At 52.2% G+C, this 50899-nt stretch carries 53 protein-coding genes, 1 tRNA gene, 1 rRNA gene, 1 pseudogene and 1 riboswitch (1 of these 57 running past the window's edge); of the genes and pseudogenes, 8 read left to right on the top strand and 48 right to left on the bottom strand.

What is annotated here, in order from left to right:
* Both T320_RS07545 and T320_RS07540 read right to left on the bottom strand, forming a co-directional pair.
* A 16S ribosomal RNA gene (locus T320_RS07545) occupies window positions 1-492 on the bottom strand; the annotation flags it as partial.
* Between the two features lie 365 nt (window positions 493-857).
* Window positions 858-1088 (bottom strand): hypothetical protein, encoded by a 231-nt coding sequence (locus T320_RS07540; RefSeq protein ID WP_026760365.1) that lies wholly within the window; start codon window positions 1086-1088, stop codon window positions 858-860.
* 166 nt (window positions 1089-1254) lie between these two features.
* Between T320_RS07540 and T320_RS07535 the strand changes: the two genes are divergently transcribed.
* From T320_RS07535 to T320_RS07515, 5 genes are all read left to right on the top strand, one after another.
* Window positions 1255-2622, top strand: coding sequence for a cytochrome ubiquinol oxidase subunit I (locus T320_RS07535; protein WP_037354483.1), 1368 nt, complete (start codon window positions 1255-1257; stop codon window positions 2620-2622).
* Window positions 2622-3632 (top strand): cytochrome d ubiquinol oxidase subunit II, encoded by a 1011-nt coding sequence (gene cydB / locus T320_RS07530; protein WP_037354481.1) that lies wholly within the window; start codon window positions 2622-2624, stop codon window positions 3630-3632. Before T320_RS07535 ends, cydB begins: the two co-directional genes overlap by 1 nt.
* 31 nt (window positions 3633-3663) lie before the next feature.
* On the top strand, window positions 3664-5313 hold the full coding sequence (gene cydD / locus T320_RS07525) for a thiol reductant ABC exporter subunit CydD (RefSeq protein ID WP_051608659.1): 1650 nt from the start codon (window positions 3664-3666) through the stop codon (window positions 5311-5313).
* A complete protein-coding gene (locus tag T320_RS07520) occupies window positions 5307-6869 on the top strand; it encodes an amino acid ABC transporter ATP-binding/permease protein (protein ID WP_037354478.1) in 1563 nt (520 codons plus the stop codon). Before cydD ends, T320_RS07520 begins: the two co-directional genes overlap by 7 nt.
* Window positions 6870-6955: 86 nt before the next feature.
* Window positions 6956-8275 carry a hemolysin family protein gene (locus tag T320_RS07515; RefSeq protein ID WP_037354476.1) on the top strand — a complete coding sequence of 440 codons (1320 nt, stop codon included), beginning with the start codon at window positions 6956-6958 and terminating at the stop codon, window positions 8273-8275.
* A gap of 191 nt (window positions 8276-8466) precedes the next feature.
* Here the strand turns inward: T320_RS07515 and T320_RS07510 are convergent, their stop codons facing one another.
* The 4 genes from T320_RS07510 to groES form a co-directional block, all read right to left on the bottom strand.
* The gene (locus T320_RS07510; protein ID WP_231465865.1) at window positions 8467-9225 is read right to left on the bottom strand and encodes a class I SAM-dependent methyltransferase; all 759 of its coding nucleotides are present in this window, start codon (window positions 9223-9225) and stop codon (window positions 8467-8469) included.
* A 116-nt stretch (window positions 9226-9341) separates the two neighbouring features.
* Window positions 9342-10496: a D-alanyl-D-alanine carboxypeptidase family protein gene (locus T320_RS07505; RefSeq protein ID WP_037354474.1), complete on the bottom strand. Its 1155-nt coding sequence runs from the start codon at window positions 10494-10496 to the stop codon at window positions 9342-9344.
* A gap of 128 nt (window positions 10497-10624) precedes the next feature.
* Entirely contained in the window at window positions 10625-12253 is a 1629-nt protein-coding gene (gene groL, locus T320_RS07500) for a chaperonin GroEL (protein ID WP_026760358.1), read from the bottom strand.
* 27 nt (window positions 12254-12280) lie between these two features.
* Window positions 12281-12562, bottom strand: a complete 282-nt coding sequence (groES, locus tag T320_RS07495; RefSeq protein WP_026760357.1) for a co-chaperone GroES — start codon at window positions 12560-12562, stop codon at window positions 12281-12283.
* Window positions 12563-12793: 231 nt separating this feature from the next.
* Here groES and T320_RS07490 point away from each other — a divergent pair, with 231 nt between their 5' ends.
* On the top strand, window positions 12794-14044 hold the full coding sequence (locus T320_RS07490) for a VanW family protein (RefSeq protein WP_051608657.1): 1251 nt from the start codon (window positions 12794-12796) through the stop codon (window positions 14042-14044).
* A 144-nt stretch (window positions 14045-14188) separates the two neighbouring features.
* Here T320_RS07490 and T320_RS07485 read toward each other — a convergent pair whose 3' ends face one another.
* The 24 genes from T320_RS07485 to T320_RS07370 form a co-directional block, all read right to left on the bottom strand.
* Complete coding sequence (locus T320_RS07485) at window positions 14189-15607, bottom strand: GntP family permease (protein WP_037354510.1); 1419 nt, start codon at window positions 15605-15607, stop codon at window positions 14189-14191.
* 330 nt (window positions 15608-15937) lie between these two features.
* Window positions 15938-16117, bottom strand: a riboswitch (cobalamin riboswitch).
* A 72-nt stretch (window positions 16118-16189) separates the two neighbouring features.
* Window positions 16190-16789: a nitroreductase gene (locus T320_RS07480; RefSeq protein ID WP_037354470.1), complete on the bottom strand. Its 600-nt coding sequence runs from the start codon at window positions 16787-16789 to the stop codon at window positions 16190-16192.
* 11 nt (window positions 16790-16800) lie between these two features.
* The gene (dhaM, locus tag T320_RS07475; RefSeq protein WP_369793435.1) at window positions 16801-17196 is read right to left on the bottom strand and encodes a dihydroxyacetone kinase phosphoryl donor subunit DhaM; all 396 of its coding nucleotides are present in this window, start codon (window positions 17194-17196) and stop codon (window positions 16801-16803) included.
* Between the two features lie 19 nt (window positions 17197-17215).
* A complete protein-coding gene (gene dhaL / locus T320_RS07470) occupies window positions 17216-17839 on the bottom strand; it encodes a dihydroxyacetone kinase subunit DhaL (protein ID WP_037354466.1) in 624 nt (207 codons plus the stop codon).
* Between the two features lie 18 nt (window positions 17840-17857).
* Window positions 17858-18847 (bottom strand): dihydroxyacetone kinase subunit DhaK, encoded by a 990-nt coding sequence (dhaK, locus tag T320_RS07465; RefSeq protein ID WP_026760351.1) that lies wholly within the window; start codon window positions 18845-18847, stop codon window positions 17858-17860.
* Window positions 18848-18935: 88 nt separating this feature from the next.
* On the bottom strand, window positions 18936-19316 hold the full coding sequence (locus tag T320_RS07460) for a universal stress protein (RefSeq protein WP_014425027.1): 381 nt from the start codon (window positions 19314-19316) through the stop codon (window positions 18936-18938).
* Window positions 19317-19451: 135 nt separating this feature from the next.
* Window positions 19452-19526 (bottom strand) — tRNA-Arg (locus T320_RS07455).
* A gap of 74 nt (window positions 19527-19600) precedes the next feature.
* The gene (rfbB, locus tag T320_RS07450) at window positions 19601-20644 is read right to left on the bottom strand and encodes a dTDP-glucose 4,6-dehydratase (RefSeq protein ID WP_026760350.1); all 1044 of its coding nucleotides are present in this window, start codon (window positions 20642-20644) and stop codon (window positions 19601-19603) included.
* Window positions 20645-21220, bottom strand: a complete 576-nt coding sequence (gene rfbC / locus T320_RS07445) for a dTDP-4-dehydrorhamnose 3,5-epimerase (RefSeq protein WP_026760349.1) — start codon at window positions 21218-21220, stop codon at window positions 20645-20647.
* Between the two features lie 16 nt (window positions 21221-21236).
* Window positions 21237-22109 carry a glucose-1-phosphate thymidylyltransferase RfbA gene (gene rfbA / locus T320_RS07440; RefSeq protein ID WP_026760348.1) on the bottom strand — a complete coding sequence of 291 codons (873 nt, stop codon included), beginning with the start codon at window positions 22107-22109 and terminating at the stop codon, window positions 21237-21239.
* Window positions 22110-22237: 128 nt separating this feature from the next.
* Window positions 22238-22630 carry a 30S ribosomal protein S9 gene (gene rpsI / locus T320_RS07435; protein ID WP_026760347.1) on the bottom strand — a complete coding sequence of 131 codons (393 nt, stop codon included), beginning with the start codon at window positions 22628-22630 and terminating at the stop codon, window positions 22238-22240.
* Window positions 22631-22650: 20 nt separating this feature from the next.
* A complete protein-coding gene (rplM, locus tag T320_RS07430; protein WP_026760346.1) occupies window positions 22651-23091 on the bottom strand; it encodes a 50S ribosomal protein L13 in 441 nt (146 codons plus the stop codon).
* 174 nt (window positions 23092-23265) lie between these two features.
* Window positions 23266-24198 (bottom strand): SDR family NAD(P)-dependent oxidoreductase, encoded by a 933-nt coding sequence (locus T320_RS07425; protein ID WP_026760345.1) that lies wholly within the window; start codon window positions 24196-24198, stop codon window positions 23266-23268.
* The gene (gene cobC / locus T320_RS07420) at window positions 24198-24830 is read right to left on the bottom strand and encodes an alpha-ribazole phosphatase (RefSeq protein ID WP_026760344.1); all 633 of its coding nucleotides are present in this window, start codon (window positions 24828-24830) and stop codon (window positions 24198-24200) included. Before cobC ends, T320_RS07425 begins: the two co-directional genes overlap by 1 nt.
* On the bottom strand, window positions 24827-25897 hold the full coding sequence (gene cobD / locus T320_RS07415) for a threonine-phosphate decarboxylase CobD (RefSeq protein ID WP_026760343.1): 1071 nt from the start codon (window positions 25895-25897) through the stop codon (window positions 24827-24829). Before cobD ends, cobC begins: the two co-directional genes overlap by 4 nt.
* Window positions 25884-27275 carry a cobyrinate a,c-diamide synthase gene (locus tag T320_RS07410; RefSeq protein ID WP_026760342.1) on the bottom strand — a complete coding sequence of 464 codons (1392 nt, stop codon included), beginning with the start codon at window positions 27273-27275 and terminating at the stop codon, window positions 25884-25886. The genes cobD and T320_RS07410 overlap by 14 nt, the downstream gene beginning before the upstream one ends.
* Window positions 27272-28120, bottom strand: coding sequence for a GHMP family kinase ATP-binding protein (locus T320_RS07405; protein WP_026760341.1), 849 nt, complete (start codon window positions 28118-28120; stop codon window positions 27272-27274). The genes T320_RS07410 and T320_RS07405 overlap by 4 nt, the downstream gene beginning before the upstream one ends.
* Window positions 28121-28252: 132 nt before the next feature.
* Window positions 28253-28900 carry a dihydroxyacetone kinase subunit DhaL gene (dhaL, locus tag T320_RS07400; RefSeq protein ID WP_037354462.1) on the bottom strand — a complete coding sequence of 216 codons (648 nt, stop codon included), beginning with the start codon at window positions 28898-28900 and terminating at the stop codon, window positions 28253-28255.
* 22 nt (window positions 28901-28922) lie between these two features.
* A complete protein-coding gene (locus T320_RS07395; protein WP_026760339.1) occupies window positions 28923-29909 on the bottom strand; it encodes a dihydroxyacetone kinase subunit DhaK in 987 nt (328 codons plus the stop codon).
* Window positions 29910-30039: 130 nt separating this feature from the next.
* Window positions 30040-30807 (bottom strand): adenosylcobinamide-GDP ribazoletransferase, encoded by a 768-nt coding sequence (gene cobS, locus T320_RS07390; RefSeq protein WP_026760338.1) that lies wholly within the window; start codon window positions 30805-30807, stop codon window positions 30040-30042.
* A gap of 37 nt (window positions 30808-30844) precedes the next feature.
* Complete coding sequence (cbiB, locus tag T320_RS07385) at window positions 30845-31786, bottom strand: adenosylcobinamide-phosphate synthase CbiB (protein ID WP_026760337.1); 942 nt, start codon at window positions 31784-31786, stop codon at window positions 30845-30847.
* On the bottom strand, window positions 31783-33324 hold the full coding sequence (locus T320_RS07380) for a cobyric acid synthase (protein WP_037354507.1): 1542 nt from the start codon (window positions 33322-33324) through the stop codon (window positions 31783-31785). The genes cbiB and T320_RS07380 overlap by 4 nt, the downstream gene beginning before the upstream one ends.
* Before the next feature lie 4 nt (window positions 33325-33328).
* The gene (gene cobU, locus T320_RS07375; protein ID WP_037354458.1) at window positions 33329-33919 is read right to left on the bottom strand and encodes a bifunctional adenosylcobinamide kinase/adenosylcobinamide-phosphate guanylyltransferase; all 591 of its coding nucleotides are present in this window, start codon (window positions 33917-33919) and stop codon (window positions 33329-33331) included.
* Window positions 33920-33921: 2 nt separating this feature from the next.
* Window positions 33922-34557, bottom strand: coding sequence for a precorrin-8X methylmutase (locus tag T320_RS07370; RefSeq protein ID WP_037354456.1), 636 nt, complete (start codon window positions 34555-34557; stop codon window positions 33922-33924).
* On the opposite strand from T320_RS07370, the pseudogene T320_RS14370 reads away from it, so the two are divergent.
* Window positions 34472-35287: pseudogene (locus T320_RS14370) on the top strand (OPT family oligopeptide transporter); the annotation flags it as partial. The gene T320_RS07370 and the pseudogene T320_RS14370 overlap by 86 nt on opposite strands.
* A gap of 355 nt (window positions 35288-35642) precedes the next feature.
* Here T320_RS14370 and T320_RS07360 read toward each other — a convergent pair.
* From T320_RS07360 to T320_RS07330, 7 genes are read right to left on the bottom strand one after another with little or no spacing between them, the layout of a single operon-like run.
* The gene (locus T320_RS07360) at window positions 35643-36404 is read right to left on the bottom strand and encodes a cobalt-precorrin-6A reductase (protein WP_037354454.1); all 762 of its coding nucleotides are present in this window, start codon (window positions 36402-36404) and stop codon (window positions 35643-35645) included.
* Complete coding sequence (gene cobJ, locus T320_RS07355; protein ID WP_037354452.1) at window positions 36401-37156, bottom strand: precorrin-3B C(17)-methyltransferase; 756 nt, start codon at window positions 37154-37156, stop codon at window positions 36401-36403. Before cobJ ends, T320_RS07360 begins: the two co-directional genes overlap by 4 nt.
* On the bottom strand, window positions 37144-38256 hold the full coding sequence (locus T320_RS07350) for a cobalt-precorrin 5A hydrolase (RefSeq protein ID WP_037354451.1): 1113 nt from the start codon (window positions 38254-38256) through the stop codon (window positions 37144-37146). The genes cobJ and T320_RS07350 overlap by 13 nt, the downstream gene beginning before the upstream one ends.
* A complete protein-coding gene (gene cobM, locus T320_RS07345; RefSeq protein ID WP_026760329.1) occupies window positions 38253-39011 on the bottom strand; it encodes a precorrin-4 C(11)-methyltransferase in 759 nt (252 codons plus the stop codon). Before cobM ends, T320_RS07350 begins: the two co-directional genes overlap by 4 nt.
* A gap of 34 nt (window positions 39012-39045) precedes the next feature.
* Window positions 39046-39624, bottom strand: a complete 579-nt coding sequence (gene cbiT / locus T320_RS07340; RefSeq protein WP_037354450.1) for a precorrin-6Y C5,15-methyltransferase (decarboxylating) subunit CbiT — start codon at window positions 39622-39624, stop codon at window positions 39046-39048.
* Window positions 39625-39636: 12 nt separating this feature from the next.
* Window positions 39637-39972: a hypothetical protein gene (locus T320_RS07335; RefSeq protein ID WP_037354449.1), complete on the bottom strand. Its 336-nt coding sequence runs from the start codon at window positions 39970-39972 to the stop codon at window positions 39637-39639.
* Between the two features lie 15 nt (window positions 39973-39987).
* The gene (locus tag T320_RS07330) at window positions 39988-41514 is read right to left on the bottom strand and encodes a hypothetical protein (RefSeq protein ID WP_037354448.1); all 1527 of its coding nucleotides are present in this window, start codon (window positions 41512-41514) and stop codon (window positions 39988-39990) included.
* A 171-nt stretch (window positions 41515-41685) separates the two neighbouring features.
* Here T320_RS07330 and T320_RS07325 point away from each other — a divergent pair, with 171 nt between their 5' ends.
* Window positions 41686-42849, top strand: a complete 1164-nt coding sequence (locus tag T320_RS07325; RefSeq protein ID WP_037354447.1) for an MFS transporter — start codon at window positions 41686-41688, stop codon at window positions 42847-42849.
* A gap of 42 nt (window positions 42850-42891) precedes the next feature.
* On the opposite strand, the gene pyrR is transcribed toward T320_RS07325, so the two are convergent.
* The 11 genes in view from pyrR to T320_RS07270 are tightly spaced (at most 43 nt apart) and all read right to left on the bottom strand, a layout consistent with a single transcriptional unit that may run on beyond the window.
* Window positions 42892-43440 carry a bifunctional pyr operon transcriptional regulator/uracil phosphoribosyltransferase PyrR gene (pyrR, locus tag T320_RS07320; protein WP_037354445.1) on the bottom strand — a complete coding sequence of 183 codons (549 nt, stop codon included), beginning with the start codon at window positions 43438-43440 and terminating at the stop codon, window positions 42892-42894.
* Window positions 43441-43455: 15 nt separating this feature from the next.
* On the bottom strand, window positions 43456-44394 hold the full coding sequence (locus tag T320_RS07315) for an RluA family pseudouridine synthase (protein ID WP_081824790.1): 939 nt from the start codon (window positions 44392-44394) through the stop codon (window positions 43456-43458).
* Window positions 44387-44830: a signal peptidase II gene (lspA, locus tag T320_RS07310; protein WP_026760322.1), complete on the bottom strand. Its 444-nt coding sequence runs from the start codon at window positions 44828-44830 to the stop codon at window positions 44387-44389. The genes T320_RS07315 and lspA overlap by 8 nt, the downstream gene beginning before the upstream one ends.
* Before the next feature lie 6 nt (window positions 44831-44836).
* On the bottom strand, window positions 44837-45454 hold the full coding sequence (locus T320_RS07305) for a DivIVA domain-containing protein (RefSeq protein WP_231465863.1): 618 nt from the start codon (window positions 45452-45454) through the stop codon (window positions 44837-44839).
* A 43-nt stretch (window positions 45455-45497) separates the two neighbouring features.
* On the bottom strand, window positions 45498-46292 hold the full coding sequence (locus T320_RS07300; RefSeq protein WP_037354440.1) for a YlmH family RNA-binding protein: 795 nt from the start codon (window positions 46290-46292) through the stop codon (window positions 45498-45500).
* Window positions 46293-46304: 12 nt separating this feature from the next.
* On the bottom strand, window positions 46305-46808 hold the full coding sequence (locus T320_RS07295; RefSeq protein ID WP_037354438.1) for a cell division protein SepF: 504 nt from the start codon (window positions 46806-46808) through the stop codon (window positions 46305-46307).
* A 22-nt stretch (window positions 46809-46830) separates the two neighbouring features.
* Window positions 46831-47532 carry a YggS family pyridoxal phosphate-dependent enzyme gene (locus T320_RS07290; protein ID WP_081824789.1) on the bottom strand — a complete coding sequence of 234 codons (702 nt, stop codon included), beginning with the start codon at window positions 47530-47532 and terminating at the stop codon, window positions 46831-46833.
* Between the two features lie 28 nt (window positions 47533-47560).
* On the bottom strand, window positions 47561-48382 hold the full coding sequence (gene pgeF, locus T320_RS07285; protein ID WP_037354437.1) for a peptidoglycan editing factor PgeF: 822 nt from the start codon (window positions 48380-48382) through the stop codon (window positions 47561-47563).
* 29 nt (window positions 48383-48411) lie between these two features.
* A complete protein-coding gene (locus tag T320_RS07280) occupies window positions 48412-50139 on the bottom strand; it encodes a TIGR03960 family B12-binding radical SAM protein (RefSeq protein WP_037354436.1) in 1728 nt (575 codons plus the stop codon).
* 36 nt (window positions 50140-50175) lie between these two features.
* Complete coding sequence (nrdR, locus tag T320_RS07275) at window positions 50176-50643, bottom strand: transcriptional regulator NrdR (RefSeq protein ID WP_037354435.1); 468 nt, start codon at window positions 50641-50643, stop codon at window positions 50176-50178.
* Window positions 50640-50899, bottom strand: partial view of a YgiQ family radical SAM protein gene (locus tag T320_RS07270; RefSeq protein WP_037354434.1) — the final stretch only. 1624 nt of this gene lie beyond the right edge of the window; the window shows 260 of its 1884 coding nt (coding positions 1625-1884); its start codon lies beyond the right edge, outside the window; its stop codon occupies window positions 50640-50642. The genes nrdR and T320_RS07270 overlap by 4 nt, the downstream gene beginning before the upstream one ends.

The raw sequence follows: 50899 nt of genomic DNA, 5'->3' as shown, positions 1-50899 counted from the left end.
AGATTCCCCACTGCTGCCTCCCGTAGGAGTCTGGACCGTGTCTCAGTTCCAATGTGGCCGTTCATCCTCTCAGACCGGCTACTGATCGTCGCCTTGGTAGGCCGTTACCCCACCAACTAGCTAATCAGACGCAGACCCATCGCAAAGCGATAGCTTACAAGTAGAGGCCATCTTTAATCAGTCTCCCATGCGGGAATCTGACAACATTCGGTATTAGCAGTCCTTTCGGACTGTTGTCCCCATCTTTGCGGCAGGTTGTCTACGCGTTACTCACCCGTTTGCCACTCGCATCTTTCCAGCACTCAATGCTCGATTTCCACTCAACTGTCCAGTTAAGTTAAGCACTAATAAAAGGTGTGGTGACGACTTCGTCGTCACGACGCTCGAAGTTAATGCCTCAAGCATTCAGTGCTGAAAATCTGCTCGTTCGACTTGCATGTGTTAAGCACGCCGCCAGCGTTCGTCCTGAGCCAGGATCAAACTCTCCATAAAATTTTATGAAAAGCCGATATGGCTCTCAATTACTTTAAGGTTCACAAATTGCTATTCGCAATTTGCGCAAGCGACTCACAAGCGACTAAAGTCGCTGTTCGCTGCTTAAAAGAAATTGCCGATTGCTATGTTGTTCATACCAATCGATGTTTTAATTAAGAAGTTTTTACTTCTCAAACATCTGGCTTTAATCATGTTGCATGATTACTTGCATTGTTTAGTTTTCAAAGAACAATCATCTTGAAGGGGCTGTGCCCTCGCGACTCGTATTATATTACACGCTTTATTATCCCCTGTCAACAGTTTTTTGCAAAAAAAATAAAAAAAGTTCCCGCAAGCTGCTTTAAGCGGCTTGCGGGAAGCAATTAATCCACACTGATACCGGCTCGTTCGTAGTATTCGGCCAGGACCTCATCCGTCTTTTTCCCGGTTCTTTCACCGATTTCGTCGGCCATGAGTTCACAGGCATAGCTGAGGTTGGCAAAGAGGTTAATAAGGCTCTGGTACTTGTTGACCTCCGCATAGCTGCTTTCCATCATTTTCATCTGCTCTAACTGCTGCAGTGCTTCCCGCACGGGACGTTTTACATCATCCATAAGTTTGTCCTCCCTATCATAATCATCCTTTTTGCTTATATTCTTGATTTCCCGCTGAATACCTGCCGCTTAGCAGAACTTTTTTCTCCATAAAAAGGGAATAGGGCCATACATAACGAATACACCCACTATATAGAAATTATCATATGAGTTAGGAGGGATTTGTATGGATGCTTTGCTGTTGTCGCGATGGCAGTTTGCCATTACGACCATCTACCACTTCCTATTTGTGCCGCTGACCTTGGGGCTCACCATCTGGGTTGCTCTATTGGAAACGTGCTACGTGCGCACCCAGCGGCCTCATTGGAAGGAGCCCTGCCGCCAGTTGGTGAAATTTTTCGGCACCCTGTTCCTGATTAATTTCAGTCTGGGCGTAGTCACCGGTATCGTGCAGGAGTTTCATTTCGGCATGAACTGGTCGGAATATTCCCGCTTTATGGGCGACATCTTTGGTGCGCCTTTGGCTTTGGAAGCACTGACGGCTTTTTTCCTGGAGTCCACCTTCCTCGGCATTTGGATGTTCGGCTGGGATAAGCTGTCACCGAAAGTTCATTGCCTCTGCGCCTGGCTGATTGCCATTGGCAGCAATTTATCTGCCTTTTGGATTCTCGTGGCCAATTCCTTTATGCAGCATCCGGTGGGCTATGTGGTACAGAACGGCCGCGCTGAGATGAACGATTTTCTCGCCCTGATTACCAATCCCTATGTGGTCGGCGAATATTCCCATGCCCTGTTCTCCGGCATTTCCACCGCAGGCTTACTGGTACTGGCCGTAGCCGCTTGGAAGTATGTCCATGACAAAGCCTCTCATGATGTCTTTCGCCATGTGCTGAAAGCCGGGGCCATCTATCTGGCTGTCGGTGTACTGGGCGTTATGGGCAGCGGTCATATGCATACGCAATATCTGGCCGAAGCCAATCCCATGAAGCTGGCCTCGATGGAAGCTCTTTGGGAAAATGAAAATCCGGCCCCCTTTGCTGTGGCAGCCGTTGTCAATCAGTACGAGAGTAAAAACGACTGTGAAATCAAGATTCCGGCGCTCTTTTCCTTCATGCTCTACAATAAACCGGAAGGCGAAGTCAAAGGCATCAACACCATCAATGCCGAAATGGCCGCCAAATACGGCAACGGTGACTATCGCCCTGATGTCTTTGGCATGTTCTGGAGCTTCCGCATCATGGTAGGCTGTGGCGGCGCTATGCTGCTGATTGCTTTTGCCGTCGGCGCGCTGACGCACCTGAACCGGCTGGAACAATATCCCTGGCTGCTAAAATATCTGCCGCTGACTCTGCCACTGCCTTTCCTGGCTAATACCGCCGGCTGGTTTGTGACCGAAGGCGGCCGTCAGCCCTGGCTCGTTGTCGGCCTGCAAAAAACTGCGGAAGGCCTTTCCCAAAACATCACTAGTCTGGAAGTCTTCCTGACCATGGCAGGCTTCACACTGCTTTATCTGGTTCTCATTGTTGCCGCACTTTACGTGGCCGTGCGTTTTATCAAGAAAACTTCCATTCCTGCTGAAGGGAGGGACGTATGATGGATTATCAGGTTATTTGGTTTATCCTAATCACCGTACTCTTTACGGGCTTCTTCTTTTTGGAAGGCTTTGACTACGGCGTAGGTATGCTGGCTCCCTTTGTGAGCAAGCGCGAGGAAGACCGCACGCTCATCCTGCGCACCATCGGCCCTGTGTGGGATGGCAATGAAGTCTGGATGATTACGGCCGGCGGCGCACTCTTTGCCGCCTTCCCGCATGTATACGCCACCATGTTCAGTACCTTTTATCTGGCGCTCTTCCTGATGCTCGTTGCCCTGATTCTCCGCGGCGTTGCCTTTGAACTGCGCACGAAGGAAAAATGCCCCTGCTGGCAAAAGACCTGGGATGCCGCCATCTTTATCGGCAGTATCGTACCGGCCTTCCTCTGGGGTGTGGCGGTAACGGATTTAGCGGCAGGCCTGCCCATTGGTTCGAATATGATTTATCAGGGCAATTTCTTTGATTTGCTAAGCCTTTACTCCATCTTAGGCGGTCTGGTCTTTGTGCTGGTCTTTGCCTATCATGGCGCCTCCTTCCTGCAGCTGCGCCTCACCGATAAGGGCCTGCTCTACAAGATTCAAGGTCTGGGTAAATGCGCCGGTGGCTCAGCCGTTATGGCCTATGTGCTCTATCTGCTGCTGACCATGGAAAACACCGACCTGTTGGCCCGCCCCTGCGCTTTGGGACTTTTCCTCGCCACGGCAGTATTCTTCCTCGCGAGCCTTTGCCGCTTTGCCAAAAAGCCGGACAAGAGCAGCTTTATCCTCGGTGCATTGGCCATTGCCAGCGTGACCGTTGGCTTCTTTACCGGAATGTTTCCCCGTCTCATGGTGTCGAGTCTCAATCCGGACTGGAGTCTCACCATCACCAACGCTTCATCCACGGAGTACACCTTATCCATCATGACCGTGGCTGCCTTCGTGCTGGTGCCCATCGTCCTCGTCTATCAGATTTGGACTTACTACATCTTCCGCAAACGGCTCTGTGCCGATGATCCTGTTCACCACTAAACAACGTGACGCATGATACAGAAAGGCAGTTATGATTCCACCACGCTTTAAGCTCTACTTCCAAACATACAAAAAGACGCTGCTGTTGCTTGTCCTGGCCCAGCTGGCCTGCGTTGGCCTTTATGCTGCCGCCATGAAAGTTCTGGCCTCTATAACCGATTCTGTCTTTCTGAAACAAAACACGTTACAGGAAGCAGCACCAGTTTTGCTGGTGCTGCTTTTGCTGTTCTTTTTACGGGAAATCATCCTGTATCTGCAAAAGGGCTGGCTGCGTAAAACCTCCCTGCACTGCCGCCAGCAGCTGCGGAAAAAACTGCACCGCCACATGCTTGCCCAGCCCCAGGCACCTGAGGACAGTCCCAAACTTCTGACTCTGGCCTGCGAAAGTATCGATACACTCGATGATGACTGGCAAATTCTTCTGCCCACGCTTATGGCGCTCGTGGTGGATGTTCCCTTCCTGCTGATGGTCTTTGCCTGCAGCGATTTTCTGACCGCTATCATCTGCCTAGTCACCCTGCCCATTGCCCCTTTCCTGCTCTATCTGCTTAGCAGCCTGACCAAAAAGCGCAGTGACGAGGCCTGGCAGAGACTTGCCGAGCTCACTTATGGCTTTCACGAACTCATCTGCACCCTGCCCCTGCTGAAAATCTTCCGCCAGGCAGACGCGCAGCGCAAAACAGCCAGCCAGCTGATTCAGGATTTTTCCACTGCGACCATGCATGTACTGGAGCTGGCCTTTCTGGCCAGTTTTGTACTGGAACTTATCACCACGCTGGCCATTGCCCTGATTGCGGTAACCATCGGTCTGCGCATGTTAAACGCTGAACTGACCTTTGCCACAGGCTTTTTCCTGCTGCTTCTGCTGCCGGAATTCTATCGTCCCCTGCGCCAAAGCGGCACCGCCTTTCACACCGCCATGAACACCAACACCGCTGCCGAAAAAATCCGGCAGGCACTGGCTGATACGGATGCCAAAAAGCTTCATGAACGCCATGCCTCACTGCCCGTCCCGCCCGCCATCACCATCCAGCAGCTCTCCTTTACCTATCCTCAGCGCCATACGCCTGTACTTGAAAATCTCAGTCTTCAAGTGCCTGCGCGACAAATTACCGTACTCACTGGCAGCAGCGGCTGCGGCAAGACCACCCTGCTCACCCTGCTGGCAGGCATATATCTCCCTTCCGCGGGACAAATCTATCTGGAAGACCAGCTTCTTCACACCATGCATCCAAGCAGCCGCGAAAAACTTATCGGCTACCTGCCGCAAGCGCCCCATCTCTATCAAGGAACGCTCAGAGAAAATCTCCTGCTCTTTCAGCAGGCTCCTGACGAGCGCTGTATTCAGGCTCTGCGTCTGGCACAGCTGGAAGATTTTTTCCATGGCCTGCCGCAAGGATTGGACACGTGTCTGGGCGATGGCGGCCAAAAACTTTCGCAGGGACAGCTAAAACGGCTGGGACTTGCCCGGCTGATTCTCCAAAACAAGCCGGTAATGCTGCTCGACGAGCCGACCTCCGGACTGGATGAAACTGCAGAGCAGGCCATCATCCACACCTTGTCTGTATTGGCAAAGGGCCGCACCATGCTCATCAGCAGCCATCATCCGGCCGTACTGGAACTAGCCGATAAAACAATCCATCTCTCCGAACATTCAGCAAAGGAGGCAGGCGCATGCTAAGGAAAATCTTTTCTCTTCTCCATCCCGTCGAAATCTGCCTGCTGCTCAGCCTGAGTCTCTTTGCCCTGCTTGCCAATCTCGGCCTCTTAGGCTCTGCCGCCTGGCTGATTAGCTCCGCCGCACTCCTGCCGCCCCTTTATGCGCTGACCTTGGGCATCACCGCTGTCCGGGCGCTGGGCATTGGCCGTGCTTTGCTCCGTTATGGCGAGCGTTACTTCACCCACAAAACAGCCTTTGCTGTTCTGGGCAGCCTGCGGCTGCGTCTCTACGATGTGATAAATGCACAGGCAAACATCCCGCAAGCAGGCCAAACGCAGGGAACCATCCTCAACGACCTGCTGACAAAAGCGGATATCCTGCGGGACTTTCTGCTGCGGGGGCTGATTTCTCCCGTGGCCATCTGTCTTGCAACATTGCTCACCACGGCGCTGCTCATGCCCCTGCTCTCCTATTATGTCCTTGTACTGCCTGTACTCTGCCTTTGCCACTGCCTTCCTCTTTGGCTGTCTCCATCAAATGCAGAACACAGCAGCCCTTACCGCAGCCAACTGCTGGATTTCGCGCAGGGCAGCCATGAAATGCAAATGGCTAGCAGTTTGGATATTGCCGCCCGCAAACTCGACCATTCCGCCGCCAACTGGCAGAAGCAGCTGCTAAGCGATAACCGCCAAAGCGACAGAATCGACCTGCTGCTCAGCCTGTTGCGCTTTATGAGCTTTGTCTTTCTCTTTGCCCTGCTGATTGGAAAGGTAAATCAAAATCTTTTAAGCGGCGTCACCATGTCACTCTGGCTGTTGGTCCTGCTGGCCCTCTTTAATGAGTTATCAGCACTTCCCTCTGCCCTGCGGCAGTTCCGTCAAGCGCAGAATGCCGCAGACTGGCTGCAGGAAAAACCTTTACCCACAGAAAAAAACGTAGCGGCAACATCAGCGGCTGCTGACCTGCTGACCGTTTCGGCGCTGACCTTTAGCTATCCGCAAAGCCTGCCAATTTTCTCCGGCCTGACTTTTTCCGTGGCCCCCGGTTGTCATACCGCCATCATCGGTGACAGCGGCAGCGGCAAGACCACCTTGGCTTATCTGCTGGCCGGACTCTGGCAGCCCACGGCGGGAACTATTTGCTATAAGGAAACTTCCCTGCCATCAGTCTGTGCCATTCCACAGGGCAGCTTTCTCTTCTCCGGCTCCATCCGGGAAAACTTCCTGCGGCTGCATCCCGGCATCCTTGAAGATGATATGCATAAGGCTTTGCAGTGTGCGCAATTGAGCTCTGTCATCAGCCAGCTTCCCCAAGGCATCGACACCCCGCTAGGGGAAAATGCCTGCTTTCTGTCCGGCGGCGAACGCAACCGCTTAGCAAGCGCCCTGATTCTAGTCAGTTCCTCCCCCATCCTGCTCTTTGACGAGCCTACCGCTGGACTTGACAAGTCAACTGCTGACCGTCTGCTAACCGCCATAATTGACAAGTCAAATTTGACAAGTCAAACCGTCCTCCTCATCACCCATGACCTGCCCCAGCTGCATCGCTTCGAGCAGGTCATCCGCCTGGGCCCATAAGCTTTGACCCAAACTAAATATTGGTTTTTCCCCTTGCCTATGGTAAAATACAACTAACTATATTATTTTAAGGATGTGACTTTTCGTTGGATAGTTCTGACACAGGTTTATTGTTGATATTGTTATGTATTCTGCTGGTGACGTTGGGCTTCTTTTCCCTGATGGAAACCGCTATTGCCGAAAGCCACCGCAGTAAATTGGAAAAAATGCAAGAAGACGGCAATCCGGATGCAGGCAAAGTGCTGGAAATGCTCGAACAGGATGACCGCATGCTTTCCCTGTCCCAGATTGGCATTACCATGAGCAGCATCTTAATCGGGGTCTGCACGGGTGTAATGCTCGCCCCCATGGCAGCAAAATTTCTGCCGGTTCCACATGCGCAAACATTGTCTTTGCTTGTCTGTGTGCTCGTCATTACCTGTCTGGCCCTGCTGCTCGGTGAATTTCTGCCCAAGAAGACCGCCATGCAAAAGCCCGAAGCTATGCTGCTGAAATATCACGGCATTATGCGGCTGCTGGCCCGAATTACCCGTCCCTTTGTATCTCTGCTCTCCGGCACAGCCAATATGATTCTCCTCATCTTTGGCATCAATCCTCATGCCGCCGATACGGTGACGGAAGATGAAGTCAAAGACCTGATTGAGCAGGGTACGGAAGATGGTACCTTTGAAAAGACCGAACAGGCCATGGTGGATAAGATTTTCCACCTCAGCGACCAGACAGCCTATGCCCTGATGACCCCGCGCACCCAGATGCTCTGGTTGGATTTATCCGATTCCCTCTGGGAAAATATGCGGCTCATTCGGGAAACCCCGCAGGATATTTTCCCGGTTGGGCGTGACAGCCTCGACGATTTCTGCGGCGTGCTCTATGCCAAGGATTTACTCAATGCTACGCTTGCCCATGAGGTGCTGGATTTATCCCAGTACATCCGCAAGCCGCTCTTTATCCCCCGTTCCATGGAAACCTTCCGCGTGCTGAAGCAGTTCCGCACTACAGGCATTCATGAAGCCATGGTGCTCGACGAATATGGCGGGGTTATCGGCTTTCTGACCATGGACGATATTTTGCAGGAAATTGCCGGGGAATCCTTTGCCGCCCACGAGGAAGAAGCTGCGCAGCTGACTGTCCGTGACGAAAACAGCTGGCTGGTGGACGGGCTCTATGACATTGATGATTTCAAGGCGAAATTTTCCATCGAGGAACTTCCCGATGAAGACCATGACCACTACCAGACCATGGGCGGATTTTTGACCTCCTACTTTGGCTATATTCCCAAGGCAGGCGAACGCATTGACTGGCAGGACTTCACCTTTGAAGTTGTGGATATGGATGGGGCACGCATTGATAAGATTATGATTACACAAAAAACCGCCGAAGAAACTGCTGCGGCGGCAAGTGAATAATTCTTTACTTACGGTTCACATCGTGGTGCTAAGACGCCTGGTGGCCGGTAATATCTTTCCTTCGCTGAGACAAGCTTGTCAAACGCTACGGAAAGGTATCACCGGCCACCGGGCTTTTTGCATACTCTTTACATATTTTTGCACACTCTTTTGTGGGCTTTATGTTCCTTTTGTTATTTGCTTATTCGCGCTTATTTGCTGGCTATAATGGCAAATAGCGGGAGGGTGTCAAACTGCATATTTTTGTCAGTGCGAACTTGGGGAGCGATTTCTTCTTCTACCGTTACCTGCATGCCCAAATCGCGCAGGAACCGGGCATCCCACTCTGGACGGCGATGGGTACTGATGCGCAGTTCATCTTTTATATCATTGCATTCCGTAACCAGCTCCTGCCGGATGTTGGCATGAACATCGGCCTGGTCTTCCTTACGAGAGAAGGTCACAAGACCATAGTCGGAATCGAAATTCAGGAGTCTGCCGCCTTTTTTCAATACCCGCTGCCACTCACGATAGGCCTGCATGACATCCGGCAGGGTCCAGGTGAGATTGCGGCTGATGACCACATCGAAGGTTTCAGCGGCAAAATCAAGTTCCTGGGCATTCATCTTGCGAAACTCTGCGGAGCAGCCGGCAGCCAAAACATTCTGCTTGGCCTGATGGAGCATATCTGCTGACATGTCAATACCAGTCACCTGATGGCCCATCCGCGAAAGGAGCACGGCAAAAAAACCCGCTCCGGTGCCGATATCCAATATCTTCAAAGGCTTATCGGCAGCCAGTTTCCCAGCCAAATATGCCTGCCAGGCAGCGGCACAGGGACCGCTTAATTCCTTCTGCCGCAGCTTGCTGAAATCCTCACTGCGTTCATCCCAATATGCTTCAATCAAACCATCTAACTGCTGCTCCCTGTCTCTGCGGGATAACTGCCTTTGTGCGTTATTCATCATCATCCATCTCCCATCCCATTTCCATTCTCTGCTTAATATTTTACCTGCTTTCTTCCAAAAAAATAAGCCCCCCAGGGGGTTATAAAATCCCTTGGGGGCTCAAAAATTTATTCACTTTATCATACCAGATTGATGGCCCAGCTAAAGGTTTGCACCAGCCAGGAACCGATGCTAAAACCGCTGTTGACCTGTTCTGACAGCATGGGTACCTGCTCTACGGCTTCGCCGTTATAGCGGACCACAATATTGCCTACCGGCGTGCCTGCCTTCAAGGGAGCAGATACCACCTTGGGCACATCATAGGCCAGGGAATACTTGCTCTTATCCTCGCCGTTAATCAGCGGGTACGCAATATCCTTGGCGGGATAAACATGCGTGGAAGCTTCCTGTCCATTGGTAACCCAAACCCGATGGCGGGTGCGTTCCTTGGATAACGCCTTGGACAGCTTCACATGGGAAAAACCATAATCCAGCAACTTTTCCGCATCCTTAAACCGGTCATCAGGAGTTGGTGTCTTCATCAGCACCACGATAAGTTCCACACCATTACGCTGTGCTCCGGTGGCTAAGCAGCCGCCCGCGGCATTGGTCCAACCGGTCTTAATCCCCGTCATGCCCTCGTATTTGCCCAGCAGCTTATTGGTATTATGCGCGCGGAAGGTCTTATTTCCCGGCGAAGTCCAGTAGATTGTCCGCTGCTCCTGCTTGACAATATCCCGAAACGCCTGATTCTGCATGGCATAGCGGGCCAGCTTAGCCATATCACGGGCCGTGGAGTAATGTCCCTCTGCCGTCAGTCCATTGGGATTAACAAAATGGCTGTCCTTCATGCCCAGTTCCTCGGCCTTGCCATTCATAATATTGGCAAAGGAGGATACACTGCCTGCCATGGATTCTGCCAAGGCCACAGCCGCACCATTATCCGATTCGAGCAACATGCCATTCAGCAGCTCATCCGTGCGGATGGTTTCTCCGGGCAGCACGCCTAAAGGTGACGATTCCGTGTAAGCTGCCGCAGGGGACATGACAATCTGGGAACGCAGATTCATCTGCTCTAGCGCCAAAATTCCCGTCAGCATCTTGGTCATGCTGGCCGGGTACATGCGCGCGTCGGCGTTTTTCTCCCAAATTACCCGGCCTGTGGAAGCCTCCACGATAATGGCCGATTGGGCAGTAATCTCCGGCTCGCCGCCTTCTCCGGCCGCTACCGGCAGCTGTACCGACAGCATGCAGGCAACCAGCAGCAAAGTTGCAATCTTATGCCAGAATTTCAAAGTACCTATCTCCCTTAATCTATAGCAAAAATAAAAAACTAATAAGGCTCTCCCAAAGGAAAGCCTTATTAGTATAGCACGTTATGGCCTTTTATGCATGAATTTTTTTCATGTTTATGATGATGTAATTACATCATGCCCGGCATGCCCATGCCCGGAGCACCGCCAGCCGGCATAGCCGGTTTTTCTTCCGGCTTGTCAGCAACCAGCGTTTCCGTGGTCAGAACCATGGAAGCGATGGAAGCAGCGTTCTGCAGAGCGGAGCGCGTAACCTTAGCCGGGTCAACGATACCAGCTTTGATCATGTCAACGTATTCATTCTTGAGGGCGTTGAAGCCGATGCCGTCGCCAGCCTTCTTCACTGCTTCAACAACTACAGAACCTTCGAGACCAGCGTTGTCCGCAATCTGACGAACCGGTTCTTCGATAGCACGGCGAACGATGTTTACGCCAACCTTTTCGTCGCCTTCCACGTTGATTTTGTCGAGTGCCGGCAGAATGTCGATGAAGGTCGTGCCGCCACCAGCTACGATACCTTCTTCAACAGCAGCGCGGGTTGCGTTGAGGGCATCTTCGATGCGGTATTTCTTGTCCTTCATTTCCACTTCGGTAGCAGCACCGATTTCGATAACAGCAACGCCGCCAGCCAGTTTAGCCAGACGTTCCTGCAGTTTTTCCTTGTCGAAGTCAGAAGTCGTTTCAGCAATCTGCTTCTTAATCTGAGCTACGCGAGCTGCGATAGCGTCCTTATCGCCTACACCATCAACAATCGTGGTTTCTTCCTTCGTGGAACGAATCTGACGAGCGCGGCCGAGGTCGTCAAGCGTTACGCTGTCGAGTTTGCGGCCCAGTTCTTCGCTGATAACCGTACCACCCGTGAGGATAGCGATATCTTCGAGCATAGCCTTGCGGCGGTCACCGAAGCCAGGAGCCTTCACAGCCAGAGCCTTGAAGGTGCCGCGGAGCTTGTTGACAACAATCGTCGTCAGAGCTTCGCCATCAACATCTTCAGCGATAACAGCCAGCTGCTTGCCCTGTTTTACAACCTGTTCCAGAATCGGCAGGATGTCAGCAATAGCGGAAATCTTGCGATCCGTAATCAGGATGTACGGATCATCGAGAACAGCTTCCATCTTGTCCGTATCCGTTACAAGGTACGGGGAGATGTAGCCGCGGTCGAACTGCATACCTTCCACAACGGAGAGGTTCGTAGCCATGGATTTGGATTCTTCAACGGTGATAACGCCGTCCTTACCAACTTTTTCCATAGCTTCAGCGATGAGTTCGCCCGTTTCTTCGTTAGCGGAAGAAATCGTAGCAACCTGAGCGATGTCAGCTTTGCTTTCAATCGTCTTAGCCTTGGACTGGATTTCGTCAACCAGAGCAGCTACAGCCTTGTCGATACCCTTTTTGATGATCATCGGGTTTGCGCCAGCAACAACGTTGCGCATACCTTCACGAATCATAGCCTGTGCGAGGAGCGTTGCCGTCGTCGTACCGTCACCAGCGATATCGTTGGTCTTGGTAGCAACTTCTTTCACGAGCTGTGCGCCCATGTTTTCGAACGGATCTTCGAGTTCGATGTCGCGGGCAATCGTTACACCATCGTTGGTGATGGTCGGAGCGCCGAATTTCTTTTCGAGCACTACGTTACGGCCTTTCGGGCCAAGGGTTACTTTTACGGCGTTAGCCAGTGCATCAACACCGCGGCCCAGAGCGCGGCGAGCTTCTTCGTCAAACAGAATCTGTTTAGCCATTTATATTACCTCCAGAAAATACGCTTATTAGAGAATTGCCAGAATATCGCTTTCGCGGACAATCAGGTATTCCTTATCGTCAACTTTAACTTCGGAACCGGAGTACTTGGAGAAAACAACCGTGTCGCCAGCTTTTACTTCCATAGCAGCGCGCTCACCGTTTTCCAGAAGTTTGCCTGTACCTACAGCTACAACCGTGCCCTTCTGGGGCTTTTCTTTAGCCGTATCCGGCAGTACAATCCCGCTGGCGGTCTTTACATCGCCTTCAGCAACTTCGATGACAACTCTTTCGCCCAATGGCTTAATCATAGGTATCTTCCTCCTATATTATGAAATACGTCGTTAGTTTGTTAGCACTCAAACATCCCGAGTGCTAAGCACAGTTCTTATAGTACCTTTTTTTAGTCAAAATGTCAAGTTGTTATGCTAAAAAAGTCAAAAAAACAAAGTTTATTTCCCACAGCTGTTCGTTGCGCTTAATGCTCAAAAAAAGTATAATGAAAGGGTGATTGAAAATCTCTTAGGGAGTGTCTTATTTTTATGAATCTTTCCAACACGGCCCTGGGCAAAATCGTCGCCCTCACTTTTTTCGGTACAATCCTGACCGTCCTGATTGCCGGCGGCATTTCTGTAACGGTCACCAATCAGAATAAAATCATCATGGGTGTACAGGCCCATGGCACCACCATTGCGGGCATGAGCAAAAGCGAAGCCCATAAATACTTCGCGAGCCTTGCCGCCAGCAAATTGCAGCGCAAAGCAGCCGTACTCACGTATAAGGAACGAAATTTCCAGATTGACCCGGCGGACATCAACCTGCATGGCAACGTGGATGAAGCCGTGGAAGCCGCCTACAGCATTGGCCGCAAGGGAACGGCTGTCGAAAATCTCATCAGCCAGATGTGGTGTGCCATCTTCGGAGCCACTGTCACCATGGATGCCAGCTTTGATGAGCAGCTGCTCCAAAACAAGCTGCTGCAGATAAAAACCGCCATTGATACCCCGCCGATAAACGGCACCGTCACCCTGCAGGCAAACGGCAGTATCCAAAAAACAGCTGCCGTCACCGGACTGACTTTGGATATCGCGCCTCTAGCCGAGGAAATGACGCCGGATTTCAAATCCCTCAATCTCACGGTGCGCAAGGAACTTGTCCCTGCCGAGCAGCCGCCCTTTGTCCAGAATAGTGATTTAGCAGCCATCGATGGTGTCTTAGGCTCCTATACCACCAGCTTTTATCCCGGTGACCGCGGCGATAACATTGGCCTGGCCGCCAGCCATCTGCAGGGCGCATTAATCCGCAGCGGCTCCACACTTTCCTTTAACTCTATTGTAGGCCCCCGCACTTATGACGCAGGTTACAAGAACGCCGGCGTTATCGTCTACGGCCAGCACGCTATCGATGTGGGTGGCGGTGTCTGTCAGGTAAGTTCCACACTTTACAACGCGATTTTGCTGGCAGGCCTTACGCCTGTGGAACGCACAGGTCACTTTGCTTCCTCTGCCTATGTTCCGGCAGGACGGGATGCCACCGTGGCAGACGGTCTCATCGACTTCGTCTTCCGCAATCCCCTGCCCCATCCCGTCTACCTCACCATCGCCAACAGCGGCAATACTCTGACCATTTACGTTCTGGGCACCAAAGCTGACTTGGGCGGCAAGAGCATTGCTCTGGTCACGGAAGGCAGCACCATGCGCCCGTCCCTCTACCGCCTTTGGATGAAAAACGGCGAAGTTGTTGACCGGGAATACCTCCACACAGATGCTTACGAACCATTAAAGCATACCTAATCCATTCAGGTTCATTTATCACAACTAACAATAAAGGCCGGTGCAACTATTTCTGTAATGTTTGACGCGAAGCGTCTCAGTGAAAGAAATAGTTGCACCGGCCTTTTACGAGCTTTGCTTAATATTTAGATGTCAACCAACAGCTTAGCAGATTCCCGTCAGCATATAGAAGATAATGCACAGGAACGGAACCAAGAACTTCATGCCCATAATCATGGCAATGTCAAAGTAAGATTCCTTATGGGACAGACCGCAGATAGCCAGCAGAGTTACCAGTGCGCCGCAATGCGGAACCGGGTCGATACCTACGGAAGCTACCGCCACGATACGATGGAGAACCTCCAAGGGAATCCCTGCGGCGATGGCCATGGATGCCCACTGGTCACCCAACGCCGACAGAGCAATGGTCAAACCACCGGAAGCAGAACCAGTAATGCCGCACATGATATTCGTGGTAATAACCGCCGACAGCAGCGGGCCAAAGGAAGCGGCAATGCCCACCAGCCATTCCGTCACAGGCGCAAAACCTGGCATAGCGGTAATAACGCAGCCGAAGGCATAGCCGGAAGCAACATTGAGCGCAGCAGAGCCAGAGGACAGTGCCGCATAGTTGACGGTTGGCAGGAAACCATCGGTGACTTTCAACCGTTTGCGGCCGATGTAGGCAGCGGCAATACTGCTAAGAATCAAAGCCACGCTGATAGACCAGATGGCCGAAACCTTACCTACATGAGAAGCCAGTAGTGTCAACTTCAAGGGCACAAAGGCAGCCAGACTTTCCTCATTCCAATGGAAGCCCCATTCCCAACCAAAGGGATTCGAGAGAATCACATTGATGACAATAACCATAAGCAGGGGAACCATTGCCCAATACCAGGGAATATTAATTTTCGGATTGCGTTTCTTACGTCCGTCACTGCCATGGTCACCATAACCTTCTCCCTGTGCCTGCAAATGTTTTGCCCTTCGGCCAATCCAGCCCCAGCCAATCAGCAAGAACAACAGGGAAGCAAACAAGCCGATGCCCGGTGCCGCCCAGGTACTTGTCTGAAAATATGAGGACGGAATAATATTCTGAATTTGCGGTGTGCCGGGCAACGATACCATGGCAAAGGAGAAGATACCAACCCAAAGCGCCGCCGGCAGCAACCGCTTGGGAATGTCCGCCTTCTTAAACACCACCGCACCAAAGGGATACATAACAAAGGCCACCACGAATACGGAGAGCCCGCCATAAGTCAAAGCCCCGCAGCCCATCAATACCGCCAGAATTGCCCGCTTTTCCCCAAGCACATCCACAATCTTGCCGGCGATGGCCGAAGCCAGTCCCCCTTTTTCCATCAGCTTAGCGAACACTGCCCCGAAAAGGAATACGGGATAATATGTCTTCACATACTCCGCTAATCTGGTCATATACAGCTCGCTGTACACCGGCAGTATATCAAACATACTGGCCAGCGCCGCCAGCCCCGCGAAAAACGGTGCAATCAGAATAATTGACCAACCGCGGTAAGCAAAATACATAAGTCCTAAAAGTGCTAATCCAATACAAAGTGCTTCCATGGTGTCCAAAGACTCCCCTCAAATTATTATCCACTATCCCCGATAGTCATGGGAACACGTCCCCTATGTAAATGGAAAAAAATAAGCTCCGATAAAGCTATCGGAGCTGCTGCAAGAACGCAGACAATCCATAGAACTGAATGAAATGTATGAGCATTTCTTCCTGTCAGATAAAACCGACAGGAAAAACCTTTCGACGAAATAGGCAAAATAATAGCTCTTCCCGCGTAGGGAAGAGCTCATTTACGCTACTCGAAAATACCCACACTAACCCAGGTTCTAAAAACTTTTCAGTACCGATAAATCTCCATCCCCATCACTCGCAGGTCAAACGGCGATTGTTAATCAGGCAGTTCTCCTGGCTCCAGATCAACATTTATCTGCGCCTTCCCAGGATGAACTCCCAGTGACATAACTATGCAGATAAACTCCCTGTTACAGTGGCGGGACCGCGCCGGCTTATACCGGCTTCCCTATTAAGTCTAAGACACCTGACCCAACCATATTCGATTGTGCTTTCGTTTACAGTATGTATATTAGCATAAATTTTCTTTATTGTCAACGCAATAAATAATTTTCATCTCAGCCAATATACGTTACTTCATTGCCCTTGATGGTGGTGATGTTCCGATTGGGCAGACCATCCGGCATATCCGGATAACCCAGACTGATGGAACCGAAAACCCATTCGTCATCCTTCATGCCGAGTTCATGGAGATAGTCCAGCAGCACCGGATTATCCTGCAGCCAGCGCAGCTGGTTTATCCAGCAGGCGCCCAAGTCCAACGCATTGGCTGCCAACAGCATATTCTCCATGGCGGCACAGCTATCCGCCATATTGTTGCCATAGTCCTTCTTATTGGCTACGACAATCAGCACCGGGGCATTGTACTTGAAGACGTAATTCCCCTTCTTGGACAGCTTGATAGCGCCGCCGATATTGGCTTCATTTTCCGGCGTAATCTCCATCTTGGCAAATTCAGACTGCACCAATTCCACCAATTTATTCAGCACCGCCGCATCGCGAATCACCAAAAAATGATTCGTATTCTTGCTCTTACCGCTGGGTGCCCGGCGGCCTGCTTCGATAACTTTCTCCAGCAGGGACGACTCCACCATCGTGGGCTTAAATTTACGGGTGCTATGCCGGGTCGCAATTACTTCTAAGATTTCTTCCTTCATGATTACCACCTTTACTCTGGGAACTTACGTACATTGTAGGATTCCTTGATTTTTACCGCCAGTTCATCCAAGGTAATGCCGCCAATGGATTCCACTGCGGCAAGCACTGCCCCTTCCACCAACGGACAGTCCAACATTCTTACCTTGCTGTCATCCTTGTCCTCGATAACGATTTCCGTGGTCATTACGGCACTGCCCATATCCATGAGCACGGCCACACCGTCATCGGAGTACACTTCATCGATAGCGTCGCTTATCTTGCTATAGCTTGTCCCCAGGCCGCCATCATCCAGTCCCCCTGCTGCCACTAACGGCGCATTGGGAGCCATCATCTTAGCGATTTCCACAACTCCTGCTGCCAATTTTTCGCTATGTGATACGATTACTATCCCGACCAAATTACTCACCCCACCGTGAAGACTTTCCTTACAAACATTTTTCGATTTCCTGCAGCATATACAGGGAAGACGTAGCTCCCGGGTCCTGATGGCCAATGCTGCGCTCACCCAGATAGCTGGCCCGCCCCTTCGTGGCGATAATGGTCTTGGTGTATTCCACACCTTTGGCAGCCGCCTCAATGGCCTTGGACAGAGCATCCTTGAGTTCGTCACCGCCATCAATTGCCTCAGACAAAGCCTTATAGGCCGGGCACAGGGCATCGAGCATGGTCTTTTCTCCCTCTTCGCTCTTGCCCCGCATCTTGATGCCGCCGATAGCGGCCTCCATGGCCACGGCAAATTCTGCGGCAGTAGCTTCCGTCTTGCCCTTCAACGCATTGCCAGCCTTCATAAAAGCTGTGCCATAGAGCGGGCCGGAAGCGCCGCCCACATTGGAAACCAGCTGCATGCCCGTTCCCTTCAGCAGGCCGCCGATATCGCCGCCTTCCAGTTCCGGCAGTTTTTCCAGCACCGACTTAAAGCCCCGTGCCAGATTGATACCGTGGTCACCATCACCGATTTCATTGTCCAGTTGTGTTAAAAAATCTTTTTCTGTTTCCATCCGTGCTGCAATAGCCCGGATGATTTCTGCTGCTTTTGCTGTGTCTAACATAATGGTCTCCCCTTTTACTTAACGTTTCAAAGCTGGCGTATCGGCCTTGGCATCATACAGAGCTTTCATTTCATCATCAAGGCGCAGGAGCGTCAAGGAGAAGCCAGCCATTTCAATGGAGGTCATATAGTTGCCCACCATGGTGTCATAAACCTTTACGCCCTGCTCCTTGAGGTAATCCTGCACAAAGTTATTGATGACATAGAGTTCCATCAGCGGCGTTGCCCCCATGCCATTGACCATGACCACAACTTCCTGTCCCTTGAAGTCAATGTCTGCCAAAATCTTGTCCAGCAGTTTCTTGGCAGTTTCATCAGCTGTGCTGAGTTTTTCCCGCGTAGTGCCCGGCTCGCCATGAATACCGATGCCGATTTCCACTTCATCCTCTGCCAGTTCAAAGCCCGGCTTGCCTGCAGCCGGCACCGTGCAGGGAGAAATAGCCATGCCCATGGTGCGGACGTTAGCGATAACCTTTTCGGCTACAGCCTTGACTTCCGGCAGACTTGCGCCCTGCTCGGCCTTGGCCCCGGCAATCTTATGCACCAGAATGGTACCAGCCACACCGCGGCGGCCCGTGGTATAAAGGCTGTCCTTTACAGCCACATCATCATTGACTACCACATAATCAGCTTCGATATCCTCATCTTTTGCCATGTCGATAGCCATTTCAAAGTTCATCACATCGCCGGTGTAGTTTTTGACAACGCAGAGCACGCCTTTGTCCGTAGCCACTGCCTGAATACCGGCAAAAATCTTGTCCGGCGTCGGTGAGGTAAATACTGCGCCAGCCACAGCCGCATCCAGCATGCCTTCCCCGACGAAACCGCCGTGAGCTGGTTCATGACCGCTGCCGCCGCCACTGACCAGAGCCACCTTGCCCTCTTTTTTCTGGGCGCGGACAACCACATTGCCCTCATCCAGCTTGCGCAACTTATCGGGAGCCGATTTTACCAGACCAAGAATCATCTGCTCCTCTACGGACTCCACACCATTGATAAGTTTCTTCATTGTCAAAATCCTCCCTTGTGGGCTGCTGCCCTGATTTTATACACAATAACAGACAGTTCCCCCTGAGGAAACTGCCTGCTAGTTATGCCTATTTAATCACCATAACCGGAATGGGCGATTCTTCAATCACCTTTTGACTGACGCTGCCAATAAGGGCTCCCTTGAAGAGACCTAACCCGCGGCTGCCCATGATGATCATGTCGCTGTGTTCCTGCGCGGCTACACGGATGATAGCTTTATGGATACTGCCCGTCTCCACATGCTTGGCTGCCCGCAAATCCTCAGGAATCTTCTCCCAGATGCGGTCAAAGACAATATGGCTGGGGATATCCTTATTGATATTACTGGAAACATAAACAAAATCCAAATCGGCCTTGCATTTTTCCGCCAGGAAAATGGCTTCGTCCACTGCTTTGCAGCCGTTCACCGAGCCATCAACAGGCACGAGGATTTTTTGAATTTTCCCCATAATAAAACCTCCTTAAGAGTTTATTCCGATATTATTACCATTTATGTCTTTATTTCGCGATATACATGCCTAAATCCTGCACGTGTACAAAAAAATCCCTGCTGAAATTTCAGCAGGGATTTACTGTATCTTTATTGGTGCGCTCGGCGGGAGTCGAACCCACGCTTTCAGCTCCGGAGGCTAACGTCCTATCCACTGGACTACGAGCGCTTAACAACAGTATTTATCTTACCATATACCGCTGATTATTGTCAACCATCCGTAAACAATTTCCCGTGCATTTATTAAGTTGTTGCATACTCCAACGCAGATTTTTTCGTATACATGCGGTCGTAATAATCCTTGTATTCGCCGCTGATGATGTTTTCCCACCACTGGCGGTTATCCAGATACCACTGCACCGTAGCCTTGATGCCATCCTCGAACTTCGTCTCCGGCAGCCAGCCCAGTTCTTCGTGAATCTTGGTGGGGTCAATCGCATAACGGCGGTCATGACCTTTGCGGTCACCAACGTATTCAATCAAATCTTCGCCTTTACCAAGCTGGTTGAGGATGGTCTTAACCACATCGATATTGGCCCGTTCGTTATGGCCGCCAATGTTATAGACTTCGCCCACCTTGCCCTTTTCCAGAATAAGATTGATAGCAGCGCAATGGTCTTCCACAAAGAGCCAGTCACGAACATTCAAGCCATCCCCATAAACCGGCAGTTTCTTGTCCGCCAAAGCGTTGATAATCATAAGCGGAATCAGCTTTTCCGGGAAATGGAAGGGGCCATAGTTATTGGAACAACGGGAAATGGTCACCGGCACTTTGTAGGTGCGATGGTAAGCCATCACCAGCAAATCCGCCGAAGCCTTGGAAGCCGAATAGGGGCTTGAAGTATGCAGATTGGTAGTTTCTGTAAAGAACAAGTCCGGACGGTCCAGCGGCAAATCACCGTAAACCTCATCCGTGGACACCTGATGATAACGGTCAATACCATATCTGCGGCAGGCATCGAGCAGGACACTGGTGCCAATCACATTGGTCTGCAAAAAGATTTCCGGATTTTCAATAGAACGGTCCACATGAGATTCCGCTGCAAAATTCACAACGATGTCAGGCTTTTCCGTTTCAAAGAGTTTGTAAACAGCCTTGCGGTCAGCGATATCCCCCCGCACAAATTTGAACTTATCGTTCTTCATGGCCTCGGCCAAAGTTTCCATATTGCCCGCATAGGTCAGCTTATCAAAGCAGATAATCTTATCCTCGGGACGTTTTTTCAGCATATAGTAAACAAAGTTGGCACCGATAAAACCAGCGCCACCGGTTACGATTATATTCATTTAGCAATTCTCCCCATATACAAACTGATTATTACTGTCGGCTAACGTCGGGCCAGTCGTATCCTTCTCGCTGAGCACCGGTTCTATGCCAGCCAGCAAAGTGCCCCAATCGACGTTTACTTCCGGCGCATCATAACGCATGCCGCCTTCCGCCGCCTTGTTGTAGACATTATCACATTTATAACGGAACTCCACATCATCGGTCAAGGTCAGGAAACCATGTGCAAAGCCGCGAGGAATATAGAACTGCCGATGGTTTTCTGCGCTGAGTTCCACGGAAACCCACTTGCCAAAAGTCGGGCTGCCCTTGCGAATATCCACAGCCACATCGATAACTTTGCCCTTGGAGCAGGAAACCAGCTTGGCCTGTGCATAGGGCGGATTCTGCCAATGCAGACCGCGTAAAGTACCCTTCTGTGCCGAAAAGCTCATATTATCCTGCACGAAATCATTTGTGATGCCCAATGCTTCATACTTTGGCTTATTATACGTTTCCGTAAAATAACCACGATGGTCGCCAAATACATCCGTCTCAACAATCAGCACACCATCGATACTCGTTTTAATAACCTTCATACCAGCAAAAAACTCCTTACTCCTCAATCATACCGATAAGATACTGACCATACTCGTTCTTCAGCAAGGGCTGTGCCAGTTTCTCCACCTGTGCCGCATCGATATACCCCATCCGGTAGGCAATTTCTTCTATACAGGCAATCTTGAGTCCCTGACGGGCCTGAATGGTGCGCACGAACGCCGCTGCATCCAGCAAGGATTCATGGGTTCCCGTATCCAGCCAAGCATAGCCGCGGCGCATCTTTTCCACCTGCAATTTGCCGCGCTCCAGATAAACCTTGTTCACGTCGGTGATTTCGAGCTCACCGCGCGCCGAAGGTTTAATGGATTTGGCCACATCGACAATATCCTTATCATAGAAGTACAAGCCCGTCACTGCATAGTTGGATTTAGGCTGAGCCGGTTTTTCCTCCAGACTCAGGGCATGGCCGTGTTCGTCAAACTCCACCACACCGTAGCGTTCCGGGTCGGACACATAATAGGCAAATACCGTTGCGCCTTCCTCCGTTGAAGCCGCCCGCTGCACCGATTGCGCTAAATCCGAACCATAGTAGATGTTATCGCCTAACACCAGAGCGCAGCCTTCGCCGCCGATAAACTGCTCACCAATAATAAACGCCTGCGCCAAACCATCCGGACTGGGCTGCACTGCATAGCTGATGTTTATGCCCAATTTGCTGCCATCCCCGAGCAAACTTTGGAACAATGCGCTGTCCTGCGGCGTGTTGATAATCAGTATATCCTTAATCCCTGCCAGCATCAGCGTACTCAGCGGATAGTAAATCATGGGCTTGTCATAGACCGGCATCAGCTGTTTCGATACCACCTGCGTGAGCGGATACAGCCTTGTTCCCGAACCGCCGGCCAGAATAATTCCCTTCCTAATCAAAATAAGCACCTCCCAATTCACTTTATGTTCTATTATACTATATTTATAGCATTTGCACCACCAACACCGCATGCAAAAAAGCCCGCCAGCAAATTGCTGACGGACTTGTATATCCAACGATAATGAAATTAACGCTTGGAGAACTGGGAAGCCTTGCGGGCTTTCTTGAGACCGTATTTACGGCGTTCTTTTTCACGCGGGTCACGCGTAACGAAACCAGCTTTTTTCAGAGCCGGACGGAGTTCAGCGTCCATTTCCATGAGTGCACGGGTGATACCGTGACGGATTGCGCCTGCCTGACCAGATACGCCGCCACCTGCAACATTTGCGATAACGTCATACTTGTCAACAGTTTCCGTAAGGTTCAGAGGCTGACGAACGATGAGTTCGAGAGTCTTCAGACCAAAATATTCTTCCATGGTACGACCGTTGATCGTAACCTTGCCTTCGCCTGGAACCAGACGAACACGGGCAACGGAAGACTTTCTGCGGCCAGTGCCGTAATAGCTTACTTGTGCCATTTATATGTTCCTCCTCCAGATTAGCGAATGTTCAGCTCGAGCTTTTCCGGCTTCTGAGCTGCATGCGGATGCTCGCTGCCAGCGTAAACGCTGAGCTTGCGGTACATCTTAGCACCGAGACGGTTATGCGGCAGCATGCCTTTTACAGCGTGCTCAATAACGCGTTCCGGGAACTTTTCGAGCATCAGGCCAGCGGACGTGAACGTCGTGCCACCCTGATAACCGGAATGACGGAAGTAAGTCTTATCCGTAAGTTTCTTACCCGTAAATTTAACCTTCTCTGCATTGATGACGATGACATAATCACCCGTATCAACGTGCGGAGTAAAGGTCGGTTTATTTTTACCGCGAAGAACTTTAGCAACTTCAGCTGCGAGACGGCCGACAGTCTGCCCTTCAGCGTCTACAACATACCATTTACGCTCAACGTTGGATGCATTTGCCATAAACGTTGTCTTCATGCGATTTCCCCCCTAATAAGTTCAAATAATTTAATCGGTATATGACGTTCTCACGACTGGCTTCCGGGGCTAATGGATGCCATGCCCGTAACATCACATAAAAATATTCTACGCAAAAACAGAGTTCAAGTCAAGAACTTTTTTTGATTTTGCGTAGAATTTTTTTCACAGGAATCAGCAGCTCTTAAAATAAGCAATCGTGCGAGCCAGACCTTCGCCCAAATCCATTTGCGGCTGCCAGTTCAGGTTCTGCACGGCGGCTTCGTTGCAGAGCATAGAGCGATTGATATCCCCTTCACGCGGTGCTGCAAAGTCCGGTTCCACCGTTTTACCCGATGCCTTGGCCATGAGCGCAATGAGCTCGAGCAGGCTGGTTTCCGTCTGATTGCTGAGGTTGTAAACCGCATTGGCCTTATCCGTAGTCATTGCCGCGATAATACCGGAGGCAATATCGCCGGCATAGATGAAGTCGCGAGTCTGCTTGCCATCACCGAACACCGTAATGCCCTGGTCTTTGGCAATGCGCTTGGCAAAGATGCTGATTACCCCGCCTTCGCCAGTATCCCCCTGACGCTCACCATAGACATTGGCAAAGCGGAGGGCCACATAGTCAAGGCCATATAAATCATGATAGAGCTGTAAGTATTTTTCCACCGTCACCTTGGTCAGGCCGTAGAAGGACATCGGTGCCAGGGTTTCTTCCTCGCGAATGGGCAGTTTGTCCTCGGCTACATCACCATAGGAAGCTGCCGTGGAAGCAAAGATGATGCGCTTCACGCCGCTATGACGGGCTGCTTCCAGAACGTTCAACGTACCCATGACATTTTCGGCGGCGTCAAATTCCGGGTCTTTGATGGAAACATCCACCATGGTCTGGCCAGCCAGATGCACGATAACATCAAACCTGCCCTGTTCCATCTTCTCGCGAGCTGACTTGTCACGGATATCCATTTCCCAGCAGGTGCAGGTATCCTTGCCTTCTGGCAGATGCTGCCAGGTGCCAGTGCTCACATTATCAAGCACCGTTACTTCATGGTCAGCCGCCAACAGTTGCCGTACCAGGTGCGAGCCAATAAAACCTGCGCCTCCTGTAACCAATACTTTCATTATATAATCCCCCTCTGCACCTCGTTACCCAGATGAGCAGTGCTGTTCAATAATTCCACTGTAGGATTGGCGTCACTGTCATAACGCACAATATTCACCGCCGTATTGAACTGGCGGATGCTCCAAAGATACTGCAACGGCATATGCAGGGCTGCCGTCAGCATAGTACGCAGCACCGCACCATGTGCCACGACCACAATCGTCTGCCCGTCGTGCTTTTCAATAAGTTCGTTAAGACGTTTCATCGCCCGCTGCTGCACCGCTGGAAAACTCTCACCACCGGGAATTTCCAAAATATCCGGATGCTGCAGGAAATTAGCCATGGCTTCTTCCCACCTATCCACAATCTGCTGATAAGTCAGGCCTTCCCAGTCACCAAAACTGAGTTCCCGGAATGCCGGTTCTGCCTGTACCTTTAAGCCAAACTTCTTCGCGATTGTCTCGGCCGTCACCATAGCCCGGCACAAATCACTGGCATAAATGGCATCCACCTTAGCCACGGGGAAATTATCCGCCAGTTTCTCGGCCTGCTTCTTGCCTTCCTCGGTAAGTTTCACATCCGACTGACCCTGATAACGCCCCGTTACATTCCATTCCGTCTGGCCATGACGGATAAAAATAACCTTTGTCAAACTATTGCCTCCAATGCCTTGAGCATCTGTTCATTCTCCGCGCGGCTGCGCACCGCCACACGAATATATTGTCGGTCTTCCAGCCCCGTATAATTGGCGCAGTCCCGCACCAACACACCCTGCCTGCGCATGCGGGCAGTAAGTTCACCGCTGGTAAGACCTGTCTTTGCCACATTAACCATCATAAAGTTCACGCTAGGCCGGATGGGTTCCAGCCCTTTGATAGCACAAAGGCGCTCATAGAGCCAATCCTTTTCAGCCTGCACAAACTCACGACTCCTTCTATGATACTCTTTTAAGCCCAAAGCCGCAACTCCTGCCGCTTGTGCCAGACTGTTGACATTCCAGACATCCTTGCCTTGTTCCAAACACCGCACTAGGTCAGCATGCGCACTGGCAAAGCCCAGCCGCAGCCCCGGCATGGCATAAAATTTGGTCAGGGAGCGCACGACTAGCAAATGCTGAAATTGACATGTCAAATCCCGGACGCTGTACCTTTCCTCATCCGGCAGAAAGTCCAAAAAGGACTCATCCACCACCGTCCAAATGCCCCGCTTCTCCCAAAACGGCAGGAACTCTGCCAGCTGCTCACGAGCAATCAGCTTACCCGTAGGATTGTTGGGATTGCCGATAAATATGCATTCCACATGTTCGCAGGCCTTTTTCCACTGCTCCATATCCGGCGCAAAATCTGCTTCTGCCTGCAACGGCACGAAGCAGATTTCCGCTCCCACAGCCTCAGCCGTCCGCTGATATTCGCCAAAGGATGGCACAGGCAGTGCCACCCGCTTGGGCCTAACCATATGCACCAGCAGATAAAAAAGTTCCGCGGCACCATTGCCCAAAAGCATCTGGTCTTCGGGAATCCGATAATGCCCGCTAAGCGCTGCTTTTAATTTCCGTGCCTTGGGGTCAGGGTAATGAACAATCCCCTCGATATTTTCCGCAATAACCTGCTTTACCTCCGGTGCCAGCCCCAGAGGATTGATATTAGCGGAAAAATCCAGCCACTTGCCGCCAGCAGGAGCTTCCTCATAAATATTGCCCCCATGCTCAAACTTCTCCACTTACCTGCCCCCGCTTCTTTTTATAAGCCGCACACTGGCGGACAAAATTCTCTGCCGCATCTGGGCAGCCGGCAAAATGCAGATGCAGATAGCTGCCTAAAACATTCTTCACCTGCTGACCTGCCGGATATTCGCTGTTATTCCGCAGTTTCCGGAAGATAAAGGGCGCTTTGTCCTGCGGAATTGGTTCACGTTCCTTGGAAAAATGAAATTCATGGCCCTTAAGCTTCGTACCTGCGCTTCCCAATAGCGAATCTTTCTGCAGCTCGGCCTCCACATAGCCCACCATCTGCAATTTTTCCGTCATGACCGCCTGCCCGGCGAACACGCCCGCCATCGGATGACTGACTCCTGCAAAATCCTGCAGCGAATCCATCAGATACATATAGCCGCCGCATTCTGCCAGAATTGGCATACCATTCTGCGCGGCCTGCTCAACAGCCTGCCGCATAGCCACATTTGCCGCCAGCTGGCCGGCAAACATTTCCGGGAACCCGCCACCGATAAAGAGGCCATCCACGGCCGGCAGTTTTTCATCATGCAGGGGACTGAAGGGAACTATCTCTGCCCCGAGCTTTGCCAGCACTTTCAGGCTGGCAGGATAATAAAAGGAAAAGGCTTCGTCCTTGGCCACGCCGATTCGACAGGAATACGCTCCCGCACCGGACAGCGGACTTTCCTTTATCGCCAGGGGCTCAGCACTGCGAGCCAATTCCAGCAGCCTATCCAAATCCATCTGACCGGCTACGGTCTCGCCCATACGGCCGATAAGTTCCCGTTCCTTGTTTTCCTCCACGGGCACCAACCCCAAATGACGTTCGGGCATACGCAAGCCGTCGTTACGGTGCAAAGCACCGAATACAGGCATATCAATTCCTGCCATAGCTTCCCGAATCATGGCTTCATGGGTGTCGGAGCCTAAGCGGTTCAAGATTACGCCCGCCAGCTTAACCGAAGGGTCATAATCCCGGAAACCTTGCGCAATGGCTGCAGCCGATGCCCCCATGGACTTAGCATCAATCACCAGCAGCACCGGCGCTTTGATGATTTTGGCAATCTCCGCCGTGGAACTGATGCCCTGCCGCCCGCCATCATAAAGGCCCATAACACCTTCGACGATAGCAATGTCAGCATGCTCTGCCTCCGCAGCCAGAATCTCCGGCAGGATTTCTTTCGGGGTCAGCCAACTGTCCAGATTATGCGCCGGCTGGCCGCTGGCCAGAGCATGATATCCCGGGTCAATATAATCAGGGCCTGCCTTGAAGGACTGCACGCTCAGCCCCCGCTGCCGCAAAGCCGCCAGCAGCCCTGTGACAATGGTGGTTTTCCCCGCCCCCGACTGGGTGGCGGCAATCACTAACCGTGGTATATTCTTCATCTTCTGCTAACCTCCACTCCTCCGGGACGCAGATTCGCCAGTCCCCAAAACTTCACCTTGAGTTTTTGGGCTATCTGCTCCGCCTGCCATCTGATTGTTTCCGCCGCTTCATCCGTGCTCCACCACAGTCCCAGCACCGTGCCGCTGTGCGCCGCATTAATCCCCAGCGCCCCTGCTTCTTTTCCGAGCTGCCAAAGCTGCTGCAATTCTTCCTTATATAATAGCCTTTGATTGGCAAAGGCACTTTCCGTCGCCACCTGCGCAATTTTCTCAGCACGGCCCGAATGCATGGCCTGCTGAAAGTCCCGTAGCAGGCTTTGATTATCCTCTGCCTTTTTATCCGACTGATGGAACGCACAGGTATCTACCGTCCCCCCCATATCAAAGACAGCCGCACGCAGGGACGGCACCTGCTCAAAATGGGCCAGCACCTTGCCATTGACATGATTCATCAGCACGATGCCCGGACAGAAAATCCCGTCGGTTGGCTCAATCTCTGTGGCAATATCCATCACGAACTTTGGTGACCACGGTTCGCCTAAGGCCTCCATCACCGCCACTACCACAGCAGCAATATCCGCACTCGAAGAGGCCATGCCTTTGCCTTTGGGAAGTTCTGAGGTCAGTTTTAGTCCATAGGGAAAATCATCCATTCCCAAACGGGCTAATGTCAGCTGCAGGGCCTGCAAAGATTTTTCCCCCAAGCCTGTCAGCCCCGAAAAACTGTCGCTTACCTCTACCGTTGTATATCTGTCAATGGGGCAGGTCCCCAAAAAAGGCGCCCCTTGGGCAAAGCCCTGCACCAATTCCCCACAGGAACCGGGAACACGCACCGTTAAGTCCATAACTGTCACCACATCTACTACTGATTCTGCTGATACGCTTACCCTATGAATTATAGCAAACAGCACCACCTATGTCCAACGCCTGCCGCCAAATAAAAACGACCTGCCTACTGACAGGTCGTAATCCATAACTCAATCCACATCCCGCTCCACTGCCACTTTATGCATGGCCTGAAGCATCAACATAATGGTGGTGGCACCAGGGTCCTGATGGCCAATGCTGCGGGAGCCCAGATAAGATGCTCTTCCCTTGTTAGCCTGAATGGTTTTCGTGTAGAGCACACCATTTTCAGCTGCTTCCGCACCGGCTGCCAAAACCTCCGGCAGGCTGCCGCCCTTCCCCACAGCTTTCTGCATGGCTCTGCCCGCCGGGAACATGGCATCTAACATGGTCTTATCCCCTTCACTGCTCTTGCCCAGCAAAGAGACGCCCATGGTACCTGCATCGAAGGCCATCGCCCAATCAGCGGGGGTAAGAACAGTCTTGCCCATACTGGCCATCCCTGCCCGCAGGAAAAACGTGCCAAACAGCGGGCCAGCGGAGCCGCCGATTTCATTGATACAGCGCATCCCCACCTGATGAAAGATTTCCCCCAGCTGTTCATTATCTGCTGCCAGCTTCGGCAGTTCCTGTAAGACAATGCGGGAAAATCTGGCCATATTTGTACCGTGGTCGCCATCGCCGATGGCGTTATCCAGACGGTTCAGCTCCTCCTCATGCTCAATGATATCCCGGCAGATGGTCTCCAGAGCTGCTAACATATATTCTTTTCCGAACATACAGCATATCCTCCTTCGTCCGTCAACGCCTGATAATGGGCGTTTCCGCCGCCATGTCATAAAGAGCTTTCAAATGGGGGTCAAGCCGCATCAGGCTGATGGAAAAACCACCCATTTCCATCGATGTCATGTAATTGCCAATCATGGTATCGTAAATCTTTATGCCCGCATCCCCCAAATACTGATGAACACAGTCATTGACCACATAGAGCTCCATGGGAGGTGTTCCACCCAACCCATTAATGAGCACCACCACTTCACTGTTCTCGTAGTTACAATCGAGCAGGATGAGGTCCAGCATCTGATGCACCGTCTCTTTGACCGTCATCATACTGCAGCGCAAAACACCCGGCTCGCCATGCAGGCCCATACCGATTTCCATTTCCTGCTCGCCCAGCTCAAAGCTGGGTTCCCCGTCAGCGGGAATGATACAGGGACGACAAGCCACGCCAATGGTCCGCATACCGGAAGCCGCCCACTCAGCCACTTCTTTTACCCGGTAAAGGTCAGAACCAAGTTCCGCCTCAGCCCCGGCAATTTTCATCACCAGCACCACACCGGCCAAACCTCTGCGACCCACGGATTTATTTTTCTGGGTGGCCACATCATCGGCTATAATCACCGACTCCACCGCAATATTTTCCATCTGCGCCATTTCCATGGCCATGCGGAAATTCAGCACATCTCCGGTATAGTTCACAATCAGGCAGAGCACGCCCGCCTCGTTTTGAACTTCCTTAATGCCCTTAAGAATCATATCCGGGGTTGGGGAAGAAAAAATCTTGCCCGGGATACCTGCGTCGAGCATGCCATATCCCACATAACCGTTCGGTGCCGGTTCATGACCACTGCCACAGCCAAAGACCAAAGCCACTCTATCCTTTTTCAAATTCTGCCTGACCATAACATTGCAGTCCGGCAATTGACGAAGAATATTCGGTTTGGACAAAGCCAGTCCCCGGTTGACCTCAGCTTCCAAATTGTCCGGTCTATTGATGAACTTCTTCACGCTCTCACTTCCTTGCTTACATCAGACAGAATTTTATGAACATCCACGTTAAAAAAGCAGAAAATAATCCCATCTCACGATTCTTATTCGTGCCAGAGCAGATTATTTCCTGCTAAATAAAAATATTTTATTAACGCCACAAAATATGCAAGCCGCCGGGAATCCAGGAAGTGCCCCAGAATACCAGCAGCACCACCGTTTCCGTCAGGGTTTCGATAGCGCCATAGGTGTCACCAGTAAGTCCGCCGAGCTTATACGTCAGCCATTTGGCCACGAGCCATGCAAAGCCCAAGCCAATCAGAAGCGCTGCAATGGCGGCCTGTCCCCAGGGAACCACAAAGACCAGCGTGACTGCCGCCGCCAGCAGCACCGTTTCTCTGTCGGCCATTTCCGCAAAGATTTTGCCCATGCCCTCCTTGCGAGCATAAGGGAAGAAAGCAATCGCCATCACCATGGCCATGCGGCCGATAATGGGCATGACGAAAAGTGCCGTCATAATGAGCACCAGCTTCACATCCCGCAGAGCCGACCAATTGACCAAAAAGAGGCATACCAAGGCAAGCACGCCGAAGGAACCCACCCGGCTGTCCTTCATGATTTCCAGCTGCCGCTCCCGTTCCCGTCCGGAAAAGACACCATCCACAGTATCCATAAAACCATCCAGCATCAGACCGCCCGTGAGCAGCACCGGCAAAATCACCAGCAAGGTCGTGACAAGATTGGCCCAGCCAAAGACGGCAATCAAGCACCAGGAAGCCAGCATATAAATAAGACCTAAGATAAGCCCCACCAAAGGAAAGAACTTCGTACTGCGGCCGAAGTCTTCCGCCGTTAAATCCATTTGGTTCTTCAGATGAATCCGCGTCAGGAATTGCAGGGCCGTAATAAATGATTTCATCAAACAGCATCCTCTCTTGTGATTTTTATCACACCTATCATAACCCAAACATGGCGTAACAGATAATGATAAACATCACAGTTGCCGTGTACATCAGGCGGATTGCGCCCATAATATGCTTGATGCCCAAAGTTTCCAACGGCTCACCCATATACTCGCGGAAATGCTGCTGGCCAAAGTAAGAGTTATAGCCTCCCAAACGCACATGGAGGGCACCGGCCACCGTAGCTTCCGCATAGCCGCCATTCGGGCTGGGATGTTTTTTCGCATCGCGGAGCATCATGCGATAGGCAAATTTGTAATCGTAGCCCAGAATCCAGGCCGCAAAGACAAAGAGCACCGCCGTGATGCGGGCAGGGATATAATTCAGCACATCATCGAGCCGCGCCGCCGCCCGGCCAAAGTAAAGATACTTATCGTTCTTGTAGCCAATCATGGAATCCATGGTGTTAGCCGCCCGATAGACCATAGCCAGTGGCACGCCTCCCAGAACAAAGAAGAACAGGGGCGCGATAATGCCGTCCGTGGTGTTCTCCGCAATGGTTTCCACCGTTGCCCGCGCGATTTCCGGTTCGTCGAGCTTGTCCGTGTCGCGGCCTACAATCCAGCCCACCTTCCGCCGGGCTTCCGCCATATCCCCCGCCAGCAGCAAACCATAAAGTTCCTTACCCGCCTTGGCCAGACTCTTGGGCGAAATGGCAAAGGACAGCATGACTGCGCCCACCGCCGTACTGCCAAAGCTCCAAGGGATTTTGTATGACAAGAGCATAATGCCCTCTGCCACAGCATAGGTCAGCCAAAGAACCAGCAGCACCAGCACCGCGCCCCAGGCAAATTTACGGCTATCCTTATCCTCTGGGTGATAAAAGAGACGCTCCCAAAAGGAAATCATCTTCCCCATCAGCACCACAGGATGCCAGGAACTCTTGGGGTCACCGATAATGCAGTCCAGCAGAAAGGCCAAAATTCCCGTCATCATGGGCGCTCACCCATAATTTCAGCCAGTTTTTCCATATCGAGGCTGGCGCGTACCACACTGGCCAGACGGTTATAGGCCCGCTCCTTTTCCTGACGCACACTGCGCTGGATGGGCAGGTCGCCAAGCCCCTTGCGGGCACGCAGGGCGTTTAGAATCTGCCGCCGGAAATCGTCATGGTCAAAGATGCCATGAATGTAGGTGCCCGTCACCTGCCCCTGACCGTCAATTTGACATGTCAAACCTTCGGCAATATTAACGCTTTCATTTGACCGGTCAATTATTTGGAAGGGGTGAGCGGGCGCACCATCAAACTTCGTTTCCCCTGTATGAATCTCATAGCCATAAAGGCCTTTGCCTGTAATCTCTCGGCCCAAGAAGTTCAGCTGTACACAGTCAGCCTGCACCTGACTGGTGAGTTTTTCGGCCGCAAAGGTGGTTTCCATGGGCAGATACCCCAAGCCCGCCACTTCATCGTTAGCCGATTCCGTATGCAGCGGGTCCGCAATCTTTTGGCCCAGCATCTGATAGCCACCGCAAATGCCCCAGAGCGGTGTGCCGCCAGCAACTTTTTCGCGGATAGCATCTTCGAGGCCGCATTCCCGCAGATGCAGCAAATCCTCCGTGGTATTCTTGGAACCGGGCAAGAGAATCAAATCTGGCTCGCCCAAGTCTTCCACGCGCTTCACATAATAAAGGGAAACATCCGGCTCTGCCGCCAGACTGTCAAAGTCCGTAAAGTTGGAAATCTTCGGCGTCTGGATTACGGCGATATGCAAATCTGCCTGCGGCTGGTCCTGTTCCACCACTTTATCATCCAGCGAAACGGAATCCTCATCATCAATGCCCATATCCTCAATATGCGGCACAATGCCCAGCACTGGCTTGCCGGTCTTCTGCTCCAAAAAATCCACAGCAGGAGTCAGCAAGGTCACATCCCCGCGGAACTTGTTGATGATAAGTCCTTTGACCAAAGCCCGCTCGTCCTCGTCCAAGAGTTCCAGTGTACCTACGAGGGAAGCAAGGGCTCCGCCTCGGTCAATATCGGCAATCAAGAGCACCGGCGCATTTAAGTGCTTGGCTACCCGCATATTGACAATATCGTTGGCCTTGAGATTGACTTCTGCCGGGCTGCCGGCCCCCTCGATAACCAGCGTATCAAAATTTTTCTGCAGCCGCTCTAAAGCCTCGGTCACAGCGCCAAAGGCTTTCAACGAATAGCCCTTGTGGTATTCGCGGGCACTCATATTGCCAATGGCCTTGCCGTTCAGTACCACCTGCGAGCAGGAATTGCCCGTGGGTTTTAAGAGCACCGGATTCATATCGACCATGGGTTCGAGTCCTGCCGCTTCGGCCTGCGCCACCTGCGCCCGGCCCATTTCCTTACCGTCTTTGGTCACATAGGAATTGAGCGCCATATTCTGCGCCTTAAAGGGCACGACCTTGCGCCCTTCCTGATGAAAGATACGGCACAAGGCTGTGGTGATAATGCTTTTGCCCACATGAGAGCTTGTGCCCATCAGCATAATGGAGTTTGCCATTTGTTTATCCATCCTTTTCCTGCATAAGGCAGGCATTGAGTTTTTTGATATTAACGGGAATCCCCGCGATAACGGCGTATACATCATCCGCGGCGGCGGCAACCCGCTGATTGCTCAGCCCGCTGGCATCCCGATAAAGCCGGGACAGTTTGTTTTCTGGCACAATACCAGCGCCCACTTCATTGGTGACAAAAATCGTGGAAGTCCCCTGCTCAGCAGCTGCCTGCGCCGCCCGCACCAAGGCGCCCATCTGTTTCTCAACAATCTGATAAGCCACTTCATCGTTTAATTCATCATAGAGGATTCTGCACAGATGATTGCTGAGATACAGCGTAAGACAGTCAAAGAGCAACACTTTATACGACTTTGCCGCCTCGGCAATTGTTTTTTCCGCCTCAAACGGAGCTTCCCAGGTCTGCCAGGAGGATGGCCGCCGCTCACGGTGCAGCTTGACCCGATAGCGCATTTCCTCATCGTAAATCTGCGCCGTGGCAATATAGCCAATAGATGTGCCCATCTCCGCCGCCAGTTTTTCCGCAAAAGCAGATTTTCCCGAACGAGCGCCGCCGGTGACTAAGATAATTTTCCCTGCCATAATCAGCCTCTGTCGTTGTTGATGAGATACATCATGGCATTAACCGCCGCTGCCGCAATGGGGCTGCCGCCTTTCGTGCCTTCAACGGTAATGAAGGGCACCGTTTCCTGCTTCGCAAGTTCCGCCTTGGAATCAGCCGCACCCACAAAACCTACGGGAATGCCCACAATGCAGGCGGGACGCAGATTTTCTTCTTCCACCTGACGCAGAACTTCAAAGAGAGCCGTGGGTGCATTGCCGATGGCAATGATGGCACCATTCATCTCCTGACCAAACTTGCGCATGGCTGCCATCGAGCGGGTAATGCCCTGCTCTTTGGCTGTCTTTGCCACTTCCTCATCGGCAATCAGGCAATGCACCTGCCCGCCGAAGGACGAGAGCTTGCGCTTGTTGATGCCCGTGCGCACCATTTCCACATCGGTGTAAATATCACAGCCGCCCTTTAAGGCTGTCATCGCCTGCTCAATGGCATCTGCAGACATCTTAATGATGGGTGCATAATCCACATCACCTGCCGCATGAATGAGTCGGGAATAAACCTTCACCTGCTCCGGGCTGAGGTTCAGCCCCTCCAAATGCGGCGCAATAATTTCCATACTGCGATTTTCTATCTCCATAGGCTGCTTAATAAAATCCATAATCGTCACCTCATCTTCTCTATCATACATTGTATATATTATCACATTTATCCTGCTTACGCACCCTGCAGATACATTCAAGGCGCGTTCAAGTTACATGTATATACTGTTCACGATTCCGCTGCGCCGTGCGATGGTCGTCCATAGCGACCTGGCCTATCCCGAAGGCGTAGCTGCTGCTGAAATTCTGAAGGTCGGCAGCAATGAGACGGCGAATTCTAAACAGGGCAGCGGTCTCAAAGAAATCATGTCCGGCGGTATCGTGGCCGGTGTCGTCGCCCTGCTTTCCAACGGCTTTCAGGTTCTTTCCGGCGGTCTCTCACTTTGGTTTCATGTGGGTCGGGGCATGACGCAGTTCCCCATCGGTTACTCGACAGCTCTTGTCGGTGCCGGTTATCTTATCGGCATTGCTTCGGGACTGGCCATGCTCGTCGGCATTCTGATTGCCTGGGCGGGCTTTGTACCGTTCTATGCGATTACAAGTGCTCTGCCGGATGGCATGACCATGCAAAAATTTGCCGGTGCGGTCTATCAGGATCGCGTCCGTCTGATCGGCGCAGGCGCCATGGGTGTGGCTGCAGTCTGGACTCTTATCACCCTTGCCCGTCCGGTCATCGATGGCGTCAAGGAATCCATCGCGTCGGTACGCATGCCCAAGGAAGAGCAGGACAGACACCGCATGGATATTGACATGTCAATCAAAAGCATTGGCTGGGTATTTGCGCTGACAAAGCAAAGGTGAGGAAGGCGAGAAAAATGGCATACGCCGTGGCACACTGTTCGCTTCCGGGCTTATCGTCGGCGAATCGCTGATTGGTGTTGCCCTCGCCGGCATCATCGTTGTTTCGGTTACGAGCGGCGGCAGCGACAGCCCGCTGGCGCTCGTCGGCAAGGATTTTGCTGACACGGCTGAATTCTTAGGCCTTATCGTATTCCTCGTAACGCTGGCCATCTTCGGCAAGACGGTGCTCGGCAATAAAAACAACTAAAACCTGAATTTTTACGCTGCTGCGCAGACTCCCTGCGCAGCAGTTTTTTATTGCAAAAAAATAATCCCTGCCTGTGACAGGAATTATTTCTCTGTATCATTGCCTTACAAAGGCCAAAACCTCTGCATAGTCATGGGTTATACACGGATAGTTTAACTTGGGCCTATCAATAAGCACAATGGGCAGATTGAGTTCAGCCGCGGCGGCAAATTTTGTATCCGTACCGCCAATGGTGCCGCTGTTTTTGGTGATGATAACTTCCGCCCCATACTTGCGGAACAGCTCCCGATTGAGTTCCTGGGAAAACGGCCCCTGCAGCGCTACAATATGGCCGGCATCCAATCCCAGCGATTCGCATAAACCGATAACCTCAGCAGTGGGCAGGACCCTTGCCGTGAGCTCGCAGTCCTTTAAGTCCGGACTGTGCACGAATTTATCCAGATTGCGGCTGCCGGTGGTGAGGAATATCTTTTTCCCCAACGCTGCCGCCGCCTGCGCCGCTTCCTCATAGCTGTGCACCACGGTAATCCTGTCGTAGTCGAATTTTGACAAGTCACGCTCGTAGCGGATATAGGGGATGGACAGCGCCTGGCAGACCGCTATGGCATTGCGGCTTACATTGGCCGCATAGGGATGGCTGGCATCCACGAGCAGGCGGATGTCATGCTCCTGCAGATAATCCTTGAGCGCCGCTTCATCCAGCGGCTTATCGTTAATCAGGCATCTCTGACCGCAGGCATGGGCCAGCAGTTCTCCGCCGTAGCTGCTGACCACGGAGGCTGCCACATCATGGCCCTGTTCCAGCAGGAGCCTGACGATTTCCCGGCCATCCTGGGTGCCTGCCAGCACGAAAATCATAAGCCCGGCTCCTTATTGCCATAACCGCGGGGCGTAATCATATAGCCATCCTTCACATAGGTCATGGAGTTACCAATGATGACCAGCGAGAACATATTGATTTCCTGCTTGGTGAAGTCCTCCAGCGTGGAGATAATCTTGCCCTCACCCTCGCGGCTGGCAGCCGTCACGATGCCTACCGGCGTATCAGCCTTGCGGTGCTGCAGCATGATTTCACGCACCCGCTCGATATTTTCCACCCGCTTCTTGCTCTTGGGGTTGTAAAGTGCCGTAACGAAATCTCCCTGTGCGGCCATTTCAATGCGCTTTTCAATGGTCTCCCAAGGCGTCAGCAAGTCCGACAGGCTGATGACGGCAAAGTCGTGCATCAACGGCGCGCCCAATACAGAGGCTGCCGCATTGACGGCAGACACACCGGCAATCACGCCGCCAAATTCCGGGCGTTTATCCTCCGGCTGCTGCAATACCAATTCCAAGACCAAACCTGCCATGCCGTAGACGCCAGCATCACCGCTGGATACCACTACGGTATCACGGCCTTCTGCCGCTTCGGCCACAGCCATTTTGCAACGGTCGATTTCCTGCATCATGGCCGTACCAATAACCTTACGGTCATCTAAGAGTTCCTCAATCAGCTTGATATAGGTATTGTAACCGGCAATTACCTCTGCAGACTCAATGGCCTGCCGTGCCCGCGGGGTCATGTCCAAGAGGCTGCCCGGGCCAATGCCTACAACTGTTATTTTTCCCATAATAAAGCCACCGTCACCTTTTCAAAATTCGTTTTCCGCAAGGCCAGTCTGCCGCCCTTATCACCAACAGAGCAATAAGCAGCTGCTTCGCAGACATTGCCAATGCCGATATTTTCCTTGACGAAGTCCGACTCTTCGAGCTGATGGACTTCAATCATCTTTTCCATCTTATCGTTGTCGTAGAATTTTACGGGACGCACCAGACTGTCACCCGCATAGACGATACCTGCCTCGTGTTTCTTCACGATGGTGCTGGCCAGCTCGTCGATAAAGGAGCGGTCGCGGCCAATCATGCGGCAGGCCGTATCCAAAGCGGACATCACCAGTGCCGCAGGTGTTCCTCTGCGGCAGCCTACCCCGGCAATGAGCCTGCGCGGCGTAAGACAGAGAATGTTCTTCGGCAAATCTGCCAGTTCCGGCAACTGCCGTTCCCCAATAATCACCACTTCCAGCTGCTCCTTTTCCTCAGGGAGTACAGCCAGCAGCTGGCTGGGCACGCACAAATCCGCCCACTGCCCATACTGCTCCAGTTTCCGCTTGTAAAAGACACTATGGGGAAGCGTCCGGTCAATGCGCCAGTGGAGCTTCCGCCCCTCCAGCAGACCCGCATTCATGGTCTTAATGCGCACCTTCGGCCAGGGGCGCAGTCCCAGACGGGTAGCCAGCGCATCCGGAGCCAGCTTTTCATTGATGTCCGTAGCCGTGGTAATCACCGCACCGGCACCAATGGCCTGACAAATCTGACGGGTTAGTTCGTTGGCGCCGCCGACATGGCCGGACAACAGGCTGATGCCGTGCTTGCCCTGCTCGTCAAAGACAACCACTGCAGGGTCCGTAAGTTTGTCCTGCAGCAAGGGTGCAATGGTGCGCACCACAATGCCCGTAGCCATGACGAAAATCAGTCCTTCATAGGCCTGAAAATTCTTTGTCACAGCCTCACTGAGTTTGCCAAAGGTATGCACCTGCATTTTTTTCTTGGCTTCCTCATTCGGCACCAGCTTCTCGCTGACGTAAATGTCCACATATTCATCCAGGCAATGTCTTATGGTTTGAGCGAGCTGCAAGCCCTGCTCCGTAATCGCCATACAAGCTAATCTCATTCTTTCACAGCCTTTCGGAACATATGGGAGAACTCCGGCGCATAAAGACGGGACAAATCGTAATCAGCCCCGAGGCAGTGACTCACCACAATCATGGCCGTGCGGTCGATATCCTTGCCCTCAATGTCCTTGACAATTGTTTCAAGGGTACCCCGCACGATTTTCTGCTCAGGCCAGGAAGCCCGCTGCACGATAGCAATGGGGGTATCTGCCGGATAACCGCCCGCCATGAGTTCTTCCACCACCTTGTCGAGCATCGTGATGGACAGGTAAATGCACATGGTGGACTGATGCTGGGCCAGACTGCGGAGCTTTTCCTTGTCCGGCACCGGCGTACGGCCTTCGTTGCGCGTGATGATGACCGTCTGGCTGATGCCCGGCAGGGTGTATTCCTGCTGCAAGGCTGCTGCCGTGGCAAAGCAGGAGCTTACCCCCGGCACAATGTCAAACTCGATGTTCTTCTTGCGGAAGGCATCCATCTGTTCCTGAATGGCACCATAAACGGAGGGGTCGCCTGTGTGGAGGCGCACCGTCATCTTGCCCTCTTTTTCCGCCTGTTCAATGGTTGCCACCACTTCATCCAGCGTCATGGAAGCGGAGTTATGAATCTGCGCATCCTCGCGGCAGTATTCCAACAACTTCGGATTCACCAATGACCCGGCGTAAATAACCACATCTGCTTCTTTCAGGTAATTGGCCCCTTTGACCGTAATCAGTTCCGGGTCACCCGGGCCTGCTCCCACAATATGTACCATCCTTATTCCTTCTCTCACAAAAATTCAAGTTTCTTTATTTTTTCCAGCAGGTGACAATGTAAATCGGATTGTTGGCCTTGGCCATATCGTAAGTTCCCACCTGCTGCAAGCGCGTTACTTGCACCTGAATGGCCTCGTAAATATATGTATCCGAATGCTCCCGCATGAACTCAATGCACTGCATCAGCGTCTGCACCGTGATGCAGTTGAGCACCAGACGGCCGGATGCCTTGAGCTTTGGCGTTACTTCTGTCAAAATTTCCTGCAGATTGCCGCCGCTGCCGCCAATCAGAATCGCATCTGCCTCGGGCAGGTCAGCCAGTCCTTCGGGGGCTTCGGCCTGAATCACCTTCACATTTTTCACCGCAAAATTGGCTGCATTGGCGCGGATGAGGCCAATCCCCTCACTGCTGCGCTCAATGGCATAAACCTGCCCCTGCGGTGCCAGCCTTGCCGCTTCAATGGAAATGGAGCCGGTACCCGCACCGATATCATAAACCACCGCATCCGGAGCAATCTGTGCCTTCACCAGGCTCAAAATCCGGATTTCCTGTTTCGTCATGGGCACATCCTGACGAATGAATTCCTCATCTGCAATGCCGAGAAAATCCATGCCAACCCCTCCTTATCTGCCTAAAAAGAGACGCAGTACCAGCCATATCGCCACGCCCACGCCCAACAATACCACGATTACTGGCAGAGCCACGAAGAGCAGGAAGCCCAGCACGGCCACCGCGCCCACCAGCATCAAAATCCGCTGCCAGCCTCCGGGGCCGAGCAGAAGTTCCCGCCAGCTAAGAGTGCGCACCGTAAAGACCTGACCAAAATTTCCCGCACGGTGATGAAAACCGCCGGCAGACTGACGGGACTGGCGCTCGCCGCCCTCTTCAATCGTTACACCGTCATAATTATCGCTTTCATTTGGGGACATCACCCGAACTTTGCTTTCATCCTGTTCCATGACTCTCACCTCGTTTTATCCATAATAAAGACTCTTGATAAAGGCCTCTTCCGTCAAATAGCGGGGGTCAAACATCCCACAATCCAGCGTCTCAAAAATCCGCTTCATCGCAGCCCAGACCGATTCGCTGTCGATGCCCAAGAGCTCGTAAATCTCCGACTGGCCGGACAAGTCCACGCCATTTATCTGCGCAAACTTCAACAGCAGCGCCGTAATCAGAATATCGTCGGTCTTATCCAAAGCCGCCACCGTCATATAATCCGTAAAGAATTTGACCAGCAGATTAATCTCAAACTTGCTGAAGCCCACATGCTTGGCCACTCGCCGCAGTAAATCAATGTCCGCCTTGAAATTATCTGCCACCTCGGGATTATCCGGCAGGGGCTGCATCACATGACGGCTCTTGAGCACGTTGAGCTGGGCATAGCTGGCTAAAATCTGCAGGGTATGACGTACCACACCTGCATGACGGGCAAAGAAATCCTTCAGCTCCGCCTGCGGGCTCTGAAACTTGAACAGCTCATACTGCCGTAAAATCACATCCCGCATCCGCTGCTGCAGCTTACGGCTGGCCGTCAAGGTCGTGATGTAATTGAGCAGCATCACCCCATGGGAATGAATATGTCCATAGAGAATACAGTTGTTATAATTGCCCAGCGCCAATTCCGGCACCGGCAGTTCAAAATTCTCGCCCGTGAAGAAGTTACGGCAGCTGACAAAGTCCTCAGCCACCGCTTCAATGCGAAACACGGTGAACCTTGAGCGCAGCAAATCCCGCAAGATATCCTGCTCAGAGGTCGAGAGCTTATCCCGCTCGTGCTCATAATAATGGCGCAGGGGAATAGCATCCGAGCCAATGAGATGATAATCGAACAGAAAAAAATCCCAGAAGCCGAACCAAAAATTACGCCGTTCCTCTTCCGGCAAGGACTCCTGTCCATCATACTCCGGCCCGGCGTACATCACGACCGCCCGGTCCATATCACGGCGGAAAGAAGGCTGTTTATAATAATCGTCAATCCGGTGCAGAAGTTCATCGAGCATCTTGTTGAGGCGCTGCATGGTTTCCGCAGGCACTTCCTCCATATGCTCCAGAGAACTGTAGAACTCGTCACCATCCCGCCTATCCGGCAGGAAGAAATAGCCGCCCTCATAAAGGGAATCCTTGGCCGCCTGCAAGCCCTGCCGGTAATCGTCAGTCTTACAGGTACGCTGAAGATATTCATAGAATTTATCCGCTGCCGCGAAGAACTTAATGATATCCGCCTCCGCCAGCATAAAATCCGCCCGGTCGTTGGCGTAACGATAAATGAGTTCCTGATAATCGTACACCGTCAGCGAGACAAACGAATAGAGATTCAGCTGGTCAACATAGTTGATGAGCAGGGAAATAATGCTCCAAATGCGCTTGAGCTCATCATCATCAGCTCCATGCCAGGCATTGCGGCGCAAATATGCCTCCACAGTCTCCTGTGGCACAATCTGCCCGGCAGCATTATTTTCTTCATAAAAATGTTCGACCAGCGAATATACATTATCCATACAACCGGAACCTCTACAATTCATAAATTAACAAAGTACATTATAACATAACATAAGCTATTGTTCAAAATGAAATGGGCCGCCAAACGTAACCTTGTAAAATCAAAAATTGCTTGTCACGATAAAACTTGTTACAATATAAATTATCGATTCCAAAGGAGCATTCCCACCATGAATAAAAAATATCTCTATATGCTGTCAGCCGGACACCTCAGTGTTGATATCAACTCCGGTTCCCTGCCGGCACTACTGCCCTTCTTCGTCAGCGAATACGGCATGGACTACACCTCCATTGCCGGGCTGATGTTCGCCTCCTCCTTCCTTTCCTCCATCATCCAGCCCCTGTTCGGCTGGCTGGCGGACAAGGGTTCCCGCCAGTGGTTTATGGTCTTAGGCGTGCTGATGGCAGGCCTTTCCCTAGGCGTTACAGGTTTTGTCACCAACTATTGGAGCATCTTTGCCGCCGTCACCCTCATGGGTATCGGCAGTTCCATCTTCCACCCGGAAGCCGCCCGCAACGTCAACGCCATTGCCGGAAAGAAAAAGGGACAGGGCATGAGCATCTTCAGCGTTGGCGGCAACGGCGGCTTCGGCCTCGGCCCGCTTCTGGCTGTCTTTCTCGTCACCACCTTCGGCATGAAAGGCACAGCCTTTTACGCCATTGCCTCCCTGTTCACCGCCGCCATGATTGCTCTGGCTGCACCGGCCATCCGTCGGGAATCCGCCCGGCAGTTAGCTGCCGTGACCAAAAAAGCGGCAGACAATCCCATTCCACGCGAAAACGATTGGCGGGCCTTCTCCCGTCTTTTCCTCGTCATCGTCTTCCGCTCCACCCTCTTTACGGCCATCAGCAGTTTCCTGCCCCTGTTCTGCATTCAGGTGCTCGGCGCCAGCCATGCCGTGGGCAGTGCAACGCTTTCCATCATCTCCATTGCCGGTGTACTGGCTACCTTGGTCGGCGGCTTGCTCGCTGACCGCAAGGGCTATGTCCGCACCATGCGCTATGGTGCCTGCCTGCTGGTGCCCTGTCTTGCTGTCATCGTCTTCACCCAGAACATTTGGGCCGTCTATGCCATGCTGATTCCCATGAGCTTTGCCATGCAGGGCCCCTACGCCGCCTTTGTGGTGCTTGGTCAAAGCTATCTTGCTAAGAGCCTCGGCTTTGCTTCCGGCGTAACTCTGGGCCTCTCCTTCAGCCTTGGCGGCATCATCGTGCCCTCCCTCGGCTGGTACGCTGACAGCTACGGCATTGCCGCAGTGATGCTGGTCATCCTCGCCATCTCCATCTGCTGTGCCGCCGCCACCTTCCTGCTGCCAGAGCCGAAAAAAGCATAAGAAAAATCCCTGACCCGTCAATTGACATGTCAGGGATTTTTCTTATTCCTTGATTTCTCTTAGCATGACCTGCTCGGCTTCATCCGTAGACTGCAGCTGCACGCTGATGGCTTCTTTGGAAGATGTGGGTACGTTCTTGCCCACAAAATCGGCGCGGATGGGCAGTTCCCGATGACCGCGGTCAATGAGCACCGCAAGCTGAATGGTCTTGGGACGACCGTTGTCGATAATCGCATCCAGAGCGGCACGGATGGTACGCCCCGTGTAGAGCACATCATCCACGAGCACTACAGTCTTGCCTGTGATGTCCACCGGCAGTTCCGTAGGCCGTACAATGGGCTGATAGGCCAGCGTTGACAAGTCATCCCGATAAAGGGTGATGTCCAGCACGCCCACCGGCGGCTTTTGGCCTTCGATTTTCTCGATATTAGCCGCCAGACGCTCCGCAATGGGAACGCCCCGGGTACGAATGCCCACCAGAACGATATTTTCCACGCCCTTGTTCTTCTCCACAATCTCATGGGAGATACGGGTCAGCGCCCGGCGGATGCCTTCGCTGTCCATCAGGACGGTCTTATCGGTAAATTCCATCTTCCTCGCCTCCTGTTATTGCTGCGCCTTCATGCGCTTGTTGCGCAGGCCGGTCAAAATCTTTTCCATATCACTGGGCACAGGTGCCGTAAAAGTCATTTCCTCTTTGGTCACGGGATGAGTCAGCGTCAGCTGCAGAGAATGAAGGGCCTGTCCCTGAATGGCAAAGGGCGAAGACTTCTTCGGCCCATACTTGGGGTCATTGACCAAAGGATGACCAATACTGGTCATATGAACACGAATCTGATGGGTACGGCCTGTTTCCAGCTTGCACTCCACCAAAGTATATTCGCCGAACCGCTCCAGCACCTTGAAATGCGTTACCGCAGGCTTGCCATTTTCCCGCACAATAGCCATCTTCTTGCGGTCGGTGGGATGACGGCCAATATCGCCCTTGATAATGCCCACTTCTTCCTTGATGTTGCCATGAACAATGGCCCAATATGTGCGGTGCGCCGTCTTGGTACGAATCTGCTCGGCCAAGTCCAAATGGGCCGTGTCATTTTTCGCACAGACCATGACACCGGAAGTGTCCTTATCCAGACGATGGACAATGCCGGGACGGATTTCCCCATTGATGCCGGATAAATCCTGGCAATGATGAAGCAGCGCATTGACTAAAGTGCCGCTGTATACACCCGAAGCCGGATGCACGACCATGCCCCGTGCCTTGTTCACCACAATGATGTCCTTGTCCTCATAGAGGATATCCAGTGGAATATCCTCGGGCGCAGCGGTGATGGGCTCCGCCTCGGGAACCGACACCTGCACTTCCTCCGTGCCCCGCAATTTATAATTGGCCTTGCGCTGAGCACCATCCACCAGCACCATTCCCTGTTCAATGAGTTTTTGCACATGGGAACGGGAGAGCTCCGGACAGTGTTCCACCACGAACACATCCAGACGCTGTCCCTTTACCTCTGCCTTAAATACCATAGGTTCCATATTATTCATCCGTTTCCTTTTCCTTGTAGAGAATGGCATAAATCATGCTGATGACTCCCAGCACAATGGCAATATCTGCAATGTTGAACACCGGCCATACCCGGAAGTCAAAAAAGTCAATGACCAGCCCGCTGCGCACCCGGTCAATCAGATTGCTGACCGCCCCGGACAGCAATGCCACGCAGCCATAATGAAAGTAAGCGCAATGCTGTTTCAGCTTAGGGTAATAAAAACAAAACACCGCAATCATTGCTGCGCCGGCCAGAATAAAGAACCAGCTTTGATGGGGCAGTATGCCGAAAGCCGCCCCGGGATTCAGGACATAGGTGATATGAAAGAAATTTTTGATGACGGGAACACTCTCTCCCGGCGTCATCGTTAGCGTGACTAAGCCTTTTACCAACTGGTCTAACACCAGCAGTACAAAAAACAATCCCCCTGCCAATGTACCTTAGTCCTCCTGCTTCTCCTCATCAGACTCTTCCTCACCAAGTTCCTTGGCCTCATAGGGAACAGCCTGATGCTCGGACAATGCCTTCTGCAGAGCCTCTGCCTGCGTGCCCATAGCCTTCTTTTCCCGTTCTTCCTTCTCCGGGTCCGGCAGCTCGGAAAGGGTTTCGTTGATGATGGCCAGTTCCGATTCCATGGTAATCTTCACCTTGCGCAGGAAATTATTCTTTTCGCGTACCAGACGATCGTACTCCGCTACAATCACCTGTGCTTTGGCCTTGGCATCTTCGATGATTTTGGCCGCGTTCATCTCCGCTTCCTGAATCTTGTTCTGACATTCCTTAGCGGTGTTTTCCCGGGTTTCCTCGGCATTCTTGCGAGCATTGCTGGTTACTTCCTCGGCAGTCTTCTGCGCCACCAGCAGCGTGTCCTTCAGATTCTGCTCCAACTGATGATACTGCTCATTATCCTTCTGCGCCCGGGCCAAATCTTCCTTCAGACGGTCATTTTCCCGGAAGAGCTTTTCATAATCGTTTACTACTTTATCAAGGAAATCGTCAATCTCATCCTCGTTATAACCGCGGAAGCTGCGCTTGAAATCCTTGTTGTGTATGTCCATTGGTGTAAGCAAAATGATTATCCCCTATCTGTATATATATCTATTATAAATATCGTTTCAAAACTACAACGGTACGCCCTTTTTTCGTCGTACCTCTGACCTCGGCCACTTCCAGCCGGCCTCTGCCACGCATGGAAAGGATGTCACCTTCTTTGACATTCTGGGAGGCGCTTTTGGCGGGCTGCCAGTTGATTTTGAGTTTATCGGCGGCAATATCAGCAGCCGCTTTGCTGCGGGAGGAGCCGAAACCGGCAGCAGCGATGGAATCCACGCGCAGGGATGCCACAGTCGCACGGATTTCCTTGCAGCGTTCTTCCTTGGGCGCGATGGTACTGAGGTCTGAGCGTTCACATTCCACGCCGACCGCGCCGATTTTATCGAGGTTCGAGAGCAGGAAGTCTGCCATTTTTTCCTCGCAGATAATCTTGACGGAATCATTGGTTACGAGCAAATCGCCAATGGTATCGCGCTCGATGCCTTGCCCCATCAGGGCGCCCAAAACATCCCGGTGACTGAGGCGGGCAAACTGGCCGTTCCATTTGGCTTCAATGCAGTCAATGCCAAAGCTCGTCGGCGTACCGGCAAAATCCTCATGGATGAAGATGGCTCTTGCCCGTTCTGCCCCCTGATAGCCGCCCGCAAAATCCACGCGGATATTGCCGTAGTTAGCGGCCACGGTTTCGGCAATTTCCTGCCCAAAGGGGTCAAGGAAGCCGGAGATGCGGAACTTCTGGGTGCGCAGAACATTTTCTGCTAAATCCACCAATTTGATGACAGTTTCTTCGCCCTCAGTTCCTTTATAAAATCGAATGAGTTTTTCTTTTTGTTCACTTGCCATATGATGTGTCCCTTATTTTTTCAGCCAGGGCATTTCTGCCGAAACTTTCTTCTCCTCTTCCGTATAGCTCACGTTGACATTGCTCGGAGCGCAGAGGAATACATTATGGCCGACCTTCTTGATTTCGCCGTTGAGCGCATAGGTCGTGCCGCTGATGAAGTCGATAATGCGCTTGGCATCGTCAGCCTCGGTCTTTTCAAAGTTAATCACCACGGGTTTTTTCTCCCGCAGATTGTTCGCCACCTGCTGGGCATCGTCAAAGGTCTTAGGCTCGATGACGATAACCTTCATCTTCATATTGGTAACGGTACTGGTTTCCCGGGCAGAAGCTGCCGACTGAAAATCCACTACATTCCGGGAACTGTCGCTGCGATCATGATTCATAGCAAAACTCTCTTCCTCTTCTTCCGGTTCAAAATTCCGTTCTTCCTTAATTCTCTCTTCCTCGTAATCCAGCTTTTCATCCGCCGGATCCATCAGGCCCATTTTTCCACAAACTTTATCTATAATACTCATGATTAGTCCCCTTCATTACTCGTTAATACTGACGCGGCCCAAATATCGCCGTACCGACACGCACCACATTGGCGCCTTCTTCCACAGCGATTTCATAATCATGGGTCATTCCCATCGATAACATATCAATATTCGACGCAGGCAGCCCCATTTCCTTTATCTGCTGATAAATTTTATACATTTCCCGAAAGAGGGGGCGGCATTTTTCTACGTCATCATAGTTGGGAGCCATGCACATGAGGCCCCGCAAACGCAGATTAGGCAGTTTCGTCACCGCCTGCAGCACTTCCTGCAAATCCTCCCGGTAGACGCCAGACTTACTGTCCTCCTTGGCCAGATTGACCTGCACGAGGATGTCCTGCACCTTGTCGATGCGAGCCGCCTCGCTGCTGATGGCCTCCGCCAAATGGAGACTGTCTACGGAGTGAATCAGGTCTGAAAATTTCACCGCCTGGCGCACCTTGTTGGTCTGCAAGTGACCGATAAGATGCCAGGTGACGCTATTGCCGATTTCGTCAAACTTGCCCTTGGCCTCCTGCACACGGTTTTCACCCACATTTGTGGCACCTGCAGCAATGGCTTCCCGCATAGCTGCCACATCGTGATTTTTGGTGACGGCCACCAATGTGACGGCCGCATCTTTCGGCACAGTGGTACGCCGCTGCTTGGCTGCTTCAATCTTTGCTGCAACATTCTGGTAACGCTCTGCTATTTCCTGCCCCAAAACACTCACCCCTGATTTCGTCGAATTATTAGTACTGATTCAGTGCAATGATGGCGGCCATGCGCCCGGTCTGCCCGCCATCCGCCCGATAGGAATAGAACCACTGGTGCTGGCAGTCCGTACAGGTATCAGCCATTTCAATATGATTCTTACAGATGCCTGCTTCGAGCAGCTGCAGACGGTTGGCCTCCCAGAGGTTCACATAGAGCTGGCCATCTTTTTCGGGAATTATGTATTCAACATCCTTTGCGAAGGCTTCGCGGAATTTTTCTGCGACCTCCTCACCTACAGCAAAGCAGCAAGGGCCAATGGATGGGCCAATGCCCACCAGAATATCTGCCGGATTGGAGCCAAACTCCTCCTGCATGCGATAGACGGTTTCCCGGGCGATTTTGGTCACGGTTCCTTTCCAGCCTGCATGGGCAATTCCCACGGCCTGCTTCTCCGGGTCCAAGAAGATAACCGGAACGCAGTCAGCAAAGCAGAGCATCAAGGGCAGCCCCGGTTCATTGGTAATCAGGGCATCGGTACCTGCGATGGCATCCGCATAATCCTTGGCGCCTCTGCCGGCATCCGCCATGCTCACCCGCTGAATGTTCGCTCCATGAATCTGCTGCGGCGTCACCAATTTTTCCGCTTTCAGCTCCAGCGCTTGAAAGAAACGCTGACGGTTTTTCCAGACAATATCTGCTTCATCGCCCACATGCAGTGCCATATTCAGCCCCTTGTACGGCTTGACGCTTTCGCCCCCCAGACGGGCGCTAAAGGCATGCTGGCAGATTTTCTCATCGAAGGAAGTAAACTTCCCCCGCCACAGATTATTACCCATATGTTCGATTGCAAAACTCATTTGCTCACCCCGTTTGCCACTAATCTATATTACCCACATACACCACAGCGATGACAACCGTCAAAGCACTGTATGGTAGGTTTTAATTCTGCTGCTTTTTTCATTTCCTGATAGATGTATTCCCGTGTAAAGCCCATGTCGAGACTCTCCCAGGGGAAAAGCTCGTCTGCTTCCCGCTCACGGTAAAGGTAATCGTCCATAGCGAGTCCGCATTCCTTCATGGCCCGCTTAAATGCCTTGCTGCCGCCATTTTCACAGGCCAGCAGTAAGGCTTCGCCCACCTGTCTATCACCGCGGGCGAGCACTCCCTGTATATAGGCTTCCTTGGGAGATTCCACACCCACAATAATATTTTTGCGCTTACGCAGGCCCTGTGTCAAGGTCTTGGCCGCTTTTTCCACATATTTCTTGTCGGCCATGGGCAGCCACTGGAAGGGGGTAAAGGGTTTGGGAATAAAGGGATTGACACTAAGGGTCAGGGTTCCCTTGCTGCCATGTTCCTCCATATAATCCTTGAGGCGTCCGGCCAAATCCACGATAGCCTCCACGTCCTCGTCCTGCTCAAAAGGCAGACCAATCATAATGTAGAGACGGAAGTGACGGATGCCCGCCGCCAGTCCCATATCCATGGCGTTAAAGAGATGTTCCTCCTCAATCCCCTTGTTGATGATGGCCCGCATGCGGCTGCTGCCCGCCTCCGGCGCCATGGTCAGCGTCTTGAGTCCGCTTTCGGCCAGCGAATCCACCAACTCCTGAGTTACGGAATCCGCGCGGAAGGAAGCCACGGACATCGAAAGCCCTTCCCCCAGGATATCCTTGCAAAGTTCGTTTATCTCCGGATAGTCCGAGATAGCCGCGCCCATCAAGCCAATGCGCTTTTTATACTGCAGGGCGTCTTTGACCTCCCGCGTCACCACGGAAAGCGAGCGATTGCGGGGACGGCGAAAGCAGTAGCCCGCCATGCAGAAACGGCAATGGCGACCGCAGCCCCGAGCTGTTTCAATGAGGTAGAAGTTGAACTCCGTGTTCTCCGTACGCACCACGGTATGGGCAGGGTACGCATCCAAATCCTGCAGCCACTGACGGCTGACTTTGGCAGGAACATCTTGCCCCGGAGCAATGGCCAGCAGGCGGCCGTCCTCCCCGTAGCGATGTTCATAAAGAGACGGCACATAGACGCCCGGCACCTGGGCCAGACGCTGCAGCATTTCTGCGCGGGAAAGCCCCTCGCCGCGCGCCTGATAAAAGACATCCATCAGGGCAGGCATAATGACTTCGCCCTCGCCGATGACGAAAGCATCTATCACCGCCGACAACGGCTCGGGGTTAAAGGTGGCACAGGGGCCGCCGGCAATAACCAGCGGGTCCATATCGCCGCGCTCTGCCGCCCGCACGCGGACCTTGCCCAGCTCTAACATCTTCACCACATTGAAATAGTCCATCTCAAAGGACAGGACAAAGGCAATCATGGCAAACTGCTGCAGTGGCAACTGATTTTCCACACTCATGAGCGGTGTGCGGGTATTTTCATAACGCTCCAGACTCTTGCGCTCGGGCAGGAACACACGCTCGCAAGCGGTATCGCTACGTTTGTTTAAGAGCTCATAGATGATATGGAGCCCTAGATTGGACATGCCTACAAAATAGGAATTAGGATACGCCAGAGCCACAGGCAGACGAGTGCCCAAAGGATAGCGGTAATAACCTTCCTCTGCTGCCAGTTGTTCCTTTAACTCCTGTTTTAACGCCCAAGCCAAATGCCTTACTCCTTTTTCCTTACGCCTTACAACTTACTATTTTTCCTGTTCCTTATGGGCCTGCAATTCCTGCAGTTCCTCCATAAAGCTGCTGATATCGGCAAACTTCCGGTACACCGAAGCGAAGCGGATATAAGCCACTTCGTCAAAATTCTTGAGCTTGCTCATCACGAGCTTGCCGATTTCGGAGGCGGGTACTTCCTGCTCCATGGTATTGCGGATATCTCGCTCAATATCATTGGTGAGGCTGGTAATGCTCTCCAAGGAAATATCCCGCTTATCACAGGCCCGGATGATGCCATTCAAAATCTTTTCCCGCTTAAAAACTTCGCGGCGGCCGTCATTCTTGACCACCATCAGCGGCTGTCGTTCCACCACTTCATAGGTGGTGAAGCGGCGGCCACAGGACGTACACTCCCGGCGGCGGCGGATGGTTGCCCCATCATCTGCCGACCGGGAATCTATTACTCGACTGTCGTTCTGTTTACAATATGGGCATTTCATCGCCGCACCTTCTTTATCGCTTTATTTTTCGGCCGGTTCCCCTTTTGACTTGTCAATTTTGACTTGTCATTTTTTGACTTGTCAAATTGGCCGCCTGCTGGCCGCACCAGACATTTCTTATCAAAGCCGATTAAGTCTGTCCGGCCGGCTTTGGCGAGGGCCTTGCGCACAATGGCCTGATTCTTCGGCAGCCAATACTGCATCAAGGCCCGCTGCATCAGCTTGTCCTCCGGGGATTTGGCCGAATAGACTTCTT

Origin of the sequence: Selenomonas sp. FC4001, from assembly GCF_000701565.1 — a bacterium.
GTDB classification, from domain to species: domain Bacteria; phylum Bacillota; class Negativicutes; order Selenomonadales; family Selenomonadaceae; genus Selenomonas_A; species Selenomonas_A ruminantium_B.
The sequence above is the reverse complement of the archived record's forward strand: the minus strand, read 5'-3'. Positions and strand labels throughout refer to the sequence as shown.

Excerpts from the sequence above, each read along its gene's own strand:
- T320_RS07540 (WP_026760365.1), bottom strand. The coding sequence starts at position 1,088 with ATGGATGATGTAAAACGTCCCGTGCGGGAAGCACTGCAGCAGTTAGAG.
- T320_RS07535 (WP_037354483.1), top strand. The coding sequence starts at position 1,255 with ATGGATGCTTTGCTGTTGTCGCGATGGCAGTTTGCCATTACGACCATC.
- cydB (WP_037354481.1), top strand. The coding sequence starts at position 2,622 with ATGGATTATCAGGTTATTTGGTTTATCCTAATCACCGTACTCTTTACG.
- cydD (WP_051608659.1), top strand. The coding sequence starts at position 3,664 with ATGATTCCACCACGCTTTAAGCTCTACTTCCAAACATACAAAAAGACG.
- T320_RS07520 (WP_037354478.1), top strand. The coding sequence starts at position 5,307 with ATGCTAAGGAAAATCTTTTCTCTTCTCCATCCCGTCGAAATCTGCCTG.
- T320_RS07510 (WP_231465865.1), bottom strand. The coding sequence starts at position 9,225 with ATGATGATGAATAACGCACAAAGGCAGTTATCCCGCAGAGACAGGGAG.
- groL (WP_026760358.1), bottom strand. The coding sequence starts at position 12,253 with ATGGCTAAACAGATTCTGTTTGACGAAGAAGCTCGCCGCGCTCTGGGC.
- groES (WP_026760357.1), bottom strand. The coding sequence starts at position 12,562 with ATGATTAAGCCATTGGGCGAAAGAGTTGTCATCGAAGTTGCTGAAGGC.
- T320_RS07490 (WP_051608657.1), top strand. The coding sequence starts at position 12,794 with ATGAATCTTTCCAACACGGCCCTGGGCAAAATCGTCGCCCTCACTTTT.
- T320_RS07485 (WP_037354510.1), bottom strand. The coding sequence starts at position 15,607 with ATGGAAGCACTTTGTATTGGATTAGCACTTTTAGGACTTATGTATTTT.
- T320_RS07480 (WP_037354470.1), bottom strand. The coding sequence starts at position 16,789 with ATGAAGGAAGAAATCTTAGAAGTAATTGCGACCCGGCATAGCACCCGT.
- dhaL (WP_037354466.1), bottom strand. The coding sequence starts at position 17,839 with ATGTTAGACACAGCAAAAGCAGCAGAAATCATCCGGGCTATTGCAGCA.
- dhaK (WP_026760351.1), bottom strand. The coding sequence starts at position 18,847 with ATGAAGAAACTTATCAATGGTGTGGAGTCCGTAGAGGAGCAGATGATT.
- T320_RS07460 (WP_014425027.1), bottom strand. The coding sequence starts at position 19,316 with ATGGGGAAAATTCAAAAAATCCTCGTGCCTGTTGATGGCTCGGTGAAC.
- rfbB (WP_026760350.1), bottom strand. The coding sequence starts at position 20,644 with ATGAATATAATCGTAACCGGTGGCGCTGGTTTTATCGGTGCCAACTTT.
- rfbC (WP_026760349.1), bottom strand. The coding sequence starts at position 21,220 with ATGAAGGTTATTAAAACGAGTATCGATGGTGTGCTGATTGTTGAGACG.
- rpsI (WP_026760347.1), bottom strand. The coding sequence starts at position 22,630 with ATGGCACAAGTAAGCTATTACGGCACTGGCCGCAGAAAGTCTTCCGTT.
- rplM (WP_026760346.1), bottom strand. The coding sequence starts at position 23,091 with ATGAAGACAACGTTTATGGCAAATGCATCCAACGTTGAGCGTAAATGG.
- T320_RS07425 (WP_026760345.1), bottom strand. The coding sequence starts at position 24,198 with ATGAAAGTATTGGTTACAGGAGGCGCAGGTTTTATTGGCTCGCACCTG.
- T320_RS07410 (WP_026760342.1), bottom strand. The coding sequence starts at position 27,275 with ATGAAGAATATACCACGGTTAGTGATTGCCGCCACCCAGTCGGGGGCG.
- T320_RS07405 (WP_026760341.1), bottom strand. The coding sequence starts at position 28,120 with ATGGACTTAACGGTGCGTGTTCCCGGTTCCTGTGGGGAATTGGTGCAG.
- dhaL (WP_037354462.1), bottom strand. The coding sequence starts at position 28,900 with ATGTTCGGAAAAGAATATATGTTAGCAGCTCTGGAGACCATCTGCCGG.
- cobS (WP_026760338.1), bottom strand. The coding sequence starts at position 30,807 with ATGAAATCATTTATTACGGCCCTGCAATTCCTGACGCGGATTCATCTG.
- cbiB (WP_026760337.1), bottom strand. The coding sequence starts at position 31,786 with ATGATGACGGGAATTTTGGCCTTTCTGCTGGACTGCATTATCGGTGAC.
- T320_RS07380 (WP_037354507.1), bottom strand. The coding sequence starts at position 33,324 with ATGGCAAACTCCATTATGCTGATGGGCACAAGCTCTCATGTGGGCAAA.
- cobU (WP_037354458.1), bottom strand. The coding sequence starts at position 33,919 with ATGGCAGGGAAAATTATCTTAGTCACCGGCGGCGCTCGTTCGGGAAAA.
- T320_RS07370 (WP_037354456.1), bottom strand. The coding sequence starts at position 34,557 with ATGGATTTTATTAAGCAGCCTATGGAGATAGAAAATCGCAGTATGGAA.
- T320_RS07360 (WP_037354454.1), bottom strand. The coding sequence starts at position 36,404 with ATGATTTTCGTGCTGGCAGGCACCCAGGATGGCCGGGAAATCGTCAGG.
- cobJ (WP_037354452.1), bottom strand. The coding sequence starts at position 37,156 with ATGGGAAAAATAACAGTTGTAGGCATTGGCCCGGGCAGCCTCTTGGAC.
- T320_RS07350 (WP_037354451.1), bottom strand. The coding sequence starts at position 38,256 with ATGAGATTAGCTTGTATGGCGATTACGGAGCAGGGCTTGCAGCTCGCT.
- cobM (WP_026760329.1), bottom strand. The coding sequence starts at position 39,011 with ATGGTACATATTGTGGGAGCAGGCCCGGGTGACCCGGAACTGATTACG.
- cbiT (WP_037354450.1), bottom strand. The coding sequence starts at position 39,624 with ATGGATTTTCTCGGCATTGCAGATGAGGAATTCATTCGTCAGGATGTG.
- T320_RS07335 (WP_037354449.1), bottom strand. The coding sequence starts at position 39,972 with ATGGAACAGGATGAAAGCAAAGTTCGGGTGATGTCCCCAAATGAAAGC.
- T320_RS07330 (WP_037354448.1), bottom strand. The coding sequence starts at position 41,514 with ATGGATAATGTATATTCGCTGGTCGAACATTTTTATGAAGAAAATAAT.
- T320_RS07325 (WP_037354447.1), top strand. The coding sequence starts at position 41,686 with ATGAATAAAAAATATCTCTATATGCTGTCAGCCGGACACCTCAGTGTT.
- pyrR (WP_037354445.1), bottom strand. The coding sequence starts at position 43,440 with ATGGAATTTACCGATAAGACCGTCCTGATGGACAGCGAAGGCATCCGC.
- T320_RS07315 (WP_081824790.1), bottom strand. The coding sequence starts at position 44,394 with ATGAATAATATGGAACCTATGGTATTTAAGGCAGAGGTAAAGGGACAG.
- T320_RS07305 (WP_231465863.1), bottom strand. The coding sequence starts at position 45,454 with ATGGACATACACAACAAGGATTTCAAGCGCAGCTTCCGCGGTTATAAC.
- T320_RS07300 (WP_037354440.1), bottom strand. The coding sequence starts at position 46,292 with ATGGCAAGTGAACAAAAAGAAAAACTCATTCGATTTTATAAAGGAACT.
- T320_RS07295 (WP_037354438.1), bottom strand. The coding sequence starts at position 46,808 with ATGAGTATTATAGATAAAGTTTGTGGAAAAATGGGCCTGATGGATCCG.
- pgeF (WP_037354437.1), bottom strand. The coding sequence starts at position 48,382 with ATGAGTTTTGCAATCGAACATATGGGTAATAATCTGTGGCGGGGGAAG.
- nrdR (WP_037354435.1), bottom strand. The coding sequence starts at position 50,643 with ATGAAATGCCCATATTGTAAACAGAACGACAGTCGAGTAATAGATTCC.